Source organism: Gardnerella sp. CCPDSM, from assembly GCF_056754715.1.
In genome coordinates, this window is the sequence record NZ_JBQEQO010000007.1 from 1 (window position 1) to 57,671 (window position 57,671).

General features: G+C 43.0%; 52 protein-coding genes and 3 tRNA genes (1 of these 55 running past the window's edge). 18 read left to right on the plus strand and 37 right to left on the minus strand.

The window, feature by feature from the left end:
• Nucleotides 1-124: 124 nt before the first annotated feature.
• The 10 genes from ACTJLE_RS05225 to ACTJLE_RS05270 all read right to left on the minus strand — a co-directional run bounded on the left by ACTJLE_RS05225 (nucleotide 125) and on the right by ACTJLE_RS05270 (nucleotide 12,460).
• Nucleotides 125-595: a GNAT family N-acetyltransferase gene (locus ACTJLE_RS05225; protein ID WP_004111719.1), complete on the minus strand. Its 471-nt coding sequence runs from the start codon at nucleotides 593-595 to the stop codon at nucleotides 125-127.
• Between the two features lie 402 nt (nucleotides 596-997).
• Complete coding sequence (locus ACTJLE_RS05230; RefSeq protein ID WP_481267742.1) at nucleotides 998-2,404, minus strand: class I SAM-dependent RNA methyltransferase; 1,407 nt, start codon at nucleotides 2,402-2,404, stop codon at nucleotides 998-1,000.
• 67 nt (nucleotides 2,405-2,471) lie between these two features.
• On the minus strand, nucleotides 2,472-3,248 hold the full coding sequence (locus ACTJLE_RS05235; RefSeq protein WP_481267743.1) for a DUF3159 domain-containing protein: 777 nt from the start codon (nucleotides 3,246-3,248) through the stop codon (nucleotides 2,472-2,474).
• 72 nt (nucleotides 3,249-3,320) lie between these two features.
• Nucleotides 3,321-4,091: a DUF3710 domain-containing protein gene (locus ACTJLE_RS05240; RefSeq protein ID WP_481267744.1), complete on the minus strand. Its 771-nt coding sequence runs from the start codon at nucleotides 4,089-4,091 to the stop codon at nucleotides 3,321-3,323.
• 157 nt (nucleotides 4,092-4,248) lie between these two features.
• Nucleotides 4,249-5,121, minus strand: a complete 873-nt coding sequence (locus ACTJLE_RS05245; protein WP_481267745.1) for an exodeoxyribonuclease III — start codon at nucleotides 5,119-5,121, stop codon at nucleotides 4,249-4,251.
• A 178-nt stretch (nucleotides 5,122-5,299) separates the two neighbouring features.
• Complete coding sequence (locus ACTJLE_RS05250; protein WP_481267746.1) at nucleotides 5,300-7,315, minus strand: dipeptide ABC transporter ATP-binding protein; 2,016 nt, start codon at nucleotides 7,313-7,315, stop codon at nucleotides 5,300-5,302.
• 24 nt (nucleotides 7,316-7,339) lie between these two features.
• Complete coding sequence (locus ACTJLE_RS05255; protein WP_481267747.1) at nucleotides 7,340-8,317, minus strand: ABC transporter permease; 978 nt, start codon at nucleotides 8,315-8,317, stop codon at nucleotides 7,340-7,342.
• Between the two features lie 14 nt (nucleotides 8,318-8,331).
• On the minus strand, nucleotides 8,332-9,258 hold the full coding sequence (locus tag ACTJLE_RS05260; protein WP_481267748.1) for an ABC transporter permease: 927 nt from the start codon (nucleotides 9,256-9,258) through the stop codon (nucleotides 8,332-8,334).
• 214 nt (nucleotides 9,259-9,472) lie between these two features.
• Entirely contained in the window at nucleotides 9,473-11,110 is a 1,638-nt protein-coding gene (locus ACTJLE_RS05265; RefSeq protein WP_481267749.1) for a peptide ABC transporter substrate-binding protein, read from the minus strand.
• Between the two features lie 381 nt (nucleotides 11,111-11,491).
• Nucleotides 11,492-12,460 (minus strand): tyrosine recombinase XerC, encoded by a 969-nt coding sequence (locus tag ACTJLE_RS05270; RefSeq protein ID WP_481267750.1) that lies wholly within the window; start codon nucleotides 12,458-12,460, stop codon nucleotides 11,492-11,494.
• Between the two features lie 85 nt (nucleotides 12,461-12,545).
• Between ACTJLE_RS05270 and ACTJLE_RS05275 the strand changes: the two genes are divergently transcribed.
• Entirely contained in the window at nucleotides 12,546-12,836 is a 291-nt protein-coding gene (locus ACTJLE_RS05275) for a DUF6725 family protein (RefSeq protein ID WP_481267751.1), read from the plus strand.
• 22 nt (nucleotides 12,837-12,858) lie between these two features.
• Here ACTJLE_RS05275 and ACTJLE_RS05280 read toward each other — a convergent pair whose 3' ends face one another.
• From ACTJLE_RS05280 to asnB, 10 genes are all read right to left on the minus strand, one after another.
• Nucleotides 12,859-13,944, minus strand: coding sequence for a prephenate dehydrogenase (locus ACTJLE_RS05280; protein ID WP_481267752.1), 1,086 nt, complete (start codon nucleotides 13,942-13,944; stop codon nucleotides 12,859-12,861).
• Nucleotides 13,938-14,933: a prephenate dehydratase domain-containing protein gene (locus ACTJLE_RS05285; protein ID WP_481267753.1), complete on the minus strand. Its 996-nt coding sequence runs from the start codon at nucleotides 14,931-14,933 to the stop codon at nucleotides 13,938-13,940. Before ACTJLE_RS05285 ends, ACTJLE_RS05280 begins: the two co-directional genes overlap by 7 nt.
• 147 nt (nucleotides 14,934-15,080) lie before the next feature.
• Nucleotides 15,081-15,488, minus strand: coding sequence for an alcohol dehydrogenase (locus ACTJLE_RS05290; protein WP_481267754.1), 408 nt, complete (start codon nucleotides 15,486-15,488; stop codon nucleotides 15,081-15,083).
• A 44-nt stretch (nucleotides 15,489-15,532) separates the two neighbouring features.
• Nucleotides 15,533-17,455, minus strand: coding sequence for a translational GTPase TypA (gene typA, locus ACTJLE_RS05295; protein WP_481267755.1), 1,923 nt, complete (start codon nucleotides 17,453-17,455; stop codon nucleotides 15,533-15,535).
• Nucleotides 17,456-17,641: 186 nt separating this feature from the next.
• A complete protein-coding gene (locus ACTJLE_RS05300) occupies nucleotides 17,642-18,481 on the minus strand; it encodes a ParA family protein (RefSeq protein WP_481267756.1) in 840 nt (279 codons plus the stop codon).
• 48 nt (nucleotides 18,482-18,529) lie between these two features.
• A complete protein-coding gene (gene xerD / locus ACTJLE_RS05305; RefSeq protein WP_481267757.1) occupies nucleotides 18,530-19,513 on the minus strand; it encodes a site-specific tyrosine recombinase XerD in 984 nt (327 codons plus the stop codon).
• 105 nt (nucleotides 19,514-19,618) lie between these two features.
• Nucleotides 19,619-20,002: a 50S ribosomal protein L20 gene (rplT, locus tag ACTJLE_RS05310; RefSeq protein ID WP_004105106.1), complete on the minus strand. Its 384-nt coding sequence runs from the start codon at nucleotides 20,000-20,002 to the stop codon at nucleotides 19,619-19,621.
• Nucleotides 20,003-20,078: 76 nt separating this feature from the next.
• Nucleotides 20,079-20,273 (minus strand): 50S ribosomal protein L35, encoded by a 195-nt coding sequence (gene rpmI / locus ACTJLE_RS05315; protein ID WP_004128670.1) that lies wholly within the window; start codon nucleotides 20,271-20,273, stop codon nucleotides 20,079-20,081.
• Nucleotides 20,254-20,991: a translation initiation factor IF-3 gene (gene infC, locus ACTJLE_RS05320; RefSeq protein WP_479691635.1), complete on the minus strand. Its 738-nt coding sequence runs from the start codon at nucleotides 20,989-20,991 to the stop codon at nucleotides 20,254-20,256. The genes rpmI and infC overlap by 20 nt, the downstream gene beginning before the upstream one ends.
• A 283-nt stretch (nucleotides 20,992-21,274) precedes the next feature.
• The gene (gene asnB / locus ACTJLE_RS05325) at nucleotides 21,275-23,161 is read right to left on the minus strand and encodes an asparagine synthase (glutamine-hydrolyzing) (RefSeq protein ID WP_481267758.1); all 1,887 of its coding nucleotides are present in this window, start codon (nucleotides 23,159-23,161) and stop codon (nucleotides 21,275-21,277) included.
• Between the two features lie 243 nt (nucleotides 23,162-23,404).
• Between asnB and ACTJLE_RS05330 the strand changes: the two genes are divergently transcribed.
• The 4 genes from ACTJLE_RS05330 (at nucleotide 23,405) to ACTJLE_RS05345 (ending at nucleotide 26,274) form a co-directional block, all read left to right on the plus strand.
• Nucleotides 23,405-24,202 carry a thiamine diphosphokinase gene (locus ACTJLE_RS05330; protein WP_481267759.1) on the plus strand — a complete coding sequence of 266 codons (798 nt, stop codon included), beginning with the start codon at nucleotides 23,405-23,407 and terminating at the stop codon, nucleotides 24,200-24,202.
• Nucleotides 24,203-24,354: 152 nt separating this feature from the next.
• Nucleotides 24,355-25,410 carry a type I glyceraldehyde-3-phosphate dehydrogenase gene (gene gap, locus ACTJLE_RS05335; RefSeq protein WP_481267760.1) on the plus strand — a complete coding sequence of 352 codons (1,056 nt, stop codon included), beginning with the start codon at nucleotides 24,355-24,357 and terminating at the stop codon, nucleotides 25,408-25,410.
• 179 nt (nucleotides 25,411-25,589) lie between these two features.
• Nucleotides 25,590-26,090 (plus strand): Cys-tRNA(Pro) deacylase, encoded by a 501-nt coding sequence (gene ybaK / locus ACTJLE_RS05340; protein ID WP_481267761.1) that lies wholly within the window; start codon nucleotides 25,590-25,592, stop codon nucleotides 26,088-26,090.
• Nucleotides 26,091-26,199: 109 nt separating this feature from the next.
• Nucleotides 26,200-26,274 carry a 50S ribosomal protein bL37 gene (locus tag ACTJLE_RS05345; protein WP_369803150.1) on the plus strand — a complete coding sequence of 25 codons (75 nt, stop codon included), beginning with the start codon at nucleotides 26,200-26,202 and terminating at the stop codon, nucleotides 26,272-26,274.
• Nucleotides 26,275-26,341: 67 nt separating this feature from the next.
• On the opposite strand, the gene ACTJLE_RS05350 is transcribed toward ACTJLE_RS05345, so the two are convergent.
• The gene (locus ACTJLE_RS05350; RefSeq protein WP_119486802.1) at nucleotides 26,342-27,052 is read right to left on the minus strand and encodes a sigma-70 family RNA polymerase sigma factor; all 711 of its coding nucleotides are present in this window, start codon (nucleotides 27,050-27,052) and stop codon (nucleotides 26,342-26,344) included.
• A gap of 108 nt (nucleotides 27,053-27,160) precedes the next feature.
• On the opposite strand from ACTJLE_RS05350, the gene ACTJLE_RS05355 reads away from it, so the two are divergent.
• The 4 genes from ACTJLE_RS05355 (at nucleotide 27,161) to ACTJLE_RS05370 (ending at nucleotide 31,883) form a co-directional block, all read left to right on the plus strand.
• A complete protein-coding gene (locus tag ACTJLE_RS05355; RefSeq protein WP_479691710.1) occupies nucleotides 27,161-27,940 on the plus strand; it encodes an exonuclease domain-containing protein in 780 nt (259 codons plus the stop codon).
• 77 nt (nucleotides 27,941-28,017) lie between these two features.
• The gene (locus tag ACTJLE_RS05360; RefSeq protein WP_481267762.1) at nucleotides 28,018-29,787 is read left to right on the plus strand and encodes a UDP-N-acetylmuramoyl-L-alanyl-D-glutamate--2,6-diaminopimelate ligase; all 1,770 of its coding nucleotides are present in this window, start codon (nucleotides 28,018-28,020) and stop codon (nucleotides 29,785-29,787) included.
• An 85-nt stretch (nucleotides 29,788-29,872) separates the two neighbouring features.
• The gene (locus ACTJLE_RS05365; RefSeq protein ID WP_481267763.1) at nucleotides 29,873-31,114 is read left to right on the plus strand and encodes a carboxylate--amine ligase; all 1,242 of its coding nucleotides are present in this window, start codon (nucleotides 29,873-29,875) and stop codon (nucleotides 31,112-31,114) included.
• A 43-nt stretch (nucleotides 31,115-31,157) separates the two neighbouring features.
• On the plus strand, nucleotides 31,158-31,883 hold the full coding sequence (locus ACTJLE_RS05370) for an aspartate/glutamate racemase family protein (protein WP_481267764.1): 726 nt from the start codon (nucleotides 31,158-31,160) through the stop codon (nucleotides 31,881-31,883).
• A 97-nt stretch (nucleotides 31,884-31,980) separates the two neighbouring features.
• On the opposite strand, the gene ACTJLE_RS05375 is transcribed toward ACTJLE_RS05370, so the two are convergent.
• A complete protein-coding gene (locus ACTJLE_RS05375; RefSeq protein WP_481267765.1) occupies nucleotides 31,981-33,438 on the minus strand; it encodes a bifunctional folylpolyglutamate synthase/dihydrofolate synthase in 1,458 nt (485 codons plus the stop codon).
• 247 nt (nucleotides 33,439-33,685) lie between these two features.
• On the opposite strand from ACTJLE_RS05375, the gene ACTJLE_RS05380 reads away from it, so the two are divergent.
• Together ACTJLE_RS05380 and ACTJLE_RS05385 are read left to right on the plus strand one after the other, a co-directional pair.
• Nucleotides 33,686-35,275 (plus strand): aminopeptidase P family protein, encoded by a 1,590-nt coding sequence (locus ACTJLE_RS05380; RefSeq protein WP_481267766.1) that lies wholly within the window; start codon nucleotides 33,686-33,688, stop codon nucleotides 35,273-35,275.
• Entirely contained in the window at nucleotides 35,268-36,164 is an 897-nt protein-coding gene (locus tag ACTJLE_RS05385) for a carbohydrate kinase family protein (RefSeq protein ID WP_481267767.1), read from the plus strand. The genes ACTJLE_RS05380 and ACTJLE_RS05385 overlap by 8 nt, the downstream gene beginning before the upstream one ends.
• Nucleotides 36,165-36,255: 91 nt before the next feature.
• Here the strand turns inward: ACTJLE_RS05385 and ACTJLE_RS05390 are convergent.
• The 3 genes from ACTJLE_RS05390 to ACTJLE_RS05400 form a co-directional block, all read right to left on the minus strand.
• Nucleotides 36,256-36,329 (minus strand) — tRNA-Ile (locus ACTJLE_RS05390).
• A gap of 83 nt (nucleotides 36,330-36,412) precedes the next feature.
• On the minus strand, nucleotides 36,413-37,129 hold the full coding sequence (locus ACTJLE_RS05395) for an ECF transporter S component (RefSeq protein ID WP_481267768.1): 717 nt from the start codon (nucleotides 37,127-37,129) through the stop codon (nucleotides 36,413-36,415).
• A 280-nt stretch (nucleotides 37,130-37,409) separates the two neighbouring features.
• A tRNA-Glu gene (locus ACTJLE_RS05400) sits at nucleotides 37,410-37,481 on the minus strand.
• A gap of 605 nt (nucleotides 37,482-38,086) precedes the next feature.
• On the opposite strand from ACTJLE_RS05400, the gene trmB reads away from it, so the two are divergent.
• Nucleotides 38,087-38,905 carry a tRNA (guanosine(46)-N7)-methyltransferase TrmB gene (gene trmB / locus ACTJLE_RS05405; RefSeq protein WP_481267769.1) on the plus strand — a complete coding sequence of 273 codons (819 nt, stop codon included), beginning with the start codon at nucleotides 38,087-38,089 and terminating at the stop codon, nucleotides 38,903-38,905.
• Between the two features lie 64 nt (nucleotides 38,906-38,969).
• Here the strand turns inward: trmB and ACTJLE_RS05410 are convergent, their stop codons facing one another.
• The 4 genes from ACTJLE_RS05410 to ACTJLE_RS05425 form a co-directional block, all read right to left on the minus strand.
• Entirely contained in the window at nucleotides 38,970-39,428 is a 459-nt protein-coding gene (locus tag ACTJLE_RS05410; protein WP_481267770.1) for a cell division protein SepF, read from the minus strand.
• A gap of 24 nt (nucleotides 39,429-39,452) precedes the next feature.
• Complete coding sequence (gene ftsZ / locus ACTJLE_RS05415; RefSeq protein ID WP_481267771.1) at nucleotides 39,453-40,670, minus strand: cell division protein FtsZ; 1,218 nt, start codon at nucleotides 40,668-40,670, stop codon at nucleotides 39,453-39,455.
• 202 nt (nucleotides 40,671-40,872) lie between these two features.
• The gene (dusB, locus tag ACTJLE_RS05420; RefSeq protein ID WP_481267772.1) at nucleotides 40,873-42,027 is read right to left on the minus strand and encodes a tRNA dihydrouridine synthase DusB; all 1,155 of its coding nucleotides are present in this window, start codon (nucleotides 42,025-42,027) and stop codon (nucleotides 40,873-40,875) included.
• A gap of 102 nt (nucleotides 42,028-42,129) precedes the next feature.
• Nucleotides 42,130-43,650, minus strand: coding sequence for a glycine--tRNA ligase (locus ACTJLE_RS05425; RefSeq protein ID WP_481267773.1), 1,521 nt, complete (start codon nucleotides 43,648-43,650; stop codon nucleotides 42,130-42,132).
• Between the two features lie 141 nt (nucleotides 43,651-43,791).
• Here ACTJLE_RS05425 and ACTJLE_RS05430 point away from each other — a divergent pair, with 141 nt between their 5' ends.
• On the plus strand, nucleotides 43,792-44,196 hold the full coding sequence (locus ACTJLE_RS05430) for an MTH1187 family thiamine-binding protein (RefSeq protein ID WP_481267774.1): 405 nt from the start codon (nucleotides 43,792-43,794) through the stop codon (nucleotides 44,194-44,196).
• Between the two features lie 28 nt (nucleotides 44,197-44,224).
• Here ACTJLE_RS05430 and ACTJLE_RS05435 read toward each other — a convergent pair whose 3' ends face one another.
• Genes ACTJLE_RS05435 through ACTJLE_RS05445 form a run of 3 tightly spaced genes read right to left on the minus strand, consistent with a single transcriptional unit; the run spans nucleotide 44,225 to nucleotide 47,243 of the window.
• Entirely contained in the window at nucleotides 44,225-45,019 is a 795-nt protein-coding gene (locus tag ACTJLE_RS05435) for an isoprenyl transferase (protein WP_119486817.1), read from the minus strand.
• 2 nt (nucleotides 45,020-45,021) lie between these two features.
• Nucleotides 45,022-45,768: a DNA repair protein RecO gene (gene recO / locus ACTJLE_RS05440; RefSeq protein ID WP_481267775.1), complete on the minus strand. Its 747-nt coding sequence runs from the start codon at nucleotides 45,766-45,768 to the stop codon at nucleotides 45,022-45,024.
• A gap of 11 nt (nucleotides 45,769-45,779) precedes the next feature.
• Complete coding sequence (locus tag ACTJLE_RS05445) at nucleotides 45,780-47,243, minus strand: DivIVA domain-containing protein (RefSeq protein WP_481267776.1); 1,464 nt, start codon at nucleotides 47,241-47,243, stop codon at nucleotides 45,780-45,782.
• Nucleotides 47,244-47,364: 121 nt separating this feature from the next.
• On the opposite strand from ACTJLE_RS05445, the gene ACTJLE_RS05450 reads away from it, so the two are divergent.
• Nucleotides 47,365-47,438, plus strand: a tRNA-Val gene (locus ACTJLE_RS05450).
• 100 nt (nucleotides 47,439-47,538) lie between these two features.
• Here ACTJLE_RS05450 and ACTJLE_RS05455 read toward each other — a convergent pair.
• Complete coding sequence (locus ACTJLE_RS05455) at nucleotides 47,539-48,435, minus strand: YlbL family protein (RefSeq protein ID WP_481267777.1); 897 nt, start codon at nucleotides 48,433-48,435, stop codon at nucleotides 47,539-47,541.
• 177 nt (nucleotides 48,436-48,612) lie between these two features.
• On the opposite strand from ACTJLE_RS05455, the gene ACTJLE_RS05460 reads away from it, so the two are divergent.
• On the plus strand, nucleotides 48,613-50,406 hold the full coding sequence (locus ACTJLE_RS05460) for a zinc-dependent metalloprotease (RefSeq protein WP_481267778.1): 1,794 nt from the start codon (nucleotides 48,613-48,615) through the stop codon (nucleotides 50,404-50,406).
• On the opposite strand, the gene ACTJLE_RS05465 is transcribed toward ACTJLE_RS05460, so the two are convergent.
• Nucleotides 50,403-51,917, minus strand: coding sequence for an ATP-dependent helicase (locus ACTJLE_RS05465; protein WP_481267779.1), 1,515 nt, complete (start codon nucleotides 51,915-51,917; stop codon nucleotides 50,403-50,405). The two genes, ACTJLE_RS05460 and ACTJLE_RS05465, sit on opposite strands and share 4 nt — an antisense overlap.
• A gap of 156 nt (nucleotides 51,918-52,073) precedes the next feature.
• Between ACTJLE_RS05465 and ACTJLE_RS05470 the strand changes: the two genes are divergently transcribed.
• Entirely contained in the window at nucleotides 52,074-53,708 is a 1,635-nt protein-coding gene (locus ACTJLE_RS05470; RefSeq protein WP_481267810.1) for a phosphotransferase, read from the plus strand.
• Nucleotides 53,709-53,770: 62 nt separating this feature from the next.
• Nucleotides 53,771-53,989, plus strand: a complete 219-nt coding sequence (locus ACTJLE_RS05475) for a DUF3107 domain-containing protein (protein WP_481267780.1) — start codon at nucleotides 53,771-53,773, stop codon at nucleotides 53,987-53,989.
• A gap of 16 nt (nucleotides 53,990-54,005) precedes the next feature.
• Here the strand turns inward: ACTJLE_RS05475 and ACTJLE_RS05480 are convergent, their stop codons facing one another.
• Nucleotides 54,006-54,920, minus strand: coding sequence for a PHP domain-containing protein (locus ACTJLE_RS05480; protein ID WP_481267781.1), 915 nt, complete (start codon nucleotides 54,918-54,920; stop codon nucleotides 54,006-54,008).
• 67 nt (nucleotides 54,921-54,987) lie between these two features.
• On the opposite strand from ACTJLE_RS05480, the gene ACTJLE_RS05485 reads away from it, so the two are divergent.
• Nucleotides 54,988-55,635: a vitamin K epoxide reductase family protein gene (locus ACTJLE_RS05485; RefSeq protein WP_481267782.1), complete on the plus strand. Its 648-nt coding sequence runs from the start codon at nucleotides 54,988-54,990 to the stop codon at nucleotides 55,633-55,635.
• Nucleotides 55,636-55,661: 26 nt separating this feature from the next.
• Here the strand turns inward: ACTJLE_RS05485 and murI are convergent, their stop codons facing one another.
• Together murI and nikE are read right to left on the minus strand one after the other, a co-directional pair.
• Complete coding sequence (gene murI / locus ACTJLE_RS05490) at nucleotides 55,662-56,435, minus strand: glutamate racemase (RefSeq protein ID WP_481267783.1); 774 nt, start codon at nucleotides 56,433-56,435, stop codon at nucleotides 55,662-55,664.
• Nucleotides 56,436-56,496: 61 nt separating this feature from the next.
• Nucleotides 56,497-57,671: the 3' portion of a nickel ABC transporter ATP-binding protein NikE gene (nikE, locus tag ACTJLE_RS05495; RefSeq protein WP_481267811.1), read on the minus strand. 406 nt of this gene lie beyond the right edge of the window; only the last 1,175 of its 1,581 coding nucleotides appear in the window; the start codon falls outside the window, past its right edge; it ends in the stop codon at nucleotides 56,497-56,499.

Consider the following 57,671-nt stretch of genomic DNA (forward strand, 5'->3'; position numbering starts at 1 on the left):
ATTAAACGAGTAAACACTAGGTATGTCTTATCGACATGTTCGTATGCAGAAACATATCCATGAACCTTTTAACAATTATCTCTGCCTATCGTTAAAAGGTTTCAAGCAAATAAACTTAGAGTTCTCACACTCCTAGATATTTAATATATATTTGACACGGATTCCACTCATCCCATAAAGTTGGAAAACATTCCAATTCTTTATATCCCATCGCGATATAAAAATGATTTGTAATATCATATTCTTTGTAGTGTCCCATCTGAACAGTTTTTACCTGTGAGTATGTGTAACCCATCTTCCTTGCCATAGCTTCGTATGCTTTGTTAAGTACCGAGCCAACTCCCATTCTATGGAATTTCTTTTTTATACCCATCACAAAAATCTCTGCACAATCCTTGCTGGTTGCGTTTAACACAATAAACCCAACAAGTTTATCATTAATATAACAAGCAAGAAAAGGCTTTTCCTGTGAATCTTGAATATATTCTTCTGTACTTTCTGGCATTCCAAACCATTCTTGAAGATCATACAATACTTCTCTCGATACAGATTCCTTTTCTAGTTTATTCTCAATTTCTTTTACTTTTATATTCAATCCAGTCCTCCACAAACTCTAATTTATTCTTGTCATCAATACTAGAGCCTCCGCCGTCGAATCTTTCCAATCGAAGCTTCCTATTCGGTCGCTTCTCTTGGAGATTCTTGACATGAGACCTACCTCTGCTTCGCATCGATTAGCTTTGCTAATCGCGCGATAGCAGGGTTAGAGCTTCAACCTTGATTGACATTCCCCACTTCACCAGCTGGGTGCAAAGTGGGTGCACCTTTTAACGTTAACATCCTGTGCACTCAACCCTAGAGCGTTGATATCTTCCCTCATACAGAAAAATCGCACTCAAAAACCGCGAGAACCCAGCCTAAAGCCGCTTCGCATTAAACCTTTTAACGATAGCCCTCGCTAACCCCTGCTACACAAGGGCAAAAATGCACCCACCTATTAAGCCCTAGACATCAATACGACACTCTCAACGTGATGAGTTTCCGGATATATGTCGAACGCGCGCAAAGACTGAACGCTGTAGCCAAGTTCTTTAAACGTGCCAACATCGCGAGCAAGACTGGTCGGATCGCAAGCAACATACACAACGCTTCTTGCTCCAGACTTCGCAATCTGCTTACAAACTTGAGCTTTAGCACCAGCGCGCGGAGGATCTAGCACAACAACATCAGGATGTGCAAATCGGCGCACAATCTTAGATGACTTGCTCGCCTTAAACACCTGCGATTCAAGCGTTTGCGCAACATCGCCTTCAAGTGCTTCAACAACATCCCTGCTAAGACCCGCGCGCCCAATGTTTCGCCTTGCATTCTTTACAGCAATCGGTGCACCCTCAATGCTAAGCACACGGGCTGGCTCTGCAGCACCAAAAGAGCCAGCAGAACTAGATAAATCTCCGCCAACATTAGACAAAGTCGCAAGCGGAATCGTAAACAAACCAGATCCAGAATACAAATCCCACAAAACCGTATTCTTAACGCGCCCACCAAGCGCAGAACGAACTAATCCCAAAACATAGTTCACCAAATGCTCTGGAGCTGCACGATGAATCTGCCAAAAACCTCGAGCGTCAACATCGTAGTCAAAAGTACGCATACGCGACAAATCACCATCAACCGCAACTCGCACGCGCTCTCGCAACAAAGCCGAACCTGCAACCAGCTCATCATTTACTATAAGCGCATAATTTTCGCCAATCGCACTAAGAAGCGCAGACTTATCATTAAAGTCCAAACCCTCAACCCTAGGATCTGGAACAGCAAGACGAATCTGCGAATTTGGCTCAAATTTGCGATTCCACAAATCCAAAGAATCCGCAACGGCCAAAACAGCACGCGACGCAAGCGGCATAGTATCAATCGCAATGCGATCATGCGATTCGCGCTTTCGCATAGACAATCGCCCTTCATCATCCGCAACCAGCTCCATGCGCGTACGCCAATTAAATCCGTTAAGTTCCTCATCCCCCGGAATGCGCTCAACGCTAACATCGCTTTCCGAAACATCCATATGCGCTAAACGCTGGAATTGATTGGCAATCACGGAAGCCTTCCAACGAATCTGCCCAGGCAAAGAAACGTGAATTAAATCCGCTCCTCCAACTCCGCCGCCCTGAGACAAAGGACCCGCAAGCTTCCATTGCGGCTCCACACGATCCGCGCTAGGCTCCAAAACTTCCACAACTTCGCCAGTGAAAAAGTGGGCTTTTGCACGCATCGGCTCATCCATACGCACAACAACCAGCTCACCAGGGAGGGCAAATCGCACGAATACAACGCGTCCTTCGAGATGACCTACGCATCTTCCTTGATCCGCATATCTCTCGATTCGCATCGTCACTTGCATAAGTTACCCCTTAATTTTGCGTTTTGTTAAGCTGATTTTAGTTAAGCTGATTTTAGTTAAGCTGATTTTAGTTAAGCTGATTTTCTTCGATTGGATTTTCGTCGCTCTGTTTTTCGTCGTTCTGCTTTTCGTCGTTCTGCGTTTCTTCGTGATTTTTATGATGAAGACGCATAAACGGCGTTGCAATAATCAAGTAAGAAACCCAAATTGCGAGCGCCCAAAACGGCAATCCCATAATCAAACGCACTGTGCCAAGCCACACAACGTGGTTCGTCAAATACAATGGAACTTGCAAAACAAGTCGCAGCGCAAAAACACCAATCCACAATGCTGTAGCATACATATATGCACGCTTAAGCGGCTTATAATCAAGCCAATCGTGAAGCCACAAACCGAAGTTTTCTGTAGGCATTTTGCGAATCGACTCAATCACAAGCCCAAGCGCTGGCACGCGCGCAATCAATGAAATCGCAAGAAGCGCGCCATAAACAGCATTAGTAATAAAACCCATCATGTAGTAATCGCGCGCTTGATGACTCGTCCACACCCAAATAAGGCAAATTGCAATGGAAAAAAGTCCACTAATTGCACCCATCAGTGACTGCCTTTGAATAAGCCTAGCTATAACTTGTAAAACAGCAATCACAGCCGATACAATAACCGTCGTTTGTACATTTCTAGTTACAACAAAGCAAATAACAAACAGCAAGCCTGGGAGCATGGATTCGATTATTCCTCGAATACCGCCCATTGAATCGATTACAGAAAAGTTGCTTCCATCAGAACCGATAGAAGCAAGGGAAGCAAGCCCAGAACTTTTTTTGCCACAAGCGTTATTTTTCAAGACGGTATCCTTACGCTACTTAACTTACGCTACTTAACTTACGCTACTTAACTTACGCTACTTAACTTACTGCTATCTAACTTCAGAGAACATTGGACCGCGAGTAAGAGTAGTTTTCACTTCTACCTGCTGATCGTAGCCTAATGGCTTATCGTCTTTCTTTAAAGCGTCGCTAGTATTTTCAGTAGAGGATTTATTCTCACCATCTTTGTTTGCAATTTCTGCTTTTTTAGCAGCAGCAGCTTCTTTTTCTTCTCGAGTCAAAGGCTCGTGCATAGGAATAAAATCGCGAGGAGCAAGCGGCTCTTCACCACGATTTACAACAATCCCCTTAAACCATTCATCTAGCTGCTTAGTTTCATTATTATTTTCCGACAGCTCTGTTGCTGCCGGACCAGAGAATATTCCGCGAAGCATCCATCGAGGGCCGTCAATACCAACAATACGAGTAGTTATTGTTTTTTCGCCTACTTTTACTGGCATCAAAATTTCGGTACCAAACTCACCTTTAGATGTGCAAGCTTGGCTGTTTCCATCAAGTAAATCTTTGCAAACGTCTAGCCAAATACCAGTAGTTTTTGGAGCTGCAAAAGCTTCAACTTCTACGCTTGAGGAGCCACATGTTACTGTCATGCCTAAAACTTGCCCTGTTTCACGCTGTTTCTTTACGCGTAATTCAATACCTTGGAAATATGGAATGTAGATTGATCCAAAATCAAGATAATCACTGAAATCCGGTGCGTCTTCGTCGTTGAAATCCCATGGACCAGTTTTTATTTCTTTAACTTCATTTACAACTTTTGAAGATTTTACTTCTTTACGTCGGCCAAATAACCAACCCATTATTCCTCATTTCTTCAAACAACAAACCCGCAACAATACTTATTACTTATGCTGCAAATTGCTTAACTTCATCAGATTACCACAAGCAAAGCACTGAAAATTTTCATATGCATAAACGATATTTACGCAATTATCTCAATCCTATAAAAGTTAATAATCATACTGAATACTTTATAGTTAATGGAGCGTGATCGGACCAGCGCGCATCATAACTTTCAGCGCGATCAATCACAAATCCGCAAGCGCTTTCTGCAATTTCTGGCGTTGCAAACTGGTAGTCTAATCTCCAACCAACGTTATTATCGAAAGCCTTTCCGCGCTGGCTCCACCAAGTGTACGGGCCTTGAATATCTCCTGCAAGCATGCGCATAACATCCACAAACTCGTACTCGTTAATCCAGCGGTCAATATACGCGCGCTCTTCAGGCAAGAATCCTGCGCTTTTTTCATTTGCTTTAGCATTTTTAATATCAAGTGGAGTATGCGCAATATTAAAATCTCCGCACAAGATCGCTTGATTTCCGCCGCTTGCTGCTGCATCCCGAAGCTCACCTAAGCGAGTAAGCATTGTGTCTAAAAAGCGGAATTTTTGTTGCATTTTTTGCGGATCGTCCACATTTCCAGCGTGAACATACACAGAAGCAACAGTAATTTCATAACCTTGAGGCGTACGAACATCGGTTTCAATCCATCGCCCAGAATCCACATCCTCGCTTAAACCTGGCAAGCCGTAGCGCTTTGCTACTACAGGAAGCGATGTAACTAACGCTACTCCAGCGCGACCTTTTACACGGCAAATTTCGTTTATGTACGTAAAATCTTCGTTTTCTTTAGGATTTGCAATATCAGTATTTTCAGATGCGCGATATCCCATTTCAATTTTCGTCATAATTGGGTCGATTGCATCCTGCGGAGCACGCACTTCTTGCATACACCATACGTCAGGAGTGTGAGCATCGGACCAGTCAAGCATCCCCTTACGCTCGGCTGCACGAATACCATTTAAATTTGAAGTCGTAATTGTAATCATAAATCTAACTCTAATATGCGCGTTACACAAATATGCACGCTGCACAAAGCAAAAAGTAAGGTGCAGAAATTTATAACTCGTTATTAACCAAGTTACAAACCCTGCACCTTTATTTTTATTTTATTAGATTAGATTAGATTAAATTAAATATTTAGATTAGTTAATCTAATTAATTAAATTAATCCAAGCCAAGTTCCAAGTTTCCACCAGGAATTGCGTCGAGAAGATCGCGAGTGTATTCCTTTTGAGGATGATCAAACACTTCATCGGTTGTTGCATGCTCAACAAGCTTTCCGTGTTGCATAACAACAACTTCGTCCGCAATCTGTCGAACAACAGCCAAATCGTGAGTGATGAACAAGTAGCTTAATCCGCGCTCCGCTTGCAAATCGTTAAGCAAGTGCAAAACCTGATCTTGTACAAGCACGTCCAAAGCAGACACAGCTTCGTCGCAAACGATAACGTCAGGATCCAATGCCATTGCACGCGCGATTGCAATGCGCTGACGCTGGCCACCTGAAAGCTCGTTCGGGAAGCGAGTCATAACAGAAGCAGGCATGCGAACCATGTCCAAAAGCTCACGCACACGATTCTGACGGCTCTTTTTATCGCCAATCTTATGAATACGCAAAGGCTCTTCAATAGAACGATAAATCGAATACATTGGGTCGAGCGAACCGTAAGGATTTTGGAATACTGGCTGAACGTGACGACGGAAATCAAGCAAATCTGCGCCCTTTAAGTCAGCAATATTCTTGCCTTCGTAAGTAACGGTTCCGCTTGTTGGCTTAAGAAGTCGCAAAACCATGTTTGCAACAGTAGACTTACCAGAACCGGATTCGCCCACAATTGCCAACGTTGTGCCGCGCTTAATAGAGAACGAAACGTCATCAACAGCCTTGAAAAGCTCCTTCTTACGAGGAAGCTTAAACTCGCGAGTTAAATGGTCGACTGTAATAATATGCTCACTCTTTTCAAGAGTTTGCTCACCTACTACGTGATGCTCAAGCAAATTATCCGCGTTACCGCCATGCTCCTTAACGGAAATGATTCGCTGAGAAGCAAGGCTTGGAGCAGCAGCAACAAGTCGCTTCGTGTAAGGATGCTGTGGATGTTGCAAAACGTCCAAAGATGGACCAGATTCCACAACACGACCCTTATACATAACAACAACGTGCTGTGCACGAGCTGCAGCCAAACCTAAATCGTGAGTAATGAACAGAACGGAAGTTCCAAGAGAATCGGTAAGCGTATGCAAGTGATCAAGAATACGCTTTTGCACAGTAACGTCAAGTGCGGAAGTTGGCTCGTCCGCAATAAGCAAATCTGGTCGGCAAGCCAAACCGATAGCAATTAACGCGCGCTGACGCATACCGCCGGAAAACTCGTGCGGGAACTGACGTGCGCGAGTTGCAGCATCTGGCAAACCAGCCTCGTCAAGCAAACCAGCAATACGATCTTCAACATTTGCACCAACAACATACTTTTTGGCAATTTCCCAAGCTTTGTCGTCGTTCACACCGTACTTGATTAAATCATCTGCCACGCGCCAACGAGTTTCAGAACCTGGAACCCACTCTTTTTTGTAGTAGTCCATGGCTTCATTCATCTTGAATTCATCAAGTCCAATTTCTGCCAAAGACTTACGTGCAACTTCCATCAATTCTGGTAATTCTTTAGAACCGAGGAATGTTTCGTCGTCATTGCTTTTAACTTCTACGGCATCGCCTGCAAGAGCTTCCGCTAAAGCAGAACGCTTCTCATGGCTTACGTCAACACCATTTGCAAGAAGAGCTTCCTTAACCTGTGTGCCAATACGCCAAACAGGGTTCAAGTTACTCATAGGATCTTGAGGCACCAAGCCCATTGCAGTGCCACGCAAAGAAGCAAACTCTTTTGGCTTTAGTTTGCTAATTTCTTGACCCTTAAGCTTAATAGAACCACCCGTAACATGGCCTGTTCCTGGAAGCAAACCCAAAACTGCCATTGCAGAAGTGGACTTTCCAGAACCAGACTCACCTACGATTGCAACCCACTGGCCGGGATATACGCTAAAGCTTGCATCTCGAACAGCGTGAACAGCTTTCTTGGAATCAGTAGTGAAATCAACCTGAAGATTTTTCACTTCAAGCAATGGACCTTGCTCACGCTGCATAGCGAGAGCGTCTACATTTTTATGCGTTGAAATGCTCATAAGTTTTATTCCTCCACGCTAACTTCACGCCTTACGGCTCTTTGGATCCAACGCATCCTTTACAGCGTCACCCATCATAATGAAGGCAAGAACTGTAATAGCAAGCGCAAATGACGGATAGAACAATACTTCTGGACTGTTATTGAAGTACCTACTGTAAGTAGCAATATCTCCACCCCAGCTCACGGTAGTAGTTGGTAAACCAATACCAAGGAAGCTAAGTGTTGCTTCCAACACAATGTAGGAGCCAAGAGAAGTTGTGCCAACAACAATGATTGGAGCCAAAGAGTTTGGAATAATATGCCTGAAGAGATTTCGTATAGGTCTAGATCCTAAAGCTGTAGAAGCTGTGTTAAATTCTAGATTCTTTGATTCCATAACAGCACTTCTAGCTATTCGAGCAACACTAACCCAACCGAATAGAACCATAACTAGAATTATCTTCCACATTGATTTTGTGGTTCTGAACATTTGGAGAACAACGATAGCGCCAAGAAGCATAGGCAAAGCTAAGAAGATATCGGTAATGCGGCTAAGAACAGCATCAACCCAACCTCCGAAGAAGCCTGCAATAGCACCAATTAAAGAACCAACTAAAACAACCAAAACTGTAGCAATTATGCCGATTGTTACAGAAGTGCGAGTGCCATATATTACGCGAGCGTAAATATCGCATCCCTGCTTATCAAATCCAAGAGGATGGCCGGAAGAACTTGGCAACAAAGAGTTATTAAGTACGCAATACATTGGATCTCGCTTAACAAGCAATCCAGGGAATAATGCAATAAAGAAAATTGCAATAATTAATATTGCGGAAATAATAAACAAAGGATTTCGTCTCAAAGTACGCCATGCATCAGCCCACATGCTCGTAGCAGGAGCAGACTCATCAACAGAATCAACTTCCTGTAAAGGAGTGTCTTCCAAAGATGCAACGTAACGTTCCTGACCTGGAAGCGCAATATCTGTAGCAGTCAAATTTTCCTCAACTTTTTCTTGCATAATTATGCTTCTCCTTACGCGTAACGAATGCGCGGATCAAGAGCCGCGTACAAGATATCAACAAGTAAATTGCTGACTACGAAAATCAGCATAAGCAAGGTAACTACAGAAACTACCAGATTGCTTTCACCCTTCAAAATACCTTGATAAGTGAGGAAGCCAATACCATGAACATTAAATATTGTTTCTGTAATCATAGCGCCGCCCATAAGAGCGCCCAAATCCTGACCTAGGAACGTTACTACTGGAATTAAAGAGTTTCGAAGAATGTGTCGAATAATAACAGCACCTTCTTTTAAGCCTTTAGCGCGAGCTGTACGAACGTAATCAAGAGCAATATTTGACGAAACTTCAGACCTTGTAAGTCGAATTACATATGCCATAGATACAGATCCAAGAACCATTGCTGGAGTAAGCATATCTAAGAATCCAGGATCATTGCTTACATTAGGAGGGAGAATATGCCACTTAATACCAAGCAAATATTGCATAGCATAGCCAGTTACGAATGTTGGTACAGAAATAAGAAGCAAAGAAACAATAAGAATTACGCTATCGTACCATTTACCTTTTTTAAGACCGGAAATAATACCGAAAGTTACGCCAAACAGAGCTTCAAAAGCGAATGCCATAACAGCAAGCTGAATAGTTACAGGGAATGCACGACTAATTTCGTCAATAACAGGCTGACCTGCAAAGGTTTGGCCAAAGTCAAGAGTAAGCGCATTCTTTAAGAACAGTAAATATTGAATAATAAATGGTTTATCTAGATTATAATTAGCTCGAATTTGTGCCGCGACAGCAGGATTAACTGGTTTATCACCAAACATTGCATTTACCGGATCACCCGGCAAAGCAAATACTAAAGCATAAACCAATAATGTTGTGCCGAGAACAACAGGAATCATCTGCAAAATTCGACGCAGAATGTACTTACCCATCGGCTTCTCCTTGAATTGTTAACAATTACTCGCAAAGACAACAAAGTGCCACTCCAGTTGAAGAAATTTTTTGGATTATTTCCTTCATTCTTTCAACTGGAGCAGCAATTTCGCTATAAGCGATATTAAATTATTGAGAGGCGATATCAGAATTAATTATTTTTCTGAATATCATGAAATTAATTTATACAAACTCCATATGAAGATTTAAATCTTACTTATGAAGCTGGTAGTAGAGTGGCATGTTCTGCCAATCCATTACGAATCCCTTCAAATCGTGATTCATAACAGCCTTAGCATTCATGTAAAGCAGTGGTACGGATGGGAGATCCTCAAGAAGGGTTTCGCCAGCTTCATGATAAAGCTTAGTTGCTTCGCTTGCATCGGAAGATGCAGTAGCCTTAGTAAGCAATTCATCAAACTTTGGATTCTTGTAATCACCATCATTAGAACCATTGCCATCAGCTGCAACAGAAGCAAACTGCTGAGTCAAGTAGTTTTCTGGGCTTGGGTAATCTGGCATCCAGCCTGCACGCCATGCACCCTTAATCTTACGCTTGGTGCATGCATCGCGGAACTCCTGGAAGGTTGGGATTGGCGTGGTTTCTGCCTTAACACCCAAATTGTTCTTCACATAGTTCACAACTGCATCGAACACGGACTTAGCAACAGCGTTATCAGCATTGTAGGTGAAGGTAAGAGGACCATCATACTTGGAAATTGCTTCTGCCTTAGCCCACAATTCCTTAGCCTTCTTTGCATTGAACTTCAAATGCTCGCTACCCTTCAAATTAGGATCGTAGCCTGGGGTCTTTGGAGAAGTGAAGTCGTTAGCAGGAGCAGCAGTCTTGTTCAACACCTTTTCAGCAATTGCCTTACGGTCGATAGACATAGAAACTGCCTGACGACGCAAGCGGCCTTCTTCGGTCTTAACATCGAAGTGTGGCAAGCTGGAAGCAATGCTGAACTGAAGAATTACAGAACCAGGCTTGTTGTAAGCAGTGATTGTGCTATCGCTCTGGAAGTTGCTGGTTTCAGTATCTGGAATGTTATCGGTCATATCAAGGTTGCCGGACTGTACGTCACGGTAAGCAGCATTACCATCGGTGTAAATCTTGAAGGTAACGCCATCATTCTGAGCCTTGCGAGGACCATCGTAAGCTGGGTTCTTTACAACTTCAATCTGCCTGTTGTGATCCCAAGACTTGAACAAGTATGGACCGGAGGAAACAGGCTTTTCACCATAAGCCTTTGGATCCTTGTAGAAGGATTCTGGAAGTGGAGCGAATGCCAAGTAACCAACCTTAATTGGGAACACAGAATCTGGCTGCTTCAAATCAACAGTGAAGGTGTCCTTATCTACAACCTTCAAACCGGAAAGCTGTTCGTCGCCCTTCAAACCTTCCTTCTGCAATTCGTCATAACCCTTAATGGTCTGGAAGAAGGAAGCGCACTTTTGTGCATTCTTAGCGTTGGCAACGAAGCTCCAAGCCTTGGTGAAGCTTTCAGCGGTAACAGGAGTACCATCGCTGAACTTCTTGCCTGCCTTAAGCTTAACAGTGTACTGAGTTGCGTCTGCGTTTGGGGTAACGCTTTCAGCATCCTCATTTACTGGGTTGCCCTTTTCATCAAAAGTGATCAACGTTGAGTTGACCAACATAGCAGGACGTGCACCAGCGTTTTCGTTAATGTTACCAGGCACCAATTCATTCTGTGGCTCAGTGTTATTTACGGTAATAATAACCTTTCCACTGTTTGTTTGCGCAGTCTTCGAAGCAGATGAGCCGCAGCCACCAAGCAACATGGCCAACGAGCAGGCCGCAGCAGCAAAAGCTAAAGCCTTATTCTTCATAATTATTCTCCTAACGTCTGGTAGGCAGATGCTATATCAATACAAAAAGCCAAGTCATGAATAAAATAAATCCATCTAGTTTTATTGCCAGATGGATTTTTTTAGCCAATGACAAGGCCTCTTCGTTGATTAAAATTCAATAATACGTATTTTTTCAAACAATGCAAGAGTATACATAAATTGTAAAATTTATTGTTTATATCTAAAAATTACTTATCAAAACACCATTTTTTCGCATAAAAACTAAAAAATTTACTATTTTATCAATAAATTTTACTGTTTTTTACTAATTTACATTTATTACATATATGTAAATTATGTAATAAATTATGTAAAGGCATTGTTAATTAGCGAGAAATTATGCACTTATTATGCAGATAATTAAGCACGCGGAAAAGCTTGTAAATAGCGCTGTTTCAACGCTTCTATAGATACATGCGTATAGCGTTGCGTAGTATTAAGCGATGAATGACCCAATAACTCTTGCACTTCTCGCAAATCTGCACCACCGTTAAGCATATGCGTAGCCGCACTATGGCGCAAAGCATGCGGAGAAATATCAGGCACATGCGCACTTTTAGCAGCATCATGCACAACCTGTCTTACCAACCTCTGATCAATGCGCTTTCCGCGAGCGCCAAGAAATATTGCGGTTTCCGCAGAGTTTTGCAATAAAACTTTTCGCCCATCACTAGAAAACCACGCAGATAATGCTTTAAAAGCAGGAATACCAAAAGGAACAACGCGCTGCTTATTTCCCTTACCTGTAACTTTTATAGTGCGAGATTCAAAATTCACATCATGCACATTTAATCCTGTAAGCTCACCTACTCGCATGCCAGTTGCGTATAAAAGCTCTAGAATTGCAGCATTGCGAAGTTCAATTGCTCGGATCTTTTTTGAGGATGATGATGAATTATTAGCTTCAGAATCAACGTTATTCATTAACTCCTCTGCTTGCGATTCATCAAGCACAGTAGGTAGCATATTTTCAATTTTTGGAGTCATTAAAATTTCTGCAGGATCACTTTTTATGTATCCAACATGCTGGCACCATGCAAAAAATCCGCGCACCGCAACGACTTTTCTAGCTAAGCTTGAGCGCGCATGATTCTTAGAAACATTTGCCATCCACGAACGCAAATCATCAGTAGTAAGATCCGAAATATTATTAAAGCCGTGCCGATTACACCATGCTAGGCATTGCAAAATATCGCTTTCGTAAGCTCGCTGCGTGCGCTCCCCTAAGCCCTTATTCGCACGCACATACTTAATATAATCATCTACTAAACTCGCATACTTAGAAGAACAAGCCAAAGAATCAGCAACAAGTGATGATTTATTGCTCATACTTAACTCACCTTCCATAAAAGTTTAAAGCAAAACGTTTGCTATACGTGCCTGTCACATGCATAATACAACAAGGAGCTTGTTTATGAACACACGTACAAAACCAACTACACTACCGCAGCGAATACCTGCAGGCGCTCGCATAGTAGTAAGAACATACAAAATTATAGAAGAAAATAACGATGGAGCGCAAAAAATCGAGTATCATGATGCGATTGGGCACGTACTCGAGTGGGACGGGGTAATGCTTCATTTGCTTCGAGATCCTGCAGCAAACGGCACTAGAGCTGCCGAAGAAATGTTCATTGACGCCAACACTATTTACCGATTAAAGCCAATCCCAGAACGCAAATTCCAAAAGCCTCTTAGTGTGTAAGTTGTTTGGTTTGGCGTGAGTTTTACACATTTCTCAAGGAAGCATCTGAACGCAATAAGAGTTGAGAAGATTCGTTGGTATTGGATTCGGAAAGTGCAATAATGGATTCGCCTAAGCGCGCAGATTCTAGTAATTCTTTCTGCCAATTGCTTCTGGAATCATACTTCCACAATCTGCTATTATCAGCATCGCTTTGATTCGTATTAGTTTTAGACGAGTTGCGCTGCTGGTATTTATATTCTCGCCACGATTGAGCTTTATCAAAAAACTCTTGCTCATTATCGTCAGCAGATTGCACATCTTGATCCAACATATTTGCAGCAAAAGTTAGCTCAGAAATTACGGAACGCAATAATTTCGCAGTATTATGCCGATTTTCGCTTACCATTGCGCGCGTGCGTTGAGGATCCGTAAGAGCAACGCGAGTCATATCTCGCCAAGAGCCTGCAGATAATTGCAAAGCAATAGCACGATTAGATTGTTCGCACAAAACGTTTGCGAGAGCAGTTGCAACAACGTGAGGCATGTGAGAAATAAGAGCTGCAGAATTATCGTGCGTTTCGTCATCCAAAACTATTGCGCGATTCTTACATAAAGAAACAATCATTTGTAAAATATTTAGAACTCGCCAAAAATCAGTGTTGCTATCAACAGTTAAAGCCCACAAAGCATTTTCTAAAAGTTCAGCGCTAGAAGCTTCCCAACCAGTAAATTCGCTTCCAGCCATAGGATGCGCACCAACATAGCAATCTTGCAAACCTGCTGCAGCAACCTGCTGGCGAACTAAAGTTTTTACACTACCAACATCGCTAATAGTTGTGCAAGATTTGTCAATATAAGGCGCAATTTCTTGCAAAATACTTGGCATAGCAAACAAAGCATTGCACAAAATTAGAACGTTTGGACGAAGTTTAGCTAAATCTTGTACATTTTCTACGCAGGTAATTCCTAAACTTTTAGCTTCATCGTACATATCTTTATGACGATTCCAAGCATAAACGTTACATTCAGGCAATTTTGCAAGTCTTTTTGCAAGAGATCCGCCAATAAGACCAAGTCCTACAATACCGACAGAAAATTTTTGAGAAAACTCAGCATCTTCTACCATAATAATTCTCTTTCTGCACGTGTTACGTTCAAATTACGCAAAGCATCAACCGAAGGTTCAACGCATACTCCCCCATTAGGAAGCATCCAATCATTCATCACTGGATTATTGTGCTTACTAGAAGGGTAAACTGCTAAAGATCGAACCCAATCGCCATGTTCAACAACCTCTTGAATCATAGCTTTACACGTAGAATCCCAAGGAGCAGCATCAACAGTTGCAATAAAACTGTATAAACCGCCCTGCCCTTTAATCGGTCTAGACATAAAAGAAGTCATATTAAGACCATGATCGCGCACAACATCAAGCAAATTTGCTAATACGCCAGCGCCTGTGCAACGCGGAATAAAAGCAATAATTGATGAAAATGATGAAAAGTTTTCTCGCTGCACATTAACAAAATCTAAAGCCTCATCTCTAGGAGCTAATACTAAAAACTCAGTGCGCGCGCCAGAAAAATCTTCAACGCCTTCACTCACAATCTGCCTATTGTATAAATCAGCACAAATTCTAGGGCATAAAGCAACTTCGCCAGGAACTAAATCTCTACAAGCAGCAGCGTTTGAAGACGCAGTTTTTTCTTGTAACCCGCGCTCTTGAGTAAACTTACGGCATTGTGCCAACGCGTGCGGGTGAGCAACAATAGTAGAACAGTTATCGATTGAATCTGACTTGCAAATAACAGCATCAAAACTAATATCGACGCCTATGCGAGCAATACCAACCATATTTTTTGCATCAATTAATAAATCTAAATTAGGTATTACAACGCCTTCAATATTGTTTTCCCACGCAATAACGCCCCAATGATGATTCTCTTCAATTTCACTAGCAATACTGCGAACATTCTCACAAGCAGTTGGAATAAGTTGCAAATTATCAAACGATTGTAACTGCTGTTGAACTTTTAAAGCTGCTTGATGCGTAAAAGAACCTTCAGGCCCTAAATAGCATAATTTACGCGAGCAATTATTGTTACTACTATTCATAACTATTCCTTAAAAAACTGTTGCATTTAAGAATATTGTAAGCAAAACTACCGTAAAAAATACTGCTTAATACTGCTTAATACTGCTTTGTATGCAAAACGTGCCGCTAAGTCGCGCTTAAATTATTGCAAATTTTTACTTACTTTGCTATTCAACAACAAACCAACGCTGAGGCATGCAAAGCAAAATTGCGTGAGCAATAAGAACGCCATAAAGCCATAAATATCCCACATATTGAACGCACCAAGGCACAGGAATAGTAAAACCAACTGGCACAAGAATTGCACTGCCAATAAAACCTAATGCGAGAATCCAAGCAAACGCGGAGAAAACTATTGCATGAATAAATAATCCCCACCATCCACTACGCGCTCTAGAGCACCAAGCAGAAAGCAGGAGTAATATCATTGCAACAACAAAACCATATGGCAAATTGCTCATCGCACCACAACGATGAACAAACGTTCCGATTAGCGAGCACAGAAGTGCAGAAACGCACGTGGTCGCACACTTACCCCACCAAGGTAAGCGATGCGACCACGGTTTTGATGACATAATAGTTAACGCCTCAATTTTAAAATGGTATTTTAGAGGATGCGTCACGCAGCATTGTTCTGACGACGCTGCTTAGCACGCCACTTATACCATTCGTCACGGCTCAAAATAATCTTGCGCACGCGAATAGCTTCAGGAGTTACTTCAACGCACTCGTCTTCGTTTGCGAAATCAAGAGACTCTTCCAAGCTCATCTTAATTGGTGGAGTCAAGGTCTCGAGAACATCAGCAGTTGAAGAACGCATGTTCGTCATATGCTTAGCAAGCGTAATGTTCACATCCAACTCGTCTGGCTTATTGTTAATGCCAACGATTTGGCCTTCGTAAACTGGGCTTTGCGGATCGACGAAGAAGATACCGCGAGCTTGCAAACGCTGCATAGCGTAAGGAGTTGCAACACCCTTACGATCGCAAACCATAGAACCGTTCTGGCGAGTAACAATCTGACCAGCCCATGGAGCGTAACCGGCGGAAATAGAGCTTGCAATACCAGTTCCGCGAGTAGCAGAAAGCAAAGCAGTGCGGAAACCAATAAGGCCACGAGAAGGAACAGTAAATTGCAAACGAACCCAACCGGAACCGTGGTTGCTCATAGAATCCATGCGGCCTTTACGATCAGCCATAAGCTGTGTAACTGTACCCATGTACTCTTCTGGAACGTCAATCGTTGTGTTTTCCATAGGTTCGTTAATTTGACCATCAATAGTCTTAGTAACAACCTGAGGGCGGCCAACCGTAAGCTCGTAGCCTTCGCGACGCATCTGCTCAGCCAACACAGCCAACGCAAGCTCGCCACGACCTTGAACTTCCCAAGCATCTGGACGCTCAGTTGGAAGAACCTTAATGGAAACGTTACCAATAAGCTCGCGATCCAAACGATCCTTAATCATACGAGCAGTAAGCTTATGATCTTTTCCTTCAGTACCAGCAAGAGGAGAATCGTTTACGCCGAAAGTCATAGAAATTGCAGGATCGTCAACATGAATTAATGGAAGCGGCTTTGGATCGTTCTGGTCAACAATCGTTTCGCCAATCATAATGTCGTTAACGCCAGCAACAGCCACAATGTCACCAGGGCCTGCAGAAGCTACAGGAGTACGCTCCAAACCTTGAGTGCGAAGAAGCTCAGAAACACGGAAGTTTTCAATAGAACCATCAACGCGGGAAAGACCGTAAGTCTTGCCCTTTTCCAAAGTGCCGTTGTAAATACGAACCAAGCCCAAGCGTCCAAGGAAGTCGGAGGAATCAATGTTTGCAACATGAGCTTGAAGAGGAGCGCCTTCTTCGTATTCAGGAGCAGGAATGTTTGAAATAATAGAATCAAACAGAGGCTCCAAATTATCGTTATCTGGCAAGCCACCATTTTCTGGCTGATTTACAGAAGCGTAACCGGCTTTAGCAGCGCAATAAATTACTGGCAAATCAAGCAAAGCATCGAGATCAAGATCGATACCTTCCTCAACAACATCCTGAGCCAAGCCAAGAAGCAAATCTGTAGATTCTCCAACAACTTCTTCAATGCGAGCATCTGGACGATCAACCTTATTTACGCACAAAATCACAGGAAGCTTAGCTTCCAAAGCTTTACGAAGCACAAAGCGAGTCTGTGGAAGAGGACCTTCGGAAGCGTCAACAAGAAGGACAACGCCGTCAACCATAGAAATACCGCGTTCAACTTCGCCGCCGAAGTCAGCGTGGCCAGGAGTATCAATCACGTTAATAGTAATGCCTTCTGGGTGGCCATATTTTTCAGCTAACGGACCGGTGTACTGCACAGCAGTGTTCTTAGCAAGAATAGTAATGCCCTTTTCGCGTTCCAAATCATTGGAATCCATCACACGATCTGGGACTTCTTCGCGCTCAGAAAATACGTGCGACTGCTGAAGCATGGCGTTTACCAGAGTGGTCTTACCGTGGTCGACGTGCGCCACAATTGCCACATTTCGAATATCACCGCGAACAGTCATCACAAAACCTCTTCCATTCTTCGCGTTTAAGTAATTATTTACAAGCAACTACTTTAAAGCTGAAGCCAATTAAATAGCTGCAATACGTTATTGGCAAAACCAAAATCGGCAAACTGCCAAACCTCGCCGATTTTACTCGCGAGCGCAGACAGCTCTTAATCCACGCTAACGCAGAACCACAAGAACTTAAGCAACAACGCCTTTAGCAATAAGCTCGCGCGCAACCTCGCGATACTCTTTTGCGGTTTTGTGTTCAGGAGCAAAAATAGTAATTGGCACTGCAGCAACAGTAGAATCTGGCAGTTTAATAGATCTGGAGATTACGGAATGCAAAACTTTGTCTTGGAAAGCTTCGTAAATGCGCTGCAATACTTCTTCGCTGTGCAAAGTGCGAGTATACATAGTAACTAGAACGCCAAATACTTTAAGATTTGGATTAATTCGAGACTGCACTTTTTCAATAGATTGCATAAGAAGAGCTACACCTCGAAGTGCAAAGAATTCTGCAGCAAGCGGAATAATTACGCCATCTGCTGCCGTTAGTGCGTTTACAGTAAGCAATCCTAAAGAAGGCTGGCAGTCTACAATAATAACGTCGTACTCGTCTCGAACTTTACGCAATACGCCTGCAAGAATTTGCTCACGACCTACTTCTGTAACAAGCTGAACTTCTGCCGCAGATAAATCAATATTCGCCGGCATAATATCAATATTTTCGGTTTCGGTATGGCGAATTACGTCGTGCATATCTACTGAAGAATCGAACAATGCTGTATAAACCGTGTTGTCAAGCGCATTAGCGTTAATACCAAGCCCAACAGTTGCAGCACCTTGAGGATCGAAATCAACAATCAAAACGCGACGACCATACTGGCTTAAAGCTCCAGCAATATTAATAGAGCTGGTTGTTTTTCCAACTCCACCTTTTTGATTGCACATAGCAATAATTCGCGCAGGTCCATGAGAATTAAGCGGCTCCGGCGCATGAAAAGTCTCGTATTCGCGTCCAAGTAAATCAGTAGGCATGTTCCCCACTTTATCAACAGGTATACTCACGAAACTCTGAGCATAAAATTATCTAGCTCTAGGATGACTCATTACGTAAGCTTCAACTAAAGCATCCGGACTTATATGAGTGTAGATTTGCGTAGTTGTTACGGAAGCGTGACCAAGAAGTTCTTGAACTGTGCGCACATCTGCTCCTCCTGCTATTAAATGCGTAGCAAGCGAATGGCGTAATGTGTGCGGATGTAAAGGATTCTCAAGTTTTGCGCGCTCTCCTGCTTCAGTAACAACCAGCCACGCGGATTGGCGAGACAAAGCATTTCCGCGCTTATTTAAGAAAATAGTGTGTAATTCGCGCTTTCCTTTGGAAGATAGTATTGGACGAGCTTTTTCAATATACTTTCGAATAGCTCTAACAGCACATCCTCCAATTGGAACTAGACGCTGTTTTGCGCCTTTTCCAGTAAGTTTTACAACGGACTCTTCTAAATCAAGATCTTCAAATTTTACGCCTACTGCTTCTGAAATTCGCGCTCCTGTAGCGTACAAAAATTCGAGTAAAGCTGCGTCTCTAAGCGAAATAGCGTCCGTGCTACCAAAATTTCCTGCAGCTTCAATAACACGATTCACTTCTTCAATACTTAAAACGTCCGGCAAGTAGTCTGCTTGTTTTGGCGCTTTTACTTGCGCTGAAACGTCAGATTGTATGCTTCCGTTAGAAAGTAGAAAGCGGTGCAGTTCATGAATACTAGCTAAACGGCGCGCAACAGTGCGAGATCCTAAACCTGATTCGTGTAAAAATCTTACGTAAGACTCAACGCTTAATTGAGTAATAGAGCTAAAACTATTGATATTTTGATTATTATGCAACCATAAAACGTAATCTTGTAAATCTGAAGCGTATGCAGATACTGTTTTTTTAGAAAGACCGCGCTCAATATCAATATGCGTAATAAAACGTTGAATATAAGATGCAAATTCTTCAGGAATATTGCTTGAAATATTGCTTTCTATATTGTTTGCATAATTTGCAGAATCAAGATTTGAGCGCATAAAGCTAATTATAACGAATAAATAAATTTTAATTACGCGACTTTATATAAAAAAGCCCGCCTTAAAACGGGCGGGCTTAAAAATCTAACTCTATTTAAAGCTAAATCAAGCTTCAACTGGAGCGTTTACATCAGCTGGCAATGCAGCCTTAGCAGCTTCTACAACAGCCTTGAATGCTTCAATATCGGAAACTGCGAGCTCAGCAAGAGCGCGACGATCCAATTCGATGCCTGCCAAGTGCAAGCCCTGAATGAAGCGATTGTAGGTGATGCCTTCAGCGCGAACTGCAGCGTTAATACGCTGAATCCACAACTTGCGGAAATCACCCTTGCGAGCCTTGCGGTCGCGGAAGTTGTAAGTAAATGAGTGGAGCAGCTGTTCCTTTGCCTTGCGATAAAGACGGGAGCGCTGACCGCGGTAGCCAGAAGCCCTCTCAAGAACAACGCGACGCTTCTTGTGAGCGTTTACTGCGCGCTTTACTCGTGCCATAAGTATTCCTCAGCTTTCTTAAAAATTTACGATTGCGTATTCGTTTACAAGCAATTACTTGTTTACTTGCTTTTACTTACTTAACGAGCAAGCCCTTAAGCTTCTTGCTCTGCGCAGTAGCCAATACTTTATCTTCGGAAAGAGCACGACGCTTACGAGCCGACTTGTGCTCCAAGTTGTGGCGCATGGCGCTACCATCGTGCATTACCTTACCGGTACCGGTAAGACGAACGCGCTTGGACGCTGCGGAATTAGTTTTCATCTTCGGCATTGCTGCCCTCCTTGTGATGTTGATCGGATTGCATAGCGTTTACTGCAGCTGCAGCCTGTGCCTGCACTTCCTGCTTTGCTGCAAGACGTGCAGCCTGGCGAGCTTGACGCTCAGCACGCGATTGATCGCCTCGACGACGCTGCTCAGACTGTGTATGAATCTTCTTGCCCTTTGGAGCGAGAGTCATAATAATATTGCGACCCTCTTGCTTTGGAGCAAACTCAACGGTGCCGCTTTCAGAGACCTCATCTGCAAGTCGGCGCAACAGTTCAACGCCGCCAATTGGACGAGACTGTTCGCGGCCACGCAACATAATAGTGACCTTGACCTTGTCTCCACCGTTCAAGAAACGAAGTACATGACCCTTCTTCACGTCAAAATCATGATCATCAATCTTGAGGCGGAAACGAATTTCCTTAACCTCAGCGGTGGTCTGATTACGGCGTGCTTCGCGAGCCTTCATCTTTTCGTTGTACTTGTACTTACCGTAGTCAATAAGCTTGGCTACTGGAGGTTTAGCAGTAGGCGCAACCTCGACAAGATCGAGATTAGCTTCCCTTGCAAGGTTTAACGCTACCGAGGTTGCGATAACTCCCACTTGCTCGCCTTTTGGACCAATAAGGCGCACCTGAGAGACTCGAATCTCCTCGTTAATGCGTGGTTCGTCGCTAATGATGACTCCAATCCTTCTAAATACTGGTAAGATGCAATACACCAAGAAGTCCAAGAGATTAAGGAATTCACCACTTCATATCAATAAAACGCTTGTATATAAGCGTGGCAAGTAGTGCAAAATAAATCTACCTGCGTGACCGAAGTCATGAACCCGAAACCACAGTAGGCTTCCAGGTGGGGACATCCCACTTTCTTGATTACTCAAGCCAAATGTTCAGTATACTACAAGGCTTGACAAAAAGGCAGCCAACACACCAAAAATCAATCGACTGCATAAATCGAAAATAAAACCTGCAAATAATCAACCAATAATTTAAGTAACTTACTTAAAAAACTTGCACAGGTTCAGGCTTAAAACCATCGTGAGTAAAGTACACGTCATACCATGTTAGGAAAGTATAAACAGTCCAAATCTTACGACGATCATCAGTGCGCTTTGCGTAATTGTCGTCAATCATACGAAGCAAAGCATCACGATCAAAGAACTTCGCTGCAACATCGCTTTCGAAAGATTTACGCACAATCTTATAAAAACGCTCCTCGCGCAACCAATCTTTAACTGGCACTGGGAAACCAAGTTTTTCGCGATCATACCAAGCTTTCGGCAAGTGACGAGCAGCAGCCTTACGGAAAGCAAACTTAGTATTTTCGTCATTAATTAAATATTTAGTAGGAACTTGCTCAGCTACATCCATAAGAACACGATCAAGCAAAGGCACACGAAGCTCCAAAGAATGAGCCATCGTCATTTTATCTGCCTTAAGCAAAATATCTCCTGGCATCCACTGATGCATATCGAGATACTGCTTTTTCTTAACTTCCGAAAGACCCTTACCTAAAATTCTGTTGTAAATAGCACCAACAATATCCATAACATGCGGGCCTTTACGATATTCAGGCTTCAAAAGCTTAATAGCTTCATCTTCCTCAAACACTTTGGCTTGTCCAATAAAATGCTCTTCCGCTGGAGCCAAATTAGCGTACAAATGCCATGCTCCATGGAAATGCTTTCCTTTTGCCGATCTACCAATTGCATAACGCAACTTTTTCGGCAACTTTGCAAGCATACGCGTCACAACTTTAATAAGCTTGGAACGCGTGTGAACACCATAATCAATGTATCCCGCAAATAATTCATCTGCGCCTTCGCCACTTAACACAACGCGCAAATCTTGAGCAGCTAATTTAGCAAGGAAGAACAATGGCACACACGAGAAGTTAGAATCAGGCTCATCCAAATACCATTGAATTTGCGGGAAATAGCGGAAAGCGTCAGAAGCGTCAATAATTTCAGATTTATTATTTAATCCAATAATCTTCGCCAACTCGCCAGCCTGCTTGGACTCGTCGTAATGACCACCAGCAAAACCAATTGAATACGTGTGCTCTGGGCGAGCAACGGATGCAACATAACTAGAATCCACACCCGAGGAGAGGAATGAACCAACCTCAACATCCGCAATTTGGTGAGCTTTAACAGAATCACAAACTGTTTTATCGATTGAATCAACTAATTCATTCAATCGCTGCTTTGTTTCTCTAAAATCGGGATCATAATACTGCTCAATCTTCATCTCACCGTTTTTATAAGTAAAGCAGTGACCTTCACGAAGCTTAAACACACCCTTAAAGAAAGTTTCGTTAATTGCAGGATATTGGAAAGTCATAAATGGTTTAAGCGCGTTTTCGTTAAGTTCCTTCTTAAAATCTGGGTGACGAAGAAGTGATTTAATCTCTGAACCGTACATAAACGTACCGTTCATTTGCGAATAATAGAAAGGCTTAATTCCAAAATGGTCGCGAGCGCCGAATAGTTCTTGAGTTTTTTTATTCCAAATAACGAAAGCAAACATTCCGCGCAAACGCTTAAGTAAATCTTTACCCCATTGCTCATAGCCGTGTACCAACACTTCTGTGTCGCAATCAGTTTTAAAAATGTGCCCAGCTTTAATAAGTTCTTCTCGAAGCGTCCTGTAATTGTAAATTTCGCCATTAAAAGTAACTGCTAAGGAGCCATCTTCGTTGTACATTGGTTGAGAGCCGCCGTGAAGATCAATAATGCTTAGACGACGAAAACCAAGAGCCGCATGTTCGTCAATCATCGTACCGTATTCATCCGGACCACGATGAACAATCACATCCGTCATATCTTTCACGATTTTGGTTTTGACGTTAATTGGGGTGTCGTTAATAAACCCAGCAATTCCGCACATTTATTTCTCCTAGCAAGGTGCACAACACAGTATTGCGCTATTCCCCAATAAATTATTCTCCCGATACTATTGTAGAAAATACGCAATATTTCGGAAAATCTAATTCGCATTGCAATATTACATCAAACACTTTATGTTGTCTAAGAAACAATCAAAACATAACAAAACACTAGTCAACATGCGCTTTATAAACTCTTGTTTGTAACTATTAAAACGGTACCAATAAGGCGTTATTATGAAGATATGGAACCTTTGCAACGCTGCGTAGTACTAGCAGCAGGAGATTATTACGACCACACACGTGAACATGTGCCAGATCGCGCTTTAACTATTGCAGCTGACGGAGGCTGGGACTATGCGTGCGAATTAGGATTGCATGTTGACGCACTTATTGGCGACTTTGATTCAGTTAGACTTAAGCTTCCAACTGACGCGGTTATTACTCGTTTACCTGCAGAAAAAGATGATCCTGATTTACTTTCTGCATTAAAAGTTGGTTGGGCTAAAGGCGCTCGCGAGTTTCATATTTTCGGCGGATTAGGCGGCCGAGTTGATCACACTATTTCTAATATTCAACTTATGGTGCGGTTAGCGCGTCGCGGCGGAATTGGCTTCTTATATGGAGATGGACAAATCGTTACCGCTATTCACGATGGTTCTCTTGATTTTCCTGCATCAACTGGCACATCCTCGCGAATAGTATCAGTTTTTTCGCATACGCCTGTTTCAAATGACGTAAATGAGAGCGGTTTGAAGTATCAGCTTCAACATGCAGTTATGCATGGAGATGCAGTACAAGGTTTAAGCAACGAATTGCTTGATAACACGCCTGCACATATTGATGTTCATGAGGGAACTCTTATTGTTACATTCCCAATTAACGCTCCTTTACCGCAAGTAAGCTGGTTTAAGAGGCCGGTTGGAGATTTAGGTAAGATTGACGCTTCTATTTCGGAAGCACTTGCAGTTCCTTTAGAAAGTGAATCAGCTCCTACTGATTCCACTACTGCAGCTGCAGAATCTATGACATATAACGAGTAGATATCTTAGTTACATTTCAATTCTTCGTACATACCGCACACTAAAATGAATACCGTTCATTCAATAACGATGACCACAATGCGTGAGTTTTTCATCGCGGAAATCGCGTGACTTAAACGTTACGCACGAGGTCTCACTCAAGGGAGAACCACATGACAGTCAAGATTGGTATTAATGGTTTCGGTCGCATTGGTCGTCTCGCATTCCGTCGTATTTTTGAGCTTCAGGCTCGCGGTGGTCAGGCCGGTGACATCGAAGTCGCAGCCATCAACGATCTGACCACTCCTTCTATGCTCGCCTACTTGCTTAAGTACGACAGCACTCATGGAACGTTCCGTCACGATGATGGAACCCCAGTTGAGGTGACTTCTACCGATGACGCAATCGTAGTAGATGGCAAGACTTACAAGGTGTACGCAGAAAAAGACGCAAACAACATTCCATGGGTTAAGAACGATGGCGTTGAATTCGTACTCGAATGCACTGGTTTCTACACTTCTGCAGAAAAGTCCCAGGCTCACTTGAATGCTGGCGCTAAGAAGGTTCTTATCTCCGCTCCAGCTAAGGACGAGACCACCCCAACCGTAGTGTTCGGTGTAAATCACCAGATTTTGAAGCCTTCCGACAACATCGTGTCTGCAGGCTCCTGCACCACCAACTCTATGGCCGCAATGGTTAAGTTGCTTCAGGATAACTGGGGCATCAAGTCCGGCTTCATGACCACTATCCACGCTTACACTGGCACTCAGATGATTCTTGATGGCCCACGCGGTTCCAAGCCACGCAACAACCGTTCTGCAGCTTGCAACACTATTGAGCACTCCACCGGCGCTGCTAAGGCAATCGGTAAGGTTGTGCCAGAGGTTAACGGCAAGCTTCAGGGTCACGCACAGCGTATTCAGGTTCCAGATGGCTCCGTTACCGAGTTGACCACTGTTCTTGAGAAGCCAGCTACTACTGAAGAGATCAACGAAGCCTTCAAGAAGGCTTTCGAGAACTGCGAGTACTTCGGCTACAATGCCGACAGCATCGTGTCTTCGGACATCATCGGCGACACCCACGGTGGCGTTTTCGATCCAACTCAGACCGATGTGAACACTGTTGACGGCGTAACTTTGGCTCGTACCGTTACCTTCTACGATAACGAGTGCGGCTTCACCGCTAACATGATTCGCACCCTTCTTTACTTCGCTGAAATCTCTGAGTGATTTCGCTCAAGTAAAAATCGGAAATAATCTGATTTCGTAAGATTATTAAACCCCTTGTGCTGCTTTCTAGGCTCCACAAGGGGTTTATTTTTTAGATTTTTCTGTATTAAGTCAACAGTTGGTATAGCATATCATGTAATACAAATTGCTATTAAGTACGCACAGTAAGGGGAAACGCAATGAGTAAGAAACATGCAGAAACTGGAAAAGCAACTCCTGCTATTGCTCAATTAGAAGAAGCAGGCATTAATTTTAGAATTGCGCAATACGAGCATGATGCAGACCATATGGATGATGGTTACGGAGTTGAAGCTGCTGAAAAACTCGGCGTGAGTGCAGCACAAGTATGCAAAACACTTATGGTTGATACTGGCGAAAAACGAGTAGTTGGTATTGTTCCTGTAAATGGAAGACTTAATATGAAAGCAATTGCTGCAGCTGTTGGCGCAAAGAAAGCTAGCATGACAAGCCCAGAAGTTGCACAACGCGAAAGCGGATACGTGGTTGGCGGAATTTCTCCATTCGGCCAAAAAACGAAACACGAAACCGTGCTTGACAGTAGCGTAATGCAATTTGATGAGATTCTTGTTTCTGGAGGAAAGCGCGGCTTGGACGTGGTTCTTAATCCTCAAGACATCGTAACATTGTTAAGTGCAACAGTTGCAGATATTGCAGCGTAAGTTTGCTACAACTAGATTTAAGCACATGCACTAAGCGCAAAATAATTAACGTCTTGGCAACGTGCGATAATCCCTAAGGTTGTTAATTAATCGTTAAGGAGTACCAATTATGGGTATGCGTGGCCGCAAGCGCAAAGCGCGTCGTAAAAAAGCAGCAAATCACGGCAAAAGGCCAAATGCTTAAGCTGTAATTTTTGCTTATAAATACTATAAAGCCCGCTCTTATGCGGGCTTTTTCGTTTTTCGTTTTATCAATCAGAATCTGCGTAATCAGCAAGTTCTCTTTTTAATTGCGTTCTCGCGCGATTTAGCCTGCTCATAACAGTTCCAATCTTCACTCCCTCTTCTTGAGCAATCTGCTTATAAGATTTTCCGTTAATAGCAGCTTCAATAAAAACTTTTCTACGCTCAGGAGGCAAAGTGCGCAAAGCAGCCATAATTTCTTTAGGTGCAAACCCTTCGAAATACTCTTGTTCTGCAGAAAGCAGCCCGCTTGACGAATGATTAGAAGCTTCGTAAATATCCCAATCGTCATATTCACCAGTTGCGTCATTCGCTCGCTTCGGACGCCGCTTTTCTTTAGCATATTGATTAAAATACAAATTGCGCTCAATCCTATTAATCCAAGCTGCAAAATTTGTGCCAGGCTGGAAAGTTGAAAAAGATTTTAGCGCACGCTCAAAAGTATCTTGAACTAAATCTTGAGCATCCTGAGCATTGTTGGTTAATCGCATAGCTTGAGTGTATAAAGAATCAACACAAGGCGTAACAAGCTGCTCAAACTGATCATGTTTTTTCTTAACAAGCGCACACTGCTTAGGTTTTATTAAACGAGGGTTAGTAAAGTAAGCAGAATTAGCTTTTGCATGCTGAATATTATTATTCGGTGTTTTAACACTTTTCGCATTCGCAACTTTAACATTCGCATTTTTAACATTCGCAACTTGCCTTTGCTCACTCATACTGTAATAATACTTTTTACTTTGCACATAGCTTCAAAAAATATCTTTACTACTCCCTTCGCATTTCCCCCGCGCGCCATAACGAGCCATTGCGATAATATTGTGACTATGCCAACGAATATTCAAGAATTGTTAGATGCTTTAGATTTAGCACCATTCCAGGAGGAAAGCACTCCACTTTCAGAATCATGGCTGCTTGGTTTCGATACTGAAACAACCGGAGCGAATATTGGTAAAGATGCAATAGCGTCCGCAACTTTGGTTTTAAGAAATCCTTCTTTAGGACACGAAGGTGACGCTGTTTCTACATGGCTTATTAACCCTCATAAGCCCATGAATCCTAAAGCAAGCGAAGTAAATGGTTTCACAGACGAATACCTTCAAGAACACGGCGGAGAACCTGTAGAAGAGCTTGAGGCACTTGCGCAAGCAGTTAGCTTAGCTCAAGCAAAAAATATTCCACTGTTGGCTTATAACGCTCCATTTGACGTTGCTATGCTTCGTCATGATTTGAACCGTTGGCAGCTAAAATCTTTAAGCCAGCGCCCAACTTGCAACATAAGCACTCTTACAGAAAACGATGTTCTTACGGTAGATCCGCTGGTTATCGATCGTGCTGTTTCTATAAGACCTGGAAAGCGCACTTTAACTCTTACTTCTCAATTCTATGGAGTTGAACCAATCGGCGATTTCCACGACGCAACTGCAGATACTGTAGCAGCTCTTGATCTAGTTGCTCCTATGTGCAACGCATACGAGCAAGTTGAAAACATGACGTTAAGCAACTTGATGAGCTGGCAGCGAGAAGCATATATTCGTTGGCGAGATAGTTTTAACAAGTGGCTTGAATCTCATGGTCGCGATCCAATTCACGGAACGTGGCTATAAACTTGTTATATAAAAGTTTTGTTTTAAAGTTACGATTTCAAATAATTAAGTACAATATTTTCTAGAAGAAGCAGGATATGACTATTAACAATACGTTGTCGCTAGAAAGCGCAAGTAAACTTTTGCAACAGTACGGTTTGTTGCGCGAAATGATTCAATATTGCAAAAATGAAGATTCTGATGCAAATAACGAAAAAAATAATGACTCTACTCATTCTAAAAATGAAATATGGTCTTTAAATCCGTATTATTTCGCCAATATTGATGCAAACGAATGCTTTGCTCACGCAACTTACGATACTCGCGATATTAAGCCTGGAACTTTGCTTTTTATTAAGGGCAATTTTAAGCCTGAATATCTTTCAGACGCAGACAGCAAAGGTCTTAGCGCATACGTTGCTGAGCAAAGTTACGCTGAGTACACAAATGCTGTTGGCATAATCGTTAATGACGTGCGCAAAGCAATGAGCATACTTTCTGCAGCATTCTTTGGAAATCCTGAAGAAAAACTCACAGTGGTTGGAATTACTGGAACCAAAGGTAAAACAACTACCGCATACTTTACTCACGCTATTCTAAACGCATATTCCGGCTCAAAAGCAGCATTGTTCTCCTCCGTAGATAACTGCTTAGACGGTGTAAACTACGTTGAGTCAGATTTAACAACTCCTGAAAATTTCGACGCTTTTAAAATGATGCGCGAAGCTGTAGATAACGGCATGAAATACCTTGTTATGGAAGTTTCTTCACAAGCGTACAAAGTAAGTCGCGTATACGGTCTTAAGTTTGACGTTGCAGCATTCTTAAATATTAGTCCGGATCATATTAGCCCTATTGAGCACCCAACTTTTGAAGATTACTTGTATTGCAAACGTCAAATTATTGCAAATACGAAGAGCTTAGTATTAAATGCGGATGCTGATCACGCAGATCTTTTAATGCAAGACGCTGAACGTAACGATGTTCCTGTAACAACTTTTGCAAGAATACAAAGAGATGAAATAGAAAACAGCACTTGCGAAATTAAAAATAGTGACAATTTAGAAAATAATCTCGTAGACTCTTGCAAATATGTTAATGACGAAGACTACACGGAACTACTTACGCCTGACTACATTGCAATGCCTGTAGAAAATAGTGAGTCGCATTGCATTGCTATTAAAAATACGCAGGAAGACAGCGATGAAGAAGACGTACACTACTTAACACTTGACGAATTTTCGCTTGCAATTGCTGGAGATTTTAATTATGAAAATGCGCTCGCAGCAATCGCAATCGCGTCAAATCTGGGAATCAAAGAAAACGATTTAGAAGCATTACACGCTTTAGAAAACATTAAAATTTCTGGACGTATGGAAGTTTCTAAAGATTCAGAATCGAATACGATTGCAATCGTTGATTATGCGCATAATTTTATTTCAGTTAAATCTTTACTAGATTTTGTTTATGAAAAATATGGTAAGGAAAATCCTAGAATTACGCTAGTAACAGGATCAGCCGGAAATAAAGCTTACGACCGCCGTAAGGAAATTGTTGAAGCTGCTCAAAATCGTATTTACCAGTTTATTTTTACGATTGAAGACACAAATACAGAAGACGAAATGGATATTTGCAAAGATATGCGAGGATACATAACTAACGAAAATGTTAAGTCGCATATTATTATAGACCGTCCAGATGCAGTTGAGTACAGTGTTGACGACGCTAGAAAAAGTTTCAATAAAGACGGAAAATTCAACATTATTCTTTTAATTGGTAAAGGCGATGAGCGTTGGATTAAGCACGAAAACAAGCATGTGCCTTACGAGGGTGATTCAGAAATAATAAAACGTCTTTTTACGCTTTAACATTAAGTATTGCAAGAACAATACAAGTAAGTGCTATAAAAAGATGTACAAATAAACGTACAAATAAAATCTAAAGAAGATAGTAATGAGTAATCAAGAATTTCAACCAGTGCTGCTCGGTAGTGATATTAACGCTTACGGAATGGCTAGAGCATTCCATGAAGCGTACGGTATTACTTCTATAGCTTTTGCTTATTTCCAACTTTCTCCTACAAAATTTAGCAAGATTATTGATGTGAGAATCGTACCAAATTTTGGCGAGCTTACAACATTTCTAAACACAATGCTTTCGTTTGGAAAATCGTGGAAGGAAGAGAATCCAAATACTAAGCTTCTACTTATTCCTTGCGGAGATGTTTACGCAAATTTGTTAAGCCAGTGCGGAGACGAATTGCACGAATATTTTGCATTCCACACTTTGCCAAACGAATTGAACCGACAGCTTAGTCTTAAAAGCTCTTTCTACAAAACTTGCGAAAAGTACAATCTTCCACATCCAAAAACTAAAGTAGTAAACGCTGAAGAAGTGGCTTCTTACGCGTACAAGGATCTTCCATTCAACTTCCCTATTGCAATGAAGCCTGCAGATAGTGCCAAATGGCTTAAAGTTGATTTTGAAGGGCGTAAGAAGGCGTTTATTATTGATACGCCTGAGGAGCTTGATACTCTTATTCAGCGCTCCTATAAAGCCGGTTACGATGGCGAAATGATTTTGCAAGACTTTATTCCAGGCGACGATAGTCGTATGCGCGTTCTAAATGCTTACGTTGACAGCGAACACCACGTTAGAATGATGTTCTTAGGTCACCCTTTGCTAGAAGATCCAACGCCGGAAGCTGTGGGAAACTATGCTGCTATTATTCCTGACTACAATATGGAAGTTTTCCGCAATATTAAAGCATTTTTGGAAGATATTAACTACGTTGGCGTAGCTAATTTCGACATGAAATATGATGAGCGAGACGGAGAGTATAAACTTTTTGAAATAAACTTACGTCAAGGCCGTTCAAGCTACTTTGTGACTTTAAACGGCTTCAATATTGCAAAATATTTTGCAGAAGATTTGATTTACCATAAGCCTTTTGACGGAAATACTGTGTTTGGACGCGGGGAAAAGTTGTGGATGGAAATTCCACGATCTATTTTCTTAAAATACGTAGCAGAAGGCGAAGAAAAGAAGCGCGGTATTAATATGATTCGTCGCGGCGATTGGGGTACTACGCTAGAATATAAGAAGGATATGAACCTACTACGCTGGCTTATGATTCGTCATATGTTTTCAATTTACACAAAGCGCTATGCTGAATTTTTCCGCAATAAAGCGTGAAATAGTCCAGCACAATATGGGGTTCCGAAAGGAAAATTACACGATGAAACGGCCGTTTTTTGCTGTACTTGGCGGAATGGGTACTCTTGCAACAGAAAGCTATATTCGTTTACTGAATAAAGAAACACATGCACATAATGATCAAGAATTTTTGGATTATGTGGTGTTTAACGACTCTTCCGTACCAGATAGAACGGCGTATATTGTTGGAAATTCCGAAGAAAACCCATTTCCTGTTCTTGCGGACGATATTCACAAAGCAACGCAAATGGGAGCCTCTTTTATTGTATTAACATGCAATACAGCGCATTATTTTTACGACAAGTTCCAAGCACTTACCAACGTGCCAATTATGCATATGCCTCGAGGCGCTGTAGCTGAAGTTGCTCGCCGCTACCCTATTGATCGTTGCAAGCGCATTGGATTTTTAGGAACTGCAGGATCTCGCAAAGCAGGAGTATACCAGCGTGCTATTGAAGAAGCGGGATACACGTTTGTAGCTCCAGACGACGCATTACAAAAGCGTATTACTTCGCTTATTTACGATGATGTAAAAGGTACAGGAGACCTTGATTTTCACCGTTACGAGTCTGTTTTAAGCGATATGCTCGATCCTGCAGGAACGTGCCATTGCGATGCGCTTATTTTAGGATGCACAGAGCTTAGCGTGCTAAATGAAGCTTTCCCGCTACCTCAAATACCACTAGTTGACGCTCAAGCAGTGCTTGTAAAAGACACTGTAGAAAAAGCTAAAGCTTTGCGCAATTAAGTAGCAAATAGTAGCTTAACTCGCTAATTAAGTAGCGAATTAATGAGAATTAATGCGAATTAATTAGCGAGCTAAACAGTAAGCAAATAAATTAAATTCAGGACTCGTCAATATTTGGGTGGATTGCAACGCGCTGATCTTTTGGCTTTTTTAAGTCCGGATTAACATGCTCAACAAGCATTGTGCGAGCATCCCCTGCTGTAACAAAGCTGCCGCAAATAAGCACGCCGTGACCATAGCCAACGCCAAGCTCATCATCTTCATCAACCAGATTCACAGCTGTTTGAATAGCATCCGGAAGCTCGTCAACGCGAATCACACGATCCCTACCAAATACGCCTACAGCAACCTTTTCAAGCTCTTCCGGGTCCATTACACGGTCTCGCCAAGAATTACGAGTCACAATAATCTTCGTCAAAATAGGCTCAAGAACACCCAAATATTCTTCAACCTGCTTATCTGCCATCATTGCAACAACGCCAATAAGCTGCTCAAAATGATAGTTTTCTTCAATAGTTCCACGAAGAGACTCAGCAGCATTCACATTATGACCACCGTCAATAATAATAGTCGGCGAAGTACGAACCTGCTCAATACGACCAGGAACTTTAACCTGGCTCAAAGCTTCAGCAACTAAATCGCCATCCAAAGCACCATTTACCGGAAGCACAACCTCTGCCGCAGCAAGCGCCGCCAAAGCATTATGCGCTTGATGCTTACCAAACTTATCGATTGGCACATCCTCATAAGTTCCAAGAGGCGTGCGCAAAGTAACAACTTGGCCGCCAACTGCAGGAGTACGAGAAACAACTTCAAGCTCGCCGTCACCGTAAGAAGAATCGCGCAATAATTTAGCATTATTACGCTCAGCAACTTCCTTAATAATTGGCAAAACCTTATCTTCATGCGGTTGAGGACCCAAAATTACAGTGCAATTTGGCTTAATAATGCCAGCTTTCGTGCGCGCAATCTCCTCAACAGTGTTTCCAAGCCATTGCATGTGATCCATATCCACCGGGCCAATAATTGCAGCATCCGCATTCATAACATTCGTAGCATCCCATTCGCCACCCATGCCAACTTCCATAACGGCAACATCAACAGGAGCGTCCGCAAAAGCCCAAATTGCCATGGCTGTAAGCACTTCAAAAAAGCTCATTTTTGGCTTACCGTCAGTCTCCATGCGAGCATCAACCATGTCGATAATATCTTTCATTTGATCCCAAACGTCAATAAAATCGTCATCGCTAATTTCTTGACCGTCAATCATAATGCGCTCATTTATGCGCTCTAAATGCGGAGAAGTGTAAAGACCAGTGCGCAAACCGTATGCTCGACACAACGACTCAGCCATGCGAGCCGTGGATCCCTTACCGTTCGTACCAGTAATATGAATAACGTGCATAGACTTTTCTGGATGCCCAAGAATATCAAGAATTAAGCGCATTCTGTCTAAATCCAGATTGGTTTTATTATGCTCAGGAGCGCGGCTCATAATATTGCGCTCAATATCAACAATTCGCTCATTATTGCGATTTGGATGTTCCATAGACATAAATGCACTCCCCTACTTTTGTGCTCGCTTACTCATTTTCCATCTATATAGATTAGTTTATGCCAACAACAGAAAGCTAATACTAATGCTCACGCACAATTGTTTTGTAAATTACATATGAAATATTACTTTTTTGCGCCAAAAAACTCGCATAAAACTACAAATAAGACTATGTTAGTTATTGTCTAGTTTTATTGCCTAGTTTATTTCTATTTGCACACAAAAAGAAGTGTTAAGGAGTCTCATAATGGCAGAATGTACGCCAACCGAGCATGGTGAAGAGCTAAAAGCTGACGGAACGCAAAAAGCAGAAGATCGCGTTAATAATCGTTCTCTTCGACCAAATAGCGATTCTTTCAAAGATTTTATGACAAGCAGCTGGGATAATCAGGAGCCAGACGTTATGCCTCTTGAATCCAGCAAATACATTCCAGCTCGTTTAGAGGCTCTTTCAAAGCGTTTCCCGGGAGAACGCTTAGTTATTCCTGCAGGTCAGCCAAAAGTGCGCAATAACGATTGCGATTACGCTTTCCGCCCAGACACTACTTTTGCTTACTACACTGGCTTAGGTCAAGATTACGAAGCTGGAGCCGTGCTTGTTATGGAACCGGTTGAAAAAGACAGCGAAGAAGCAAAAGCCGGTAAAAATCATACTCCAGAACTTTTTGTAGCTCCACGCGCAGATAACAGCACTTCAGCATTCTACAGGGATCCACACTACGGCGAATACTGGGTTGGTCCTCGCGCAGGCTTGAAAGAGCTTAAAGCCATGACCGGCATTAATACGCGAGATATTGCTGAACTTGACGACGCTCTTGCAAAAAATGTAAGCGACGACGCAAACGGTGAAGGCATTCGCGTTCGCATTATTCGCGAAACTGATCCGGAGCTTACTGCAAAAGTTGAAACAATGCGCGAAGCAAGCGGATTCACAGACGAAGACGCTAATAATTCTGCAGACGATAAATTGCACGAGTTCGCTGCAGAAGCACGCATGCTTAAGGATGATTACGAAATTCGAGAAATGCGCAAAGCTGTAGCTGCAACAAAGCTTGGTTTTGATCGCATGCTTACGCGCTTGCCTCAAGCTCTTGGCAAGGAACATTCCGAACGCATGGTTGAAGGCGCTTTTAACTCTGTGGCTCGCGAAGAGGGCAACGAAGTTGGATACGACACGATTGTGGCATCCGGAAAGCATGCACCAATTTTGCACTGGATGCGAAACACTGGCGTAGTTTCTAACGGAGAACTGCTTCTTATTGACGCAGGCGTTGAAGTAAACAGCCTCTACACGGCTGATATTACGCGCACTTTCCCAACCAACGGCAAGTTCACTGACTTGCAAAAGAAGCTTTACCAATGCGTTCTTGACGCTCAACAAGCCGGTTTTGAAGCAGCTAAGCCGGGCGCAACCTACTCCGATATTCACCACGCTTGCATGAGAGTTTTAGCTGAGCATTTGCACGAATGGGGAATTTTAAAGGTTAGCGTTGAAGAGTCACTATCTCCAGAAGGTCAGCAGCATCGACGCTGGCATGCTTGCGGAGTAGCTCACCACCTTGGCTTGGACGTACACGACTGCGCTCAAGCACGCTACGAATCTTACCAAGGCGCAAAAATTACTCCGGGAATGATTTTTACGATTGAACCAGGATTGTATTTTGCAGCTAATGATTTAATGTTGCCTGAAGAAATGCGCGGTATTGGCATTCGCATTGAAGATGATGTGTTAATGACCGAAAACGGACCAGAATGGCTTTCTATTGACATTCCAAAGCAGATCGATGACGTAGAAGCTTGGATGGCCGACCGTGCAGGAAAGGAATTCTATGACTAAGCCAATTGTTCTTTCGCTAGGCGAGCTTTTATGGGATTTACTTCCGCACGGAAAGCGCGTAGGCGGAGCGCCGGCTAATTTTGCGTATCATGCGCAATGCCACGGTGCTCAAAGTTGCATGATTAGTGCTGTTGGACAAGATCAGCTTGGAGACGAACTGATTGACAAAGTCAACAAAGCAGGAATTACCTCAATTATTCAGCGCAACGCTTGGCCAACAAGCACTGTAGAAATAGCGCTTAAAAACGGGATTCCTGAATACACTATTCTTAGAAATATTGCTTGGGATCATATTCTTTACACTCGAGAGCTTATTGATTTAGTAGAACGAGCTGACGCAGTGTGCTTTGGAACTCTTAGCCTGCGCTCGCAAGAAACTCACGATACTATTCTTCAATTATTGAAGCATACTAAGCCTGGAGCAATGAAGTTCTTCGATATAAACATTCGAAGCGATCATTATTCGAAGGATCTTATTGACACACTTCTTCAGCAAGCTACAGTTTTTAAGCTTAACGATTCTGAACTGTTCCTGCTTCGAGACATGTTCAATATTCGCGATACTTCCGACGAAGAAGCTTGCCGCTGGTTCCAAGCGCGCTACGCACTAGATTACGTGATTCTTACAGGCGGATCTACTTTCAGCACGATTATTACAAGCACCGGCGAAAGCTCCACTATTCCAACGCCTCACGTGAATATTATTGATACTGTTGGAGCAGGAGACGCATTTTCTGGAGTGTTTGCAACGCATATTCTTAAAGGCGAAAGTCTTAAAGAAGCACATCGTGCAGCTGTTAATACTGCGGCTTTCGTATGCACGCAAGAAGGCGCGTGGCCAAAGTATCCTAAGCAAATACCGGATTATTTAGCAAAAGCCGAAAAGTAAGTAAATAAATAAATAAAAATAAAATAAAAAAAATAACTCATAAAATCAATAACGCCACTCCATAACCTATGAAGTGGCGTTATTTAGTTCGTGGGGCCTCAGGGGCTTGAACCCTGGACCGACGGATTATGAGTCCGCTGCTCTAACCGACTGAGCTAAAGCCCCACGCTAACAAAGTTAGCAACGACTAGATTAGCACATACCCATAAACGTAGCCAAATTAGTGCGTCGAACTCAAATAAAAAGCATCACACGCGCTCAGTTCGACCGGATGCGAAGTTATCAAGAGCACCAGTTGCGCGCAAAGCCAAGTACACAAACCACACAAGCACGCCAGAAAGCAACAATCCGCTTATAAGCTCTGTAATCATGTGAATAGTAATGTAAGTAGGAGCCTTAGCCTGATACTTGGTTAAGCACAAGTACACACCATACTCAAACGCCACAAGAAGACCAGAAATAGAGCTTAAAGTCAAATTAAACTTGCGATACTTAAAAATCAAGAACGGAACTTCTGCAAACACACCCTGTATAAGAGCAGAAATAATCGTATCCCTAATGTTAAAAGGAGAACCAAGCAGAACCTGCACAAGAGCTGCAACAACATTCACATATACTGCAGAACCAGGCTTACGAATTAAAAGAACCGCAAGAGTGCCAGACAAATACCACACACCATGCGTAATGCTTGCAAAACCAGGAAGAACCGCCGCATTAAGAGTACGAATTATTGGAATAAACACCAAGCCGTATCCGCACAAAATAACGCCAAAAACAGCAGATAAAGCAGCTCCCAAAGCAATATCTGCCACACGCCAGCGCAAATTAGCAACAATTGAAGGCTCTGGATTTGATTTAGAATTCGCGCTATCCGTTACAGGAGTTGCAGAAGTTACAGAAGCAGATGATTTTGCTTCACTATCATCAATATTATTATCAATATTTGTGTTAAAGATATCGCTCATAAGAGATCCTTATCTTAAGCGCTGCGCATTGTAAATACTTAAATTGGCACTTCCTGACCTACGCAGCCCGGGCAGAAGTGCCAAAAAGCAAGTGTATCACCTAAATAAAGCGCAACATACGCTTTGTAACATTTAACACATTAAAGTAATTTATAGCGCTTGATAGAAAAAATATAATAACAACAGCGTTTCGAATGGAAATTACGAATAAAATTTGCTTACTTTATACGCACTTTATATGCAAAAACGCCGCGAGAAAAACCCGCGGCGTTGTAATTTGTACCCCCTAAGAGAGTCGAACTCTTGTTGTCAGATTGAAAGTCTGGTGTCCTAACCGTTAGACGAAGGGGGCTTCGAACCAAACCATATGATATTAACACTCATAAAGGAGTCGCGCAACTCACGGCGTGTTGCAGTGCCTGCAGAGCACTATTTCGCAAGTTATCGTTTGGTGTGACGCGAGTTTTGGTGGATTTCTCTCCTCGCGCGTTCCCGTCCTTCGTCGCTCTAGCTGTTAAAGACTTTACTGTCTGCTTTGTTCTTTAAAGAACGTAGCTTCCTCAGTCCTCTTTTAGCGCTCGTAGAGAAATCCCCCAAACTCTGCGTGTTTAATCTTTAATAACCGTGTTTTATCGCAGAGATTTTTCGATTTTTCTTCTTCGCTCGGCTTGTCAGCAGCCTTCGGCTCTGACGTCCGCCTTCGTTCAGTGCGAAAAATCTCAAATCTCTACCACACGAATATTCCTGCAACTAAAGTAACGTAATTAAGCTGCGGGTGGGTGCGTAGGTATGAGTGCCTGGTGTGGTGTGAGCAGTAGCATGAATGCTAGTGTTCACTAATCAGCAGAAAAGAACAATTATGTATACTTTTTGGTAGCATAAAACAATGCATACGAGCATGACTAAAATCATGCAAATTTAACTAAAGGCGTATAGCCGAATAACGAAAGTAATCTAATGAGCAGTGAAAATGAAAACGAAAACACTATGCAAGCCAAGCAACGCACCGTATTGTCGTTCGTGCGTCGTTCTGGACGCTTAGATGCGCGTTTACAGCACGCTCAGGAGCGTTATGCAAGTCAGTACCTACTAGACGTTACTGAAGCTACTGGCTCTTTTAGATTGCGCGAAAATTTGCGCATTACGTCTGATTGGATTAGCGATAAGTGGGGCAATAATAATCCGCTTATTGTTGAAATCGGCTCCGGACAGGGCGAAAATATTGTTGCAGCAGCCGAACGTCTTCCTGAAACTAACTTTTTGGCACTTGAAGTTTATGATCCAGGCGTAGCTCACACAATGCTTTTAGCTGGAAAACAAGGTTTAACTAATCTTCGTATTGCACAAATTAACGCTCCTGATTTTTTCGCAGCTTGTGAACGCGGAGTTTTAGAAGAAGTTTGGACTTTCTTCCCGGACCCATGGCCTAAAATGCGCCACCATAAGCGTCGTATTGTGCAGCCAGAGCTTGCCTCTACAATCCACCAGGCGTTGCGTAAAGAGGGCGTTTGGCGCATTGCTACAGATATTGAGGATTACGCTTTGCACGTGCACGAGATTATGGATTCTCGCGAAGATTTCGCAAACATTGGCGAATTAAAAGTAAGTCTTCCAATTGAGCACGTTGGAAAAGGCACGGCTGACACAGCTGCGGATCTTCCACACGCAGATTTTAGCGAATCTGAGCGATTTGATGGTCGCGTTCTTACGAATTTTGAGCGTAAAGGTTTGGATGCTGGTCGCACGATTCACGACTTCACTTATCTTACGAAATAAATAAAAAGCAGCGAAAGTTATTAAACAAACGCTGCTTAATTAATTTTATTTAGTAACAAGATTTTTAAGAGAACAAGTCACGAGTATTATTGCCGTCAGTATTGTTCTCTACCTTGATGTTTACTTGCGCAGGGCTTAACAAGAATACGCGAGGAGTTACACGCTCTATTGAACCGCGTACGCCGAATACTACACCAGCAGAAAAATCAACAATGCGATACGCAACGGATTCTGTTACGCCGGTAAGATTTAAAACTACCGGAATGCCGTCTCGTAAAGCACGGCCAACCATTTGCGCATCATCGTAAGACTTTGGATGAATAGTAGTAATACGGCTCATGCGATTAATACTTGCTCGCGTAGTTCCAGAATGCAAATCATCATTACGTTGTGGCACAACAGGAGTTACCGAACGATCATTGTCAAAGGAAGTTTCAGGAACATCAGCTTCGACATAGTTATCATCTTCAGGCACATCTGCCATACCAACGTATGACATCACGTTCTTCATAAAGCCAGCCATGAAGCAACCCTCCTCTCGTTATGCTTAACGCAGAAAATCAGGAATATCTAATTCATCCGGTTCAGCGGCAGCTTGATGTTGCACAGGAGTTTGTGCAGCAACGTAATTCTGACCTGCCACATTGTCAAACATTGAAGGCATAGCGGCAGGCTGTTCTGCTTGTGCAGCAGCATGAACTTCGTTATTTACAACTGCAGTGGACTGCGCTGGAGCAACAGGCTTCACATCTGCTTGCATGTCAACAAACTGACCAGCTTGAGCAGAAGACTCATCAGCCTTAGGATGAGCATCAAAACCTGCAGCAATCACAGTTACGCGCACTTCGTCACCATAAGAATCATCCAAGGAAAGACCCCAAATAATTTGAGCTTCTGGATGAATAGCCTTACGAACAAGCTCAGTTGCAGCGGAAGCTTCCTGAAGCTTCAAATCACTTGGGCCTGCGATGTTAATCAAAGCACCGTGAGCACCTTCAATGCTTTCCTCAAGAAGAGGCGAGCTGATAGCGATTTCAGCAGCCTGAGTTGCGCGATCTTCGCCCTTAGCTGAACCGATACCAAAGAGTGCGGTACCAGCGCCACGCAAAATTGCTGTAACATCGGAAAAATCAACATGAATATACGAATTTGTAGTAATCAAATCCGTAATGCCTTGCACGCCTGCAAGCAAAGCAGTATCTGCTGTCTTAAATGCGTCAATAATGCCGATGGTGCGATCTGAAATTTCCAACAAACGATCGTTTGGAATTACGATTAATGCATCGACTTCTTTACGAAGATTTTCAATACCAAGTTTCGCAGATGCAGCACGCTGAGGACCTTCAAATCCAAATGGACGTGTAACTACAGCAATAGTTAACGCGCCTTGTTGGTGTGCAGCACGAGCAACAATAGGGCTTGCACCAGTGCCTGTGCCACCACCTTCACCGCATGTTACGAATACCATATCGGCACCCTTAAGTGCCTCTTCAATATCAGATTGATGATCCTGAGCAGCTTTTGCACCTTTCTCAGGGTCAGCACCAGCACCAAGACCTCGACTTGAAGCATCAGATAATGAAATCTTTACATCAGCGTCAGAACGCAGCAAATCTTTAGCGTCAGTATTAATGGCTACAAATTCGACATTCTGTAGACCCTCGCTGATCATCCGATTGACAGCGTTACCGCCGGCACCACCGACGCCGACTACCTTGATGATGGTTTTGTCGTTGAAATTGTCAGTCTGGGCAATCTCGCTCACCGTTGTCTCCTGTCACTCACGCACGTTTACACAATATTTTAGCGCAAAACGCTCGATACTGACGACGTTTTCACAATAAACTGAAAAAATGTCACTTCTTTGATAATACACCGGGCTATACGCAAATATTAACTAGGTGTATTTTTCTTTATATACTTGCGAAATAATTTATGCGAAAAAAGCATAAGAAGCCTAGAAAACTCTAGTAACTAGCATCCATAGGGTCGTCGCCAAATAAAGCTTCTCGCTCTTCGTGACTTGTAGTACGAGAATCCAACCAGCCGTATGGCAAATGAACTTTTTTAGCAAAACGCACGCGACCGCGCGGCGTGTCTAATACTTGTTCTGGCAAGCGAAGAGAACCATCAAGCATGTTGAGATTACGCTTAACATCCTCAATAGACTCGCATTCCATAAAAGCTTTACGAGTGCCGCCACCAACTGGGAATCCCTTCAAATACCAAGCAATATGCTTACGCAAGTCGTGAACAGCCATACGCTCGTCACCATCATAAAACTCAACCAAAAGTTCAAGATGACGCAAAATTACTGAACCAACTTCCGCCAAAGTTGGGTTAACGCGCTCACTACTTCCCTCGCAAGCGTTACGAATATCCGCAAAAATCCAAGGCCTACCCTGGCATCCGCGACCAATAGCAACTCCTGCGCAACCAGTTTCTTTAAACATTGCGAGCGCATCTTCAGCACCCCAAATATCACCGTTTCCAAAAACAGGAATATTAAGAGCTTCTACAAGCTCCCCAATACGCTGCCAATCTGAATGACCGCCGTAATATTCTGCAGTTGTGCGAGCGTGCAAAGTTACAGCAGCGCATCCTTCTTCTTGAGCAATATGGCCAGCTTGCATAAAAGTCTCGTGGTCTTCGTCAATTCCAACGCGGAATTTAGCTGTAACTGGTATTCCTGCAGGTTCACATACAGAAACAACGCGATGCAAAATTTCTTGCAACAAATCTGTTTTCCAAGGAAGAGCAGATCCGCCGCCGCGTCTTGTAACTTTAGGAACCGGGCAACCGAAGTTTAAGTCAACATGGTCAGCCATGTTTTCGTCAACAACAATTCGAGCAGCTTGTTCTACAATAGAAGGATTTACACCATAAAGTTGCAGTGAGCGCACTTTTTCGCTAGGAGCAAAACGGCAAAGTCTAAGAGCTTTTGGATTTCTTGCAACTAATGCTCTAGCTGTAATCATTTCGGCTACGTAAAGGCCGTCCGGACCGAATTCTCGGCAGATTACGCGAAATGGCCAGTTGGTGATTCCAGCCATTGGAGATAAAACAACAGGAGTAGCAATATGAACTTTCCCTAAATCCACTGGTTTTATAGAAAAATTCATATTGCTTTAACTCCGTTCATTTTAATAATATTTTTGCTTATTAATACTTAAGTTATGCTTACGTGATGCTTAAGTGATACTTAAGCTATGCTTAAGCGCGATTTAGTACAATCCGCCAGCGGTTGCGATTTTAACAGGCTGAGATTCGTCTTCGCCTGCTTCTTTGGCAATATCCGTAGCACCGTCAGCTGCACGAGTACCAACGATTTCAACAGGACCTTGCGGATACTTAACGCGCTTTTCGTTAATGCGGCTAGCAACGTAATCTGCAACCTTGTCCAAAGAAACGCGCTCCTGCTGCATTGTGTCGCGCTCGCGAATTGTAACAGCATGGTCGTCTAAAGTATCGAAATCAACTGTGACGCACAAAGGAGTGCCGATTTCGTCTTCGCGACGATAACGGCGACCAATAGCGCCAGCTTCGTCGTAATCGATAACCCAATCATGCTGACGCAAATCTGCAGCCAAATCTTGAGCAACAGACTGCAATTCTGGCTTCTTGCTCAATGGCAAAACTGCAGCCTTAACAGGAGCCAAACGAGGATCAAGTCGAAGAACAGTACGCTTATCAACTCCACCCTTAGTGTTTGGAGCTTCATCAACGTCGTAAGCGTCAACCAAGAATGCCATAAGCGAGCGCGTAAGACCAGCAGCAGGCTCAATAACGTAAGGAACGTACTTTTCGCCAGTAGCTTGGTTGAAGTAGCTCAAATCCTCACCGGAATGCTTAGCGTGAGCAGACAAATCGTAGTCAGTACGGTTTGCAATACCTTCAAGCTCTCCCCAATCAGATCCTTGGAAGCCGAATTTGTACTCAATATCGACAGTACGCTTGGAATAGTGGCTGAGCTTCTCCTTAGGATGCTCATACATGCGCAAGTTTTCTGGCTTCACACCCAAATCCACATACCAGCGAACGCGAGTGTCAATCCAATACTGATGCCAAGCTTCGTCGGTTCCAGGCTCAACGAAGAACTCCATTTCCATCTGCTCGAACTCGCGAGTGCGGAAAATAAAGTTTCCAGGCGTAATTTCGTTACGGAAAGACTTACCAATATTTGCAATACCAAAAGGCGGCTTTTGGCGAGTAGAAGTCATAACGTTCTTAAAGTCAACGAAAATGCCCTGAGCTGTTTCCGGGCGCAAATAGTGCAAGCTGTTTTCATCTTCAACAGGTCCTAAATGAGTGCGAAGCATCATGTTGAAGTCGCGCGGCTCAGTCCAGTTTCCACGAGTGCCGCAATCTGGGCAAGCAATATCTTTTAAGCCGTTTTCTGGCATTTTATCGCCATGCTTTTCGGCATAAGACTCTTCCAACTTGTCTGCGCGATGACGCTTATGGCAGTTCAAGCACTCAATTAAAGGATCGTTAAACACGGAAACGTGGCCGGAAGCAACCCACACTTGAGAAGGCAAAATAACGGAAGTATCCACGCCAACAACATCGCCGCGCGTGGTTACCATGTAGCGCCACCATTCGCGCTTGATATTATCCTTCAACGCAACGCCCAACGGACCATAATCCCATGCGGAGCGAGTGCCGCCGTAAATTTCGCCAGCTGGGAACACAAAACCTCGACGCTTAGCCAAGGACACGACTTCATCAAGCTTTGAAACAGCCACAATACACCTTTTCGTAAAACTAGAAAATTTGGGTGAAAACGTTGCCATTATAGAAAAACCCTGTGACGCTTGTAGAATTATCAAAATAATATAAATATTACAATTTGTTTAATGTGGCGCGAGTTTAAAGGGATTGTTGCTATGAGTGAAAATAATAGCGAGAACACAAACGAGAACACAAACGAGAACACAAACGAGAATGCGAACGACAATGCGAGCGAGCACAAAACCAACACGGTTGCGGCATTGTGCATTGCTCCTAGCGGAGTTGGCGACGAATTAAGCGAATACGTCGCGGACGCTGTGCAAGTTATTCGCAATTCTGGATTAAAAAACGAAACTAACGCAATGTTCACCAATATTGAGGGCGAATTTGATGACGTTATGCGCGTTGTTCGTGACGCAACTATGACGCTAGTTAATAAAGGCTACCGAACGGGCGTAATTCTAAAGCTAGATATTCGCCCTGGTTTCAGCGGCCAGATTGACGCAAAAGCAGCTCTTGTAGATAAAATTCTTAAAGAACGCAAAAACAACGAAGATTAAGCGCGTTTAAGCATTAAGCGTTTAAGCATTAAGCGTTTTTTACGCCGCCAAAACGTCGGTCGCGATGCGCATAACGGTCAATCGACCTCCATAGTGCTTCGCGGCCGTAATCTGGAAATAGTTCTGGCACAAAATCAAGCTCCGCATAGGACGCTTGCCAAGGCAAAAAGTTACTTGTGCGCTGCTCGCCGGAAGTGCGAATAACCAAATCACAATCTGGAATATCTGGATTGTACAAATGCTCAGCAATCATTTTTTCAGTAACACGATCGCCCTTAATTTTGCCGCTCTGAACTTCTTTAGCAATTTGCGCACACGCATCCGCAATTTCCGCTCGACCGCCATAATTTAAGCAAAAAACAACGTCAATAGTTTTGTTGTTTTTAGTGATTTCTTGAGCTTTTTCCAACTCGTCAATAACAGACTTCCACAATTTCGGGCGCCTTCCAGCCCAACGCACGCGCACTCCCCACTCGTTCATTTGCGCAACTCTGCGGTGAATAATATCCCTAGAAAATCCCATTAAAAAGCGCACTTCTTGCGGAGAACGCTTCCAATTTTCCGTAGAAAAAGTGTATAAGCTTAAGTAGCGCACTCCAGCTTCAATAGCGCCGGCAATAGTGTCAAAAACAACAGGCTCTGCAGCTTTGTGGCCTTCTGTGCGAATCATTCCGCGCTCTTTAGCCCAACGACCATTACCGTCCATAATCACGCCAACATGGCGAGGAACCTTACCCTTAGGAAAATCTGGTATGCGAGAAGGGTCACTAAAAGGAGCCGCCGGAATATTAAGCGAAGTATAATCCACATTTTCAAAAGCCATACTTAAGAATGTAACAACCCCAGCGAACGAATTGGACGCTCAAGATAATATTCAGCCCACAATTTGGTGCAATGAACAGTAGAAGAATCTATTGACACGCCGTCAATATAAAGCCAATTTCCTTGCAAAAGCGCGCATAATTGCAATCGCGTTTCGTTAGAGCAAATAATCGACTCAGGAGTGTGGTCGCTCGAGCACATCATTCCGCCTGCAGCTGGCGAAAAATAGCACAAGCCATCAGATTTTCCACAAACAACGCAAGTTTTTAAACGAGGCGACCAACCAGCAATCGAAAGCGCTCGCAAAACGTATGATATTCCAATAGCATCCGGCTTATGCTTATGTTTCGAAAGTGAAGATAAAGCTGCAGTAAGCAAACGATACTGCCCTGAAGTATCTTGATATTCGCGCATATACTCATCCGTATATTCGTTGGAAACTAGCAAATCTGCAACTTCCAACATAACATTCGCATACTCATACAGCGTATAATCTGCACAAATTTCGCCAGCATACGCATCAATCGAAACAGCTTGAGATACAACGTCTAAAGATTTGCCTTGCGCCAAAAGCACGTCAACGCGCATAAGAGGCTCAAGACGTCCACCAAAACGCGACTTAATGCGACGCACACCTTTCGCAACAGCACGAACTTTGCCATGCCGCTTTGTAAGGAGTACAAGAATCCTGTCTGCTTCACCCAAAGGAAAAGCACGAAGCACAACAGCTTCATCACGATATAACGGCATGAATCAAACTATTACAGTCGATTGCTATCGCTTGTGTCGTCGTCGCTATCGTCGTCATTAAAATCATTGGATTCATCCACATGACCCATAACAGGGAACGAAAGATCTGGAATATCCAAATTTAATGGCTTACTAGGCTCTAAATGCATAATAGGCATTGGAGGATTAGGAAGCGAAGTTCGATTCGCTGGAGCTGCAGGAGGGAAAGAAGGAATTGCAGAAGCAGAACTTTCGCTATCTGCAGGCTTAACAACATTACGATGATAAGTAGGAGCGAAAGAAGGAGGAATTACTGCAGGATTAGTTGTGTTTTGCATTACAGTAGCGCTTTGCAAAAGCTCATCATTGCTATCTGCATCATCAAGAGCATTCGAAGGTTTATTCGCTGAAGTATGAGGAGTAAAGATTGCGCGTTCAGACTGGTGCAAAGATTCGAAGGAATCGCTAGAAGCTTGATTGTTGTAATCAACAGGCGCAAAAATGCTTTGCTTGTCGTGATCTGGTACGCGAGGAACAGATTGAGCGCGCGTAACCTTAGGCAAAGCATCAACAGCTTGAGAATTATTTACAACATCAGCAGAATCTTCAGAAGATACGGAAGATACGGAAGACGCAGAATCTACATTTCCATTATTTACAAGAGCAGATTTAATTGCAGGACTAAATGATGGAGCAACTGCAGATTGTGCAAAATCAGTCTGTGCTACTTCAAAATTATTTGCAGATGCGGCTTGCATTTGAGGCTCAACACTCTGAAGCTGCGGCTGAGACTGAGGCTTAGGCTGAGGATTAGCCACAAAGCTAGCAGGAGCATAACTGCTAATATCAGCATCAACATACTGTTCTACTCGCTCAAAAGACTCAAGGCTACTAAGCAAACGTATGCAAGCATTCAAATAGTAATCAACTTGACGCTCGTCGTAACCATGCTTGCCAGTTTTTTGAGTGAAAATTACGTTAGAAACATACTCTGCATCAATATCTCGCAAAGTATCTTCGTCAGTCTCCCACTCAGGCTCGTGACCAAGCATAAACGCAATCTTATCAAGCGCTTGATCAACCATAATATCAACTTGCTTACGCGCATAAGAAGGACGTCTAGAAAGACCGCTGTCGAAACGATCGCGATAATCACGCTGAGCATGCTGAAGAAGTTTACGATATGTATCTTCAACGCGAGCTTTCCACACAACACGACCATATTGTGCAATCTCTCTTTCAGTGCATTTGTCTACAACTGCACGCTCCAAACGAGATAAAGCTGCATCTACCTGGCCAATAACATAACCATTGCGTTCAAGATCGAAAGAAACATCCTGAATATCTTGCTGTGTAAGTCGAGTATCTTCACTTTCATACAGAGTGTGCGCACGCTCTAGAAAAGCATTCACCTGCGAAACGTTATAGCCTAACTTACGCTTACCAACACGCTCCATACCTGAATTATTGCGAGCGGTACCAGGTTTTTGAGCCATCGAATATCGACCTCCTGAGCACATGTTCTTATTCAGTATACTGTACGCGATTGTTGAGACGCGCGCCACGCTTACGCGCATTCGTACATACCATCATGTATGTTTTTACTTTGTTGCAAACGGGCGATTAGCTCAGCTGGCTAGAGCGCCACCTTTACACGGTGGATGTCGGGGGTTCGAGTCCCTCATCGCCCACTTTCCGTTTGATTTAGATTCGTTTATATTTATTTGTTTTATTTATTTGTTTTATTTGCTTTACTTACTTGCTTTACTTACTTGCTTTACTTACTTGTTTTTATTTAGCACTGCAGCTTGGTAATTTATTTGCTCCGCGCCCAGAACCTATAGCTTTCAAAGCTTTATAAGCCTCATCAATAGTATTCACGCGCACAACTCGCAATCCTTCAGGAACATTATCAACTACTTCATCACAATTATCTTTAGGCGCTAAAAACCAAGTGGCTCCATCTCTTTTAGCTGCAATCATCTTTAAACGAATTCCGCCAATAGCACCAATTTTTTGCGATTTTTCAATAGTTCCAGTGCCAGCTATAGTTTTTCCGCCCGTTTCGTTTTCAGGCGTAAGCTTATCTAAAATTCCAAGAGTATACATCATTCCAGCAGAAGGACCGCCAATATCTTCAATATGCAAACCAACTTTTACACCATCCGTGTTGATTTTAAGATGCTTTTTTGCGTATTGAAGAGCAACTTTTTCCGCTACACTTTGCGAAGTATCCATTTCTTTAGTAGATTCTTTATCGTATTCGTCTGCAGTTTGATTTGCAGGCACAAGCGCTTCACGCGGAACTATTTCTCGCCTAGGATTCATCCAAGAAAAAAGCGCGTACGAAGTTGAAACTTCATAACCTGGAACTCCAGAAGTGTTAACAGTTAAAAGCAATAATTTACCAGTATCTTTATGCTCTTTTACTTTCTTACCGTTCAATCCACGCAATTTAATTACGGGAGTATTTGATAAAGATCCCAACACGTCTTGAGTCGGCCCCGGCTCCTCAACAACATAAGCGCTAGGAAGCATTAACGCAAATAACGCAACTACTACAATAAAAAGTCCTGCAAAATAACGGTAAGAATGCGATTCAAAATACGATATTATAAAACGCAGAAACTTCAACGATGCTCCACAAACCTTACGTAATGCATTATTAAACGCAGAAAACCCTAGCATGCTTGTATCATTACACAACCCCTCTAGTTTTAAAATGAGTTTATAACAATATTTACCTTATTTACCTTGCAAAACCACATTATCTAGTAGAATATTTAAGTATTAAGCAAATGAACACAACAAATGCACACAACATAAAAGCATTTGCCTTAAGTTCGTAGCACAAAGGATACACTCATGAATGATGATGCAATTCACCAATGGCTTATTGAATGCTTTGGGCCAATACAAGGCGAAGAAGCATGGAAACAGCTTGATCAACTTCCTTTTGAGCTACGTGAGCAACTATTAAATCAGACTCCAGATAAACTACCTAAGCCGGATGAAGTGCGCTCAATGATGCAAGCGTTCAGCGCTGGCGGATTAAATAATCCTCACGAAATGGAAGCAACGCTTGAAGAAGGGCCAATCAACCGAAAATTAGCGCAATCAATTGCTTTACAGCGCGCAACCGGAGATCAAGGTAACGTAAATGCAGAAGTGGCGGATGCTACGCGCCGTGCATTAAGTCAAGCAAACTTGTGGCTTGACATTACGTGCAAATTTAATCCTGCAAGCGGCACTCCTGCTGTGCTGTCACGCGCAGATTGGGTTGAAGAAACATTAGGAGCGTGGGTAAAATTCGCTAATCCTGTGGCAAAATCAGTGAATGAAGCGCTTACTTCTGTTATTGAAGAGCGATTCCAAGGCATTGACGATGCTGAAGTAAAGGGGCTTTTTGCAGGAGTTGTGCCGATTCCGCTGCCAGATGGAATGAATAATCCTGCGCAATTAATGAAATTACTTGGAAATACTTCGTTTGCTATGCAATTAGGGCAAGCTGCAGGCGAACTTTCGCATGAAGTTCATGGCAGTTTTGATCAAGGACTTGCTTTATTGCAAAATCCTGCTGGAGGATTAATTCCATACAATTGCATTGAGTACGCGAAAGTATGGGGATTAGAAATTACTGAAGTAATGAACTACTTGGCTTTGCGCGAAGCAGCTCACGCAAGACTGTTTGCGTCTGTGCCATGGTTGATGCCGCGATTTGAAGCGTTGATTATTAAGTATGCTAACGGAATAAGTATTGATTTGGAAGCTATGGAAGATCAGCTTCGAGATGTGGAAACAATGAATCCGGAAGCTATTTCGGGCGCTGTGAATTTGCAAAATATTGGCAATAACGATTCCGAAGAGCAGCGCCAAGCATTGCATAGTTTAGAAACCTTGCTTGCGCTTGTTGAAGGATGGGTTGATTGCGTTACATGGCAAGCTGGAATGGCACATATTGCGCATATTGAGCAGCTGCGAGAAATGATGCGACGCGAGCGCGCTGCAGGAGGACCTGCGGAAGTTACGTTTGAATCTCTACTTGGCTTGCATTTGCGCCCTCGCCGTATGCGAGAAGCAACACAATTGTGGGAAAAGCTTACTCGCGAGCGCGGTATTGAAGAGCGCGACAATTTGTGGAGTCACCCAGATTTGTTGCCAACTTTGCCGGAAGATGCGAATGAAGTAACAAAAGCAAAAGATAGTAGCGAAAATGCGGCAGAAATTGCGGCAGAAGATGCTGTAGAAGTTGCAGCAGAAGATATCGCAGCAGCTGCTGATAGCTTTACGAAGAACACTACGGAAAATTCTGAAAGCACTAAGGAAAGCGCTGCAGTAAACCAATCTAATCAATCTAATCAATCTAATCAATCTACTGAAAAATCTGAAAAAAGTAGCGAAAGTAGCGAAAGTAGCGAAAGTGCTACTGGCAGTGCCAAAAATACTCATATCGAAAAATCTTTTGAAAAATTAACAGAAGACGATTTGGGCGTAAACGATTGGGACGCAGAGCTTAGCAAGCTGCTAGAAGAAGACGCTCGCCAAAAGGAGCAAAGAAAAAACTCGGACGAAGCTAGCGAAGCCGACGGAAACGATAAAACTGACGGAAGTAACGGAAGTGACGGAAGTAACGGAAGTAACGGAGCTGACGAAAATTAAGCCAAAAATCGGCTAGGCGCTCGATTCATTCCAGTATTCGCATCTTTTCGAGACGCATAAGAAAGATGAAGCGTTTTTTCCGCTCGAGTTACAGCAACATACATAAGCCTGCGCTCTTCTTCTATATCTTCATCCGTAGAAGCAGAACCGAAAGGTATTAAACCTTCTGCGCAACCAATCACGTAAACATGCCCAAATTCCAAGCCCTTAACTGCATGAATCGTAGAAACTGTAACCGTTGAAATATCAGATGCTGCAAATACGTCAGATTGATTATGAGTACCTTCACCTTTAGAATCGTCTAAAACGCTTCGTTGCCAACCAACATCCCTGCGCACTCTATAAGGCAACTTAGCTGCTTTTAGCGCATTGCACACAACTTGCTGCTGCGCATTAGTTCGAGTCAGTATTGCGCACTCTCCCGGCTTAGCTATTCCGCTTTGTACAAGCTTACTAATTTGCTGCGCTACACCAAGCGCTTCGTCAATATCGGTAGCAAAAACTTGTTTCGTAACGCGAGCGCCACCATTACTAACTGCTTTTACTTTTACATAATCTTTTTTATACGGAGAAGACGAAAGCACGCGATTAGCGATACCAACTATGCGCTCTGTGGAACGGTAGTCCGTATTCAAACTAATATCGGCACTTATAGGAGAAAATTCTTGCGGAAAAGCAAGTAAATCATAACTACTTGCGCCTGCAAACGAGTAGATAGTTTGTGCAGGGTCCCCTACGACGCAAATATCGCGGTTTTGCCCCATCCACAATCGCAATAATTCGTGTTGCAAAGGAGATACGTCCTGATATTCGTCGACTGTAATCCAGCCGATTGATTGGCGAATGCGTCTAGAAGCTTCAGGAAAATTTCGCAAAATATGGCAGTCAAGCAGAAGAATATCGTTAAAATCGATGCAATTATGCGCATTTTTTTCGATTTCGTAAGCTTCGTAAACGTCAACAAACTGTTGCGGCTCCAATCCTGCAGGAGGCGTTCGATGCGTTGCAGCACACACGCGCAAATAATCATCCGGAGAAATTAAAGATACTTTTGCCCAATTAATTTCTGCTAAAATATCGCGAGTTTGCAACAAAGTCATATCCGCAAAATCTGGGTAGCGCTTAAGAGCTGCGGATATTATTTGCTTAGGATCGTCCATAATAAACGGAAAAGGCGCAGAACAAACATCGCTCCAAACGCTACGAATTTGTTGCAAAGCAGCCGAGTGAAAAGTTGCAACACAGCCAATATTTTCAACACCAAGAGACTCAATTCTAGAGCGCATTTCCGCAGCAGCTTTTACAGAAAAAGTAACTGCCAGCACTCGCTCAGGATCCCACTTACCGCTAGCACAAGCGTACGCAATTCGTCGCGTAATAGTACGCGTTTTACCAGCTCCAGCGCAAGCAATAATTCGCACTGGGCCTTCTACTGCTAAAGCCGCAGCACGTTGAGAATCATCCAACCCATCTAAAAGCGATTCTGGCGAAGTTACTTGCGAAGAATTCATATTTACTATTGTTGCAGTAGTAGAGACGCTTGTGCAAGCCAAATAAAAATATGTGGATAACTTACAAAAAATTGGCAAAATTTCGGTGCTTTGTATTACTGTGGGAGTGTGACACAACTCAGTAGATTCAAGTTGGCAGCACTGGCATCTGCAGCCATGCCCGAAGTACAGTTTGCAGGAACGCGCCAAAGTGAGCAGACTAATGCCACTGATACCGCAGCAGGAATTTCTCACGCCGTTGTGCAAGATGTTTCTGGTAAACTTTATGACGTTTTTATTAGTGCAGATAGCAAGGGACGCAAGCGTTTGCACGATAGAGCTCGCGCAGCATGGACTCTTGAACATAGCAAAGATTTAGCTGCACTTGGATTTGCTTACGATACTATGCTTACGTTTGTGCCAGGAAAGAAAGATACTCGCGAAAGTGCAGAAAATGGCGCAAACTCACACAGTGCAAACTCACACAGTGCAAATCGCATGTCTAGCATTATTGCAGACGAAAACAATGACGAAACAGTACTTATTTGCGAGCATCTCGAAGGAAGCGCGCGCGACTTGCGTCTTCTTACAACGGATGATTGCGCAAATGTTGGAACTGCAATCGGCGCAATTCACAGACTTCGCCCTAGTTTCGTAACTCGAGGAAAATATCCTGCTTTTACAACCGGCCAAATTCGCGCGCAATTAACTGGTTGGATTAAAAGACTTCGTCAAGCAGGTCATATTCCAACAGAAATTACCGACAGCTGGTCAAGAGTGTTGGAAACTGAAGGATTGTGGTCTTTTGAAACTTGCCCAGTACACGGCGGATTCATGGATGGCGATATTTTATTCGCAGGATCTACTATTACTGCTGTAACAAATTGGCAAAGCATGCAAATTAATGATCCTGCACGCGACTTGGCTTGGATTTTTGCAAAGCTTAACGAGCAACGTCGAAATGCGGTACTTTCTGCATATGGAAGAATGATGGGATCTCGTCTCGATAGTTTGATTATGCTTCGCGCGAATTTGTGGCTGCAAATGGAACAAGTTGGCGATTTTATTCAAGCTTTGCAACGCGCAGACAACACAAGCATTATGCGATTTAAGGCACAAGTTGAGCGCCTAGCTCACGAATTGACGCGTATTAATAACACTCAAGCTGCAAAATCTGCGCATAGTGCTTCTAATCCTGCTTCAACAATTACGGTTGGCACGCTTCTTGAAAATGACAATACGCAAAGCCGCCAAATTGCGCATAAAGGATTATCTCAAGACGCAAATGCTGCAAATGCTGGAAACTCGGCTAACGCGGGCAATTCTGACGAAACAAACGAACGAGATATTACAGTAGAAAAAAATGTTGCGTCCAATGATGATGCAACTAAGGATTCTACTCGAGATGCTATTCGAAATGCTTCTCAAGAGCACAACGCGGCTGAAAACGATAGCACTCACGAGAACACAGTTAAGTATGCTGTAACTGGAGCGTCGAATAGAAACGAAGACGCAAAATCTGCGCAACTTGCAGACGACACTGCAACGCAAGTTATTACGCATGTAGAAACTCAAGCAGCGCACGAAACAGCTGAAACTATTGCGCAATCTGCAACGAATTCTACAGAAAATTCTGGCGATAATAGTACAGAAGTTGCGGAAAACAAGGCTTCTACAGAGGAAGCAAAAGACGCAAAAGTTGAAGAAAATAAGGTTTCTGAAAATGAAAATAAACCAGAAACTGTTATTATTCCTCTACTTGAGCGCGAAGAAAAAGCAATGCGCGACGCGCAAGCAGATTTAGAAGAATAAAGGTTAAGAAAAACGAATAAAATAAGCGCGAAGTAAAAATGAGCGCGCACATAGGAGGATATATGCAAGTAGTGCTTGGCATAAAGAACGTTTCCGATTCAATTAAATTTGAAACCGAACAGAGCGCAGATGAAGTGCGCAAAACGATTAACGATTCCAAAGATATGCTTGAGTTTACGGACGTAAACGGACGCACGATTATGGTGTCTGCTTCGTCGTTGTCTTACGCGCTAATCGGCGACACGCCAAATCACACAGTAGGCTTCGGCGCCCTCAACTAATACGTAATAAAGAGTTTTAGAGTTTATAGCCGCGCAAAAGTATTTCGGACACTACTTCGCGGCTTGTTGTTTCTTCGCCTAAGCAATTAGGCTTTCCGGAACCATGCCAATCCGAGCCGCCTGTTACAAGCAAATCGCATTTTTGCACTAAAGCAAGCAAACGCTGACGCTGATCTTTAGAATTTCCGCGATGATACACTTCCAAACCGTCAAGACCAGCAGCCGCAAAGGATGTAATCTGAGCATCCGAAAGTAGCACGCGATTGCGCGAAGGATCCGCCGGATGCGCAATAACAACAACTCCCCCAGCGTGCTTAACAGCTTCAATCACTTCGCGAACATTCGGCGAAGGCGTTGGAATATAGTACGGACTTTGCGGAGAAACAGGACCCGCAAAAGCCTCGGAGCGCGTTTTAAAAACTCCAGCTTTAACTAAAGCATCCGCAATATGCGGCCTGCCAATTGTAGTTAAGTCACCAAGCTTAGCTTGCAACAAAACATCATCCCAAGTAATCGGAAAATCTTTAGATATGCGCTCAACCATGCGTTTAGTGCGTTCAAAACGTCGCTTACGAGTAAGCGCGAACATATTAACAATTAGAGAATCTTTAGGATTGTACTGGTATGCGAGCATATGCACGAATACGCCAGCATCTTCCGAAGTAATCTCAGAGCCGAACAGCACAGGCATATTCAAATCGCGAGCAGCTTGGCGAAAATCATCCCAACCTGCAGTCGTATCATGATCTGTAATAGCAACACCTTGCAAACCAGCGGCCCTAGCTTCACTAACTAAATCTGCTGGAGTTGCAGTTCCGTCAGAATACACAGTATGGCAATGCAAATCCCAACGATTATAATCGCCCGAAGTATGAGAGCGCGGATTGTTGGAAGAATCGTTACCCGACGTGTTGCTTTTCTTTACAGTCATATAATTATCGTAAACTGTGCTATGTAAAGCATGTTGTTGCAAACAACAAAAACAATTAGGAGAAGCAATGGCGCAAACCAGCACTGCACAAGAAAATTACGAAACCTCGCTGCGCGGATGGAGACACTCATCTTTGTGGACGTATGGCGTAATGCTATTCTTCTCTGCAGTGGCGCTTATAACATCGCTTATTCTTTCCGCAGAAACGCTTGCTTTGGCGCGCGCACCGAAAAAATTACTTAGCTGCGACTTTAACAGCGTGGTCTCCTGCTCTCGCGTTTCACAAGCTTGGCAGGCAGAAATTGTGAAATTCGGCGAATTAAGCTTCCCAAACGCATTCTTTGGAATTGCTGCAGAAAGCGTGTTTGTAACGCTTGCTGTTATTGGAATGATTCGCGTGTGCGTGCCGCGCTGGTTCGCAATCTGCACTTGGCTTGGCGGATTATGCGCTCTACTTTATGCCTACTGGCTGTTTTCGCAATCTATGTTTGTGATTCACGCGTTATGCCCGTGGTGCATTGTGCTTATGTTCTCCACAACCGTGCAATTTATGTCGCTAACGCATGCAAGCGTAAGTTCGCAAAAGCTGCTTATTCAGCGTTTTAATTGGATTGAAAAATATTATCGCTTAAGATACGACTTGCTTGTAGACGTGCTGTGGATTGCGGCGTTAGTTACGCTTATTTTAAGCCAGTATGCAAAAGTAATTTTTTAGTAAAATACTAAATCTCAAATATAAGACTACTTACACAAGCTTTTTGCAAGTTGCTGCATGCGCTCGCTAGTATCCGAATTAGTAAGCGTAATTGAGCCTTCCTGAGAATCGCTTGCAAGCTCATTATTAAGTTCCAATATTTTGCGAAGATGATTAATCGTGCCTTCGTTTCCGTCAACAATATTCGTGCGCGCAGGCAAAAATTCGCGGAAATAATCGCGGTAGAACACAAAATGCGTGCAGCCAAGCACAACCGAATCAATACTTTCTAAATCATACTCATCGAAATACTTGTGAAGAGCTGCAAAAACAATATTGCGATTATTAAGCTCCCCACGCTCAACAATACGCACTAAATCAGGGCAAGCTTGAGAAAAAATCGTATGATTTTTAGAAAAACGCTGCAGCAAATCCGCGAACTTGTGCTCGCGCAAAGTAAGCTCAGTTGCGGCCACAATTACGCGCTGAGACTCGCCTTTGCCTAAATCGCAAGCTAATTTAAGCGCCGGTTCCATACCTATGATAGGTATGCTGTAGTGTGCGCGCAAATCGTTCACAGCTGCGGAAGTGGCGGTGTTGCAAGCAATTACGATGGCTTTTACATTTAGACGAACAAAATGCTCAACAATTGCGAAGCTGAGCTTTTTAACCTCTTCAGGCGTTTTAATACCGTACGGCGCGTTGGCAGAGTCGCCAAAATAGATAATTCGCTCATGCGGAAGAGCAGCATGCAACTGACGAGCTACGGAAATGCCACCAAGCCCCGAATCAAAAACGCCAATTGCTGCCGACGATGCCATACACTACCTCCTAAAACGCTTACTATGGTAGTTGCGAGCCTCAACATACTAGGAAAACATACTACGAAATATATTGAATACTGCCATTTCTAATTATGGCAACTTCGCTAGCAACTTCTTGCACAACGCCAACATCATGAGTAATAAACAAGCATGCGTAACGGTATTTTTGTTGCAAATCATGTAATAAGTTAAGTACACAACGTTGCACTGTTACGTCAAGCGCAGAAGTTGGCTCATCCGCAATAAGCAGAGAAGGCTGTAAAATCAACGCTCGCGCAATACCTACGCGCTGTCGTTGACCTCCGGAAAGCTCGTGAGGGAAACGGCTTGCGAATTCAACTGGCACTTGTACTTGATTAAGCATTTCTTCAACGCGCTCTAAACGCTCATTGGCATCAAGATTCGTGTGTAAAAGTAACGGTTCTGCAATACTCCAGCCAATGGTTTTACGCGGATTTAGTGCGGAACCTGAATCTTGAAAAACGTATCCAATTCGCGATAATGCTTGGCGGCGAGCTTTACTGTTTAATCTGTTTAAGTTTTCTCCATTAAGTAGCACTAATCCTGAATTTGGTTTTATTTGTCCAGAAATAAGCTTTGCAATAGTGGTTTTTCCAGCTCCAGACTCCCCGACTAAAGCTAGTGTAGAGCCAGAGTTAATGCGCAAGTTTGCGTTAGCGAGAGCGAGCTTATTTGAATCTTTGCTAAAACGAGCATGCGAATACTTCACACTTACGCCTTGAACTTCAACTACTGGAGATTCAGATTCTGGAGATTCAGAAATATTTTTAGCAATATTCTTAGCAATCGCTTTTGCTACTTCTTCTATACTTTCATAAGAATCACCACTTGAAGCATATTGCATATCAAATTTAGGAACAGAATCTAGCAAAGTGCGCGTATATTCGTGCTTAGGATTCGCAAAAATATGCTGAACTTCGCCAGATTCAACAATATTCCCGCCTTGCATTACATACATTTCATCCGCGAGCGCGCGCACAACACTCATATCGTGCGTAATAATTAACACAGCAAGATGTAATTTCTCCGACAAATTACGTATAAGACGTAAAATATCTCGTTGCGTGGTGATGTCGAGTGCTGTTGTAGGCTCGTCTGCAATCAAAACTTGTGGACGATTTATTAAAGCCATAGCAATCATCGCACGCTGGAGTTGGCCGCCAGAAAGCTCATGTGGATAAGAACGATACACACGCTCAGCATCACTCAACT

Bases quoted from the DNA above. Each gene is read 5' to 3' on its own strand.
- ACTJLE_RS05230 (WP_481267742.1), bottom strand. From the start codon at position 2,404: ATGCAAGTGACGATGCGAATCGAGAGATATGCGGATCAAGGAAGATGC.
- ACTJLE_RS05240 (WP_481267744.1), bottom strand. From the start codon at position 4,091: ATGGGTTGGTTATTTGGCCGACGTAAAGAAGTAAAATCTTCAAAAGTT.
- ACTJLE_RS05245 (WP_481267745.1), bottom strand. From the start codon at position 5,121: ATGATTACAATTACGACTTCAAATTTAAATGGTATTCGTGCAGCCGAG.
- ACTJLE_RS05250 (WP_481267746.1), bottom strand. From the start codon at position 7,315: ATGAGCATTTCAACGCATAAAAATGTAGACGCTCTCGCTATGCAGCGT.
- ACTJLE_RS05255 (WP_481267747.1), bottom strand. From the start codon at position 8,317: ATGCAAGAAAAAGTTGAGGAAAATTTGACTGCTACAGATATTGCGCTT.
- ACTJLE_RS05260 (WP_481267748.1), bottom strand. From the start codon at position 9,258: ATGGGTAAGTACATTCTGCGTCGAATTTTGCAGATGATTCCTGTTGTT.
- ACTJLE_RS05265 (WP_481267749.1), bottom strand. From the start codon at position 11,110: ATGAAGAATAAGGCTTTAGCTTTTGCTGCTGCGGCCTGCTCGTTGGCC.
- ACTJLE_RS05270 (WP_481267750.1), bottom strand. From the start codon at position 12,460: ATGAGCAATAAATCATCACTTGTTGCTGATTCTTTGGCTTGTTCTTCT.
- ACTJLE_RS05275 (WP_481267751.1), top strand. From the start codon at position 12,546: ATGAACACACGTACAAAACCAACTACACTACCGCAGCGAATACCTGCA.
- ACTJLE_RS05280 (WP_481267752.1), bottom strand. From the start codon at position 13,944: ATGGTAGAAGATGCTGAGTTTTCTCAAAAATTTTCTGTCGGTATTGTA.
- ACTJLE_RS05285 (WP_481267753.1), bottom strand. From the start codon at position 14,933: ATGAATAGTAGTAACAATAATTGCTCGCGTAAATTATGCTATTTAGGG.
- ACTJLE_RS05290 (WP_481267754.1), bottom strand. From the start codon at position 15,488: ATGTCATCAAAACCGTGGTCGCATCGCTTACCTTGGTGGGGTAAGTGT.
- typA (WP_481267755.1), bottom strand. From the start codon at position 17,455: ATGACTGTTCGCGGTGATATTCGAAATGTGGCAATTGTGGCGCACGTC.
- ACTJLE_RS05300 (WP_481267756.1), bottom strand. From the start codon at position 18,481: ATGCCTACTGATTTACTTGGACGCGAATACGAGACTTTTCATGCGCCG.
- xerD (WP_481267757.1), bottom strand. From the start codon at position 19,513: ATGCGCTCAAATCTTGATTCTGCAAATTATGCAAACAATATAGAAAGC.
- rplT (WP_004105106.1), bottom strand. From the start codon at position 20,002: ATGGCACGAGTAAAGCGCGCAGTAAACGCTCACAAGAAGCGTCGCGTT.
- rpmI (WP_004128670.1), bottom strand. From the start codon at position 20,273: ATGCCGAAGATGAAAACTAATTCCGCAGCGTCCAAGCGCGTTCGTCTT.
- asnB (WP_481267758.1), bottom strand. From the start codon at position 23,161: ATGTGCGGAATTGCTGGGTTTATTAACGACACCCCAATTAACGTCAAA.
- ACTJLE_RS05330 (WP_481267759.1), top strand. From the start codon at position 23,405: ATGGAACCTTTGCAACGCTGCGTAGTACTAGCAGCAGGAGATTATTAC.
- gap (WP_481267760.1), top strand. From the start codon at position 24,355: ATGACAGTCAAGATTGGTATTAATGGTTTCGGTCGCATTGGTCGTCTC.
- ybaK (WP_481267761.1), top strand. From the start codon at position 25,590: ATGAGTAAGAAACATGCAGAAACTGGAAAAGCAACTCCTGCTATTGCT.
- ACTJLE_RS05350 (WP_119486802.1), bottom strand. From the start codon at position 27,052: ATGAGTGAGCAAAGGCAAGTTGCGAATGTTAAAAATGCGAATGTTAAA.
- ACTJLE_RS05355 (WP_479691710.1), top strand. From the start codon at position 27,161: ATGCCAACGAATATTCAAGAATTGTTAGATGCTTTAGATTTAGCACCA.
- ACTJLE_RS05360 (WP_481267762.1), top strand. From the start codon at position 28,018: ATGACTATTAACAATACGTTGTCGCTAGAAAGCGCAAGTAAACTTTTG.
- ACTJLE_RS05365 (WP_481267763.1), top strand. From the start codon at position 29,873: ATGAGTAATCAAGAATTTCAACCAGTGCTGCTCGGTAGTGATATTAAC.
- ACTJLE_RS05370 (WP_481267764.1), top strand. From the start codon at position 31,158: ATGAAACGGCCGTTTTTTGCTGTACTTGGCGGAATGGGTACTCTTGCA.
- ACTJLE_RS05375 (WP_481267765.1), bottom strand. From the start codon at position 33,438: ATGTCTATGGAACATCCAAATCGCAATAATGAGCGAATTGTTGATATT.
- ACTJLE_RS05380 (WP_481267766.1), top strand. From the start codon at position 33,686: ATGGCAGAATGTACGCCAACCGAGCATGGTGAAGAGCTAAAAGCTGAC.
- ACTJLE_RS05385 (WP_481267767.1), top strand. From the start codon at position 35,268: ATGACTAAGCCAATTGTTCTTTCGCTAGGCGAGCTTTTATGGGATTTA.
- ACTJLE_RS05395 (WP_481267768.1), bottom strand. From the start codon at position 37,129: ATGAGCGATATCTTTAACACAAATATTGATAATAATATTGATGATAGT.
- trmB (WP_481267769.1), top strand. From the start codon at position 38,087: ATGAGCAGTGAAAATGAAAACGAAAACACTATGCAAGCCAAGCAACGC.
- ACTJLE_RS05410 (WP_481267770.1), bottom strand. From the start codon at position 39,428: ATGGCTGGCTTTATGAAGAACGTGATGTCATACGTTGGTATGGCAGAT.
- dusB (WP_481267772.1), bottom strand. From the start codon at position 42,027: ATGAATTTTTCTATAAAACCAGTGGATTTAGGGAAAGTTCATATTGCT.
- ACTJLE_RS05430 (WP_481267774.1), top strand. From the start codon at position 43,792: ATGAGTGAAAATAATAGCGAGAACACAAACGAGAACACAAACGAGAAC.
- ACTJLE_RS05435 (WP_119486817.1), bottom strand. From the start codon at position 45,019: ATGGCTTTTGAAAATGTGGATTATACTTCGCTTAATATTCCGGCGGCT.
- recO (WP_481267775.1), bottom strand. From the start codon at position 45,768: ATGCCGTTATATCGTGATGAAGCTGTTGTGCTTCGTGCTTTTCCTTTG.
- ACTJLE_RS05445 (WP_481267776.1), bottom strand. From the start codon at position 47,243: ATGGCTCAAAAACCTGGTACCGCTCGCAATAATTCAGGTATGGAGCGT.
- ACTJLE_RS05455 (WP_481267777.1), bottom strand. From the start codon at position 48,435: ATGCTAGGGTTTTCTGCGTTTAATAATGCATTACGTAAGGTTTGTGGA.
- ACTJLE_RS05460 (WP_481267778.1), top strand. From the start codon at position 48,613: ATGAATGATGATGCAATTCACCAATGGCTTATTGAATGCTTTGGGCCA.
- ACTJLE_RS05465 (WP_481267779.1), bottom strand. From the start codon at position 51,917: ATGAATTCTTCGCAAGTAACTTCGCCAGAATCGCTTTTAGATGGGTTG.
- ACTJLE_RS05470 (WP_481267810.1), top strand. From the start codon at position 52,074: ATGCCCGAAGTACAGTTTGCAGGAACGCGCCAAAGTGAGCAGACTAAT.
- ACTJLE_RS05475 (WP_481267780.1), top strand. From the start codon at position 53,771: ATGCAAGTAGTGCTTGGCATAAAGAACGTTTCCGATTCAATTAAATTT.
- ACTJLE_RS05480 (WP_481267781.1), bottom strand. From the start codon at position 54,920: ATGACTGTAAAGAAAAGCAACACGTCGGGTAACGATTCTTCCAACAAT.
- ACTJLE_RS05485 (WP_481267782.1), top strand. From the start codon at position 54,988: ATGGCGCAAACCAGCACTGCACAAGAAAATTACGAAACCTCGCTGCGC.
- murI (WP_481267783.1), bottom strand. From the start codon at position 56,435: ATGGCATCGTCGGCAGCAATTGGCGTTTTTGATTCGGGGCTTGGTGGC.